The organism is Enterobacter sp. 120016 (assembly GCF_018383635.1).
Taxonomy (GTDB): Bacteria; Pseudomonadota; Gammaproteobacteria; order Enterobacterales; family Enterobacteriaceae; genus Enterobacter; species Enterobacter asburiae_D.
On the sequence record NZ_JAHAWC010000006.1, the window covers coordinates 56,243 to 113,913 of the forward strand.

49 protein-coding genes and 1 pseudogene (2 of these 50 running past the window's edge) are annotated in these 57,671 nt (G+C 59.3%); 31 read left to right on the plus strand and 19 right to left on the minus strand.

Annotation, left to right across the window (positions count from 1 at the left end; translation table 11 throughout):
- Positions 1-556: the 5' end (the start) of an enterobactin transporter EntS gene (gene entS / locus KIF87_RS10875; RefSeq protein WP_213328730.1), read on the minus strand. 692 nt of this gene lie to the left of the window's left edge; the window shows 556 of its 1,248 coding nt (coding positions 1-556); the start codon lies at positions 554-556; the stop codon falls past the left edge of the window.
- A 108-nt stretch (positions 557-664) separates the two neighbouring features.
- Between entS and fepD the strand changes: the two genes are divergently transcribed.
- Genes fepD through fepC form a run of 3 tightly spaced genes read left to right on the plus strand, consistent with a single transcriptional unit; the run spans position 665 to position 3,455 of the window.
- The gene (fepD, locus tag KIF87_RS10880) at positions 665-1,669 is read left to right on the plus strand and encodes a Fe(3+)-siderophore ABC transporter permease (protein WP_213328731.1); all 1,005 of its coding nucleotides are present in this window, start codon (positions 665-667) and stop codon (positions 1,667-1,669) included.
- Positions 1,669-2,658, plus strand: coding sequence for an iron-enterobactin ABC transporter permease (fepG, locus tag KIF87_RS10885; protein WP_213328830.1), 990 nt, complete (start codon positions 1,669-1,671; stop codon positions 2,656-2,658). Before fepD ends, fepG begins: the two co-directional genes overlap by 1 nt.
- The gene (gene fepC, locus KIF87_RS10890) at positions 2,655-3,455 is read left to right on the plus strand and encodes an iron-enterobactin ABC transporter ATP-binding protein (protein WP_213328732.1); all 801 of its coding nucleotides are present in this window, start codon (positions 2,655-2,657) and stop codon (positions 3,453-3,455) included. The genes fepG and fepC overlap by 4 nt, the downstream gene beginning before the upstream one ends.
- A 108-nt stretch (positions 3,456-3,563) precedes the next feature.
- Here the strand turns inward: fepC and entF are convergent, their stop codons facing one another.
- Genes entF through fes form a run of 3 tightly spaced genes read right to left on the minus strand, consistent with a single transcriptional unit; the run spans position 3,564 to position 8,840 of the window.
- Positions 3,564-7,421: an enterobactin non-ribosomal peptide synthetase EntF gene (gene entF, locus KIF87_RS10895; protein ID WP_213328733.1), complete on the minus strand. Its 3,858-nt coding sequence runs from the start codon at positions 7,419-7,421 to the stop codon at positions 3,564-3,566.
- On the minus strand, positions 7,418-7,630 hold the full coding sequence (locus tag KIF87_RS10900; protein WP_213328734.1) for an MbtH family protein: 213 nt from the start codon (positions 7,628-7,630) through the stop codon (positions 7,418-7,420). The genes entF and KIF87_RS10900 overlap by 4 nt, the downstream gene beginning before the upstream one ends.
- Positions 7,631-7,640: 10 nt before the next feature.
- Complete coding sequence (gene fes, locus KIF87_RS10905; protein ID WP_213328735.1) at positions 7,641-8,840, minus strand: enterochelin esterase; 1,200 nt, start codon at positions 8,838-8,840, stop codon at positions 7,641-7,643.
- Between the two features lie 146 nt (positions 8,841-8,986).
- On the opposite strand from fes, the gene KIF87_RS10910 reads away from it, so the two are divergent.
- From KIF87_RS10910 to KIF87_RS10940, 7 genes are all read left to right on the plus strand, one after another.
- Positions 8,987-11,236 (plus strand): TonB-dependent siderophore receptor, encoded by a 2,250-nt coding sequence (locus KIF87_RS10910; RefSeq protein ID WP_213328736.1) that lies wholly within the window; start codon positions 8,987-8,989, stop codon positions 11,234-11,236.
- An 84-nt stretch (positions 11,237-11,320) separates the two neighbouring features.
- Positions 11,321-11,983 (plus strand): enterobactin synthase subunit EntD, encoded by a 663-nt coding sequence (entD, locus tag KIF87_RS10915; protein WP_213328737.1) that lies wholly within the window; start codon positions 11,321-11,323, stop codon positions 11,981-11,983.
- 395 nt (positions 11,984-12,378) lie between these two features.
- On the plus strand, positions 12,379-12,597 hold the full coding sequence (locus KIF87_RS10920; protein ID WP_045909632.1) for a hypothetical protein: 219 nt from the start codon (positions 12,379-12,381) through the stop codon (positions 12,595-12,597).
- 140 nt (positions 12,598-12,737) lie between these two features.
- Positions 12,738-12,980, plus strand: a complete 243-nt coding sequence (locus KIF87_RS10925; RefSeq protein ID WP_213328738.1) for a hypothetical protein — start codon at positions 12,738-12,740, stop codon at positions 12,978-12,980.
- A gap of 132 nt (positions 12,981-13,112) precedes the next feature.
- On the plus strand, positions 13,113-14,387 hold the full coding sequence (locus KIF87_RS10930; RefSeq protein WP_213328739.1) for an HlyD family secretion protein: 1,275 nt from the start codon (positions 13,113-13,115) through the stop codon (positions 14,385-14,387).
- Positions 14,380-16,512: a peptidase domain-containing ABC transporter gene (locus tag KIF87_RS10935; RefSeq protein WP_213328740.1), complete on the plus strand. Its 2,133-nt coding sequence runs from the start codon at positions 14,380-14,382 to the stop codon at positions 16,510-16,512. Before KIF87_RS10930 ends, KIF87_RS10935 begins: the two co-directional genes overlap by 8 nt.
- Complete coding sequence (locus KIF87_RS10940) at positions 16,509-18,614, plus strand: prolyl oligopeptidase family serine peptidase (protein WP_213328741.1); 2,106 nt, start codon at positions 16,509-16,511, stop codon at positions 18,612-18,614. The genes KIF87_RS10935 and KIF87_RS10940 overlap by 4 nt, the downstream gene beginning before the upstream one ends.
- Before the next feature lie 47 nt (positions 18,615-18,661).
- Here the strand turns inward: KIF87_RS10940 and betT are convergent.
- Positions 18,662-20,705 (minus strand): annotated as a pseudogene (gene betT, locus KIF87_RS10945) (choline BCCT transporter BetT).
- Between the two features lie 128 nt (positions 20,706-20,833).
- Here betT and betI point away from each other — a divergent pair.
- The 8 genes from betI to KIF87_RS10985 all read left to right on the plus strand — a co-directional run bounded on the left by betI (position 20,834) and on the right by KIF87_RS10985 (position 29,278).
- Positions 20,834-21,421 carry a transcriptional regulator BetI gene (gene betI, locus KIF87_RS10950; RefSeq protein WP_063145249.1) on the plus strand — a complete coding sequence of 196 codons (588 nt, stop codon included), beginning with the start codon at positions 20,834-20,836 and terminating at the stop codon, positions 21,419-21,421.
- Between the two features lie 13 nt (positions 21,422-21,434).
- Positions 21,435-22,907 (plus strand): betaine-aldehyde dehydrogenase, encoded by a 1,473-nt coding sequence (betB, locus tag KIF87_RS10955; RefSeq protein WP_213328742.1) that lies wholly within the window; start codon positions 21,435-21,437, stop codon positions 22,905-22,907.
- Between the two features lie 13 nt (positions 22,908-22,920).
- Entirely contained in the window at positions 22,921-24,585 is a 1,665-nt protein-coding gene (betA, locus tag KIF87_RS10960; protein ID WP_213328743.1) for a choline dehydrogenase, read from the plus strand.
- Between the two features lie 143 nt (positions 24,586-24,728).
- A complete protein-coding gene (locus tag KIF87_RS10965; RefSeq protein ID WP_213328744.1) occupies positions 24,729-25,292 on the plus strand; it encodes a fasciclin domain-containing protein in 564 nt (187 codons plus the stop codon).
- Positions 25,293-25,335: 43 nt separating this feature from the next.
- Positions 25,336-25,890, plus strand: a complete 555-nt coding sequence (locus tag KIF87_RS10970) for an RNA polymerase sigma factor (RefSeq protein ID WP_213328745.1) — start codon at positions 25,336-25,338, stop codon at positions 25,888-25,890.
- Complete coding sequence (locus KIF87_RS10975) at positions 25,887-26,534, plus strand: anti-sigma factor (RefSeq protein ID WP_213328831.1); 648 nt, start codon at positions 25,887-25,889, stop codon at positions 26,532-26,534. The genes KIF87_RS10970 and KIF87_RS10975 overlap by 4 nt, the downstream gene beginning before the upstream one ends.
- A gap of 275 nt (positions 26,535-26,809) precedes the next feature.
- The gene (locus KIF87_RS10980) at positions 26,810-27,550 is read left to right on the plus strand and encodes an SDR family oxidoreductase (RefSeq protein ID WP_213328746.1); all 741 of its coding nucleotides are present in this window, start codon (positions 26,810-26,812) and stop codon (positions 27,548-27,550) included.
- A 33-nt stretch (positions 27,551-27,583) separates the two neighbouring features.
- A complete protein-coding gene (locus KIF87_RS10985; RefSeq protein ID WP_213328747.1) occupies positions 27,584-29,278 on the plus strand; it encodes a thiamine pyrophosphate-binding protein in 1,695 nt (564 codons plus the stop codon).
- A gap of 34 nt (positions 29,279-29,312) precedes the next feature.
- Here the strand turns inward: KIF87_RS10985 and KIF87_RS10990 are convergent, their stop codons facing one another.
- On the minus strand, positions 29,313-30,011 hold the full coding sequence (locus KIF87_RS10990; protein ID WP_213328748.1) for a GNAT family N-acetyltransferase: 699 nt from the start codon (positions 30,009-30,011) through the stop codon (positions 29,313-29,315).
- A gap of 201 nt (positions 30,012-30,212) precedes the next feature.
- Here KIF87_RS10990 and KIF87_RS10995 point away from each other — a divergent pair, with 201 nt between their 5' ends.
- From KIF87_RS10995 to KIF87_RS11015, 5 genes are all read left to right on the plus strand, one after another.
- Complete coding sequence (locus KIF87_RS10995) at positions 30,213-31,781, plus strand: ABC transporter substrate-binding protein (RefSeq protein ID WP_213328749.1); 1,569 nt, start codon at positions 30,213-30,215, stop codon at positions 31,779-31,781.
- A 144-nt stretch (positions 31,782-31,925) separates the two neighbouring features.
- Entirely contained in the window at positions 31,926-32,939 is a 1,014-nt protein-coding gene (locus KIF87_RS11000) for an ABC transporter permease (RefSeq protein ID WP_213328750.1), read from the plus strand.
- The gene (locus KIF87_RS11005; RefSeq protein ID WP_063145238.1) at positions 32,939-33,772 is read left to right on the plus strand and encodes an ABC transporter permease; all 834 of its coding nucleotides are present in this window, start codon (positions 32,939-32,941) and stop codon (positions 33,770-33,772) included. Before KIF87_RS11000 ends, KIF87_RS11005 begins: the two co-directional genes overlap by 1 nt.
- Positions 33,765-34,601 (plus strand): ABC transporter ATP-binding protein, encoded by an 837-nt coding sequence (locus KIF87_RS11010; RefSeq protein ID WP_213328751.1) that lies wholly within the window; start codon positions 33,765-33,767, stop codon positions 34,599-34,601. The genes KIF87_RS11005 and KIF87_RS11010 overlap by 8 nt, the downstream gene beginning before the upstream one ends.
- Positions 34,588-35,292: an ABC transporter ATP-binding protein gene (locus tag KIF87_RS11015; RefSeq protein WP_213328752.1), complete on the plus strand. Its 705-nt coding sequence runs from the start codon at positions 34,588-34,590 to the stop codon at positions 35,290-35,292. The genes KIF87_RS11010 and KIF87_RS11015 overlap by 14 nt, the downstream gene beginning before the upstream one ends.
- Positions 35,293-35,400: 108 nt before the next feature.
- Here KIF87_RS11015 and KIF87_RS11020 read toward each other — a convergent pair whose 3' ends face one another.
- The 4 genes from KIF87_RS11020 to budA form a co-directional block, all read right to left on the minus strand.
- Entirely contained in the window at positions 35,401-35,874 is a 474-nt protein-coding gene (locus tag KIF87_RS11020) for a cold-shock protein (RefSeq protein WP_023310683.1), read from the minus strand.
- A 131-nt stretch (positions 35,875-36,005) separates the two neighbouring features.
- Positions 36,006-36,776: a (S)-acetoin forming diacetyl reductase gene (locus KIF87_RS11025; RefSeq protein ID WP_213328753.1), complete on the minus strand. Its 771-nt coding sequence runs from the start codon at positions 36,774-36,776 to the stop codon at positions 36,006-36,008.
- A 20-nt stretch (positions 36,777-36,796) separates the two neighbouring features.
- A complete protein-coding gene (gene alsS, locus KIF87_RS11030; RefSeq protein WP_213328754.1) occupies positions 36,797-38,476 on the minus strand; it encodes an acetolactate synthase AlsS in 1,680 nt (559 codons plus the stop codon).
- A 13-nt stretch (positions 38,477-38,489) separates the two neighbouring features.
- A complete protein-coding gene (gene budA, locus KIF87_RS11035) occupies positions 38,490-39,269 on the minus strand; it encodes an acetolactate decarboxylase (RefSeq protein WP_063145233.1) in 780 nt (259 codons plus the stop codon).
- Positions 39,270-39,374: 105 nt separating this feature from the next.
- Between budA and KIF87_RS11040 the strand changes: the two genes are divergently transcribed.
- Complete coding sequence (locus KIF87_RS11040; protein WP_213328755.1) at positions 39,375-40,268, plus strand: LysR family transcriptional regulator; 894 nt, start codon at positions 39,375-39,377, stop codon at positions 40,266-40,268.
- Between the two features lie 55 nt (positions 40,269-40,323).
- Here the strand turns inward: KIF87_RS11040 and KIF87_RS11045 are convergent, their stop codons facing one another.
- Together KIF87_RS11045 and KIF87_RS11050 are read right to left on the minus strand one after the other, a co-directional pair.
- Positions 40,324-40,686, minus strand: a complete 363-nt coding sequence (locus KIF87_RS11045) for a cupin domain-containing protein (protein ID WP_213328756.1) — start codon at positions 40,684-40,686, stop codon at positions 40,324-40,326.
- A 75-nt stretch (positions 40,687-40,761) separates the two neighbouring features.
- On the minus strand, positions 40,762-41,580 hold the full coding sequence (locus tag KIF87_RS11050) for an AraC family transcriptional regulator (protein WP_213328757.1): 819 nt from the start codon (positions 41,578-41,580) through the stop codon (positions 40,762-40,764).
- Positions 41,581-41,785: 205 nt separating this feature from the next.
- On the opposite strand from KIF87_RS11050, the gene KIF87_RS11055 reads away from it, so the two are divergent.
- Together KIF87_RS11055 and KIF87_RS11060 are read left to right on the plus strand one after the other, a co-directional pair.
- The gene (locus tag KIF87_RS11055; RefSeq protein WP_213328758.1) at positions 41,786-42,376 is read left to right on the plus strand and encodes a hypothetical protein; all 591 of its coding nucleotides are present in this window, start codon (positions 41,786-41,788) and stop codon (positions 42,374-42,376) included.
- A gap of 38 nt (positions 42,377-42,414) precedes the next feature.
- Positions 42,415-42,690 carry a hypothetical protein gene (locus KIF87_RS11060; RefSeq protein ID WP_213328759.1) on the plus strand — a complete coding sequence of 92 codons (276 nt, stop codon included), beginning with the start codon at positions 42,415-42,417 and terminating at the stop codon, positions 42,688-42,690.
- A gap of 81 nt (positions 42,691-42,771) precedes the next feature.
- Here the strand turns inward: KIF87_RS11060 and gstA are convergent, their stop codons facing one another.
- On the minus strand, positions 42,772-43,377 hold the full coding sequence (gene gstA, locus KIF87_RS11065; protein ID WP_213328760.1) for a glutathione transferase GstA: 606 nt from the start codon (positions 43,375-43,377) through the stop codon (positions 42,772-42,774).
- Between the two features lie 120 nt (positions 43,378-43,497).
- On the opposite strand from gstA, the gene KIF87_RS11070 reads away from it, so the two are divergent.
- The 3 genes from KIF87_RS11070 to KIF87_RS11080 all read left to right on the plus strand — a co-directional run bounded on the left by KIF87_RS11070 (position 43,498) and on the right by KIF87_RS11080 (position 47,561).
- A complete protein-coding gene (locus KIF87_RS11070; protein WP_213328761.1) occupies positions 43,498-44,382 on the plus strand; it encodes a LysR family transcriptional regulator in 885 nt (294 codons plus the stop codon).
- A gap of 272 nt (positions 44,383-44,654) precedes the next feature.
- Positions 44,655-45,110 (plus strand): hypothetical protein, encoded by a 456-nt coding sequence (locus KIF87_RS11075; protein WP_213328762.1) that lies wholly within the window; start codon positions 44,655-44,657, stop codon positions 45,108-45,110.
- Between the two features lie 285 nt (positions 45,111-45,395).
- Entirely contained in the window at positions 45,396-47,561 is a 2,166-nt protein-coding gene (locus tag KIF87_RS11080) for a hypothetical protein (protein ID WP_213328763.1), read from the plus strand.
- 153 nt (positions 47,562-47,714) lie between these two features.
- Here KIF87_RS11080 and KIF87_RS11085 read toward each other — a convergent pair whose 3' ends face one another.
- From KIF87_RS11085 to KIF87_RS11095, 3 genes are read right to left on the minus strand one after another with little or no spacing between them, the layout of a single operon-like run.
- Positions 47,715-48,578 carry an efflux RND transporter periplasmic adaptor subunit gene (locus KIF87_RS11085; RefSeq protein ID WP_213328764.1) on the minus strand — a complete coding sequence of 288 codons (864 nt, stop codon included), beginning with the start codon at positions 48,576-48,578 and terminating at the stop codon, positions 47,715-47,717.
- A complete protein-coding gene (locus KIF87_RS11090; protein WP_063440677.1) occupies positions 48,575-48,790 on the minus strand; it encodes a DUF1656 domain-containing protein in 216 nt (71 codons plus the stop codon). The genes KIF87_RS11085 and KIF87_RS11090 overlap by 4 nt, the downstream gene beginning before the upstream one ends.
- Positions 48,783-50,765 carry an FUSC family protein gene (locus tag KIF87_RS11095; protein WP_213328765.1) on the minus strand — a complete coding sequence of 661 codons (1,983 nt, stop codon included), beginning with the start codon at positions 50,763-50,765 and terminating at the stop codon, positions 48,783-48,785. Before KIF87_RS11095 ends, KIF87_RS11090 begins: the two co-directional genes overlap by 8 nt.
- A gap of 76 nt (positions 50,766-50,841) precedes the next feature.
- Here KIF87_RS11095 and KIF87_RS11100 point away from each other — a divergent pair, with 76 nt between their 5' ends.
- A complete protein-coding gene (locus KIF87_RS11100; RefSeq protein ID WP_213328766.1) occupies positions 50,842-51,636 on the plus strand; it encodes an AraC family transcriptional regulator in 795 nt (264 codons plus the stop codon).
- Here KIF87_RS11100 and KIF87_RS11105 read toward each other — a convergent pair.
- On the minus strand, positions 51,633-52,523 hold the full coding sequence (locus KIF87_RS11105) for an oxidoreductase (protein WP_213328767.1): 891 nt from the start codon (positions 52,521-52,523) through the stop codon (positions 51,633-51,635). The genes KIF87_RS11100 and KIF87_RS11105 overlap by 4 nt on opposite strands.
- A 106-nt stretch (positions 52,524-52,629) precedes the next feature.
- On the opposite strand from KIF87_RS11105, the gene KIF87_RS11110 reads away from it, so the two are divergent.
- Positions 52,630-53,751: a YbdK family carboxylate-amine ligase gene (locus tag KIF87_RS11110; protein ID WP_023334807.1), complete on the plus strand. Its 1,122-nt coding sequence runs from the start codon at positions 52,630-52,632 to the stop codon at positions 53,749-53,751.
- Here the strand turns inward: KIF87_RS11110 and KIF87_RS11115 are convergent.
- Positions 53,681-56,836: an efflux RND transporter permease subunit gene (locus KIF87_RS11115; RefSeq protein ID WP_213328768.1), complete on the minus strand. Its 3,156-nt coding sequence runs from the start codon at positions 56,834-56,836 to the stop codon at positions 53,681-53,683. The genes KIF87_RS11110 and KIF87_RS11115 overlap by 71 nt on opposite strands.
- 9 nt (positions 56,837-56,845) lie before the next feature.
- Positions 56,846-57,671 carry the 3' portion of an efflux RND transporter periplasmic adaptor subunit gene (locus tag KIF87_RS11120; protein ID WP_213328769.1) on the minus strand. 239 nt of this gene lie beyond the right edge of the window, so 826 of the gene's 1,065 nt are visible here — the last part of the coding sequence; its start codon lies beyond the right edge, outside the window; its stop codon occupies positions 56,846-56,848.

A 57,671-nucleotide genomic window follows, 5' to 3' on the forward strand; every position in this document is an offset into this window, starting at 1 on the left:
TCCCCGCCGCCGCCAGGCCGTAGTTCCACGCCACGTTGCCGGTCGCCAGCAGCAGGCCGCCCACCATCGGCGAAATCACCGAGCCGAGGCGCACGGTGAGCATGGTGATCGCTCCCGCCTGCATCAGGTTCTCGCGCCCGACCAGCGCGGGCGTTGCCGCCAGCAGCGCCGTCACGCCCAGCGAGGCAAAAAAGCCGTCCCACAGCCCCAGGGCATAAATCGCGATCAGCGACGGCTCCGGCAGCATCGCGTTCAGACACAGCCCGATAAAGCCCACGCCGCATGTGCCGCGCGCCAGCAGGATCAGCTTCTTACGCTCGTAGCGGTCCGCCAGCACGCCGCCCACCATCAGGCCGATGAACATCGCCCCGCCGGTTAAGGTGACGGATAACCCCACCAGCCAGCTGGAGTGCGTCATGGTCTGGATCTGTACCGGCACGGCCACGCCGAGCAGGCCGAGGGACAAAATGGAGATAAAGCGAGCGATAAAAACGGCGCGATACGCCGGGTGCGTTTTCAGCAGGCTGAGGTTAAGCAGCCAGGATTTTTGATTCATGACAAAGCCTTGAGTCTATTTCTACCCTTTCCATGGGCGCACATGCTAACATAGCCAAATAAGATAGATAACGATAATCACTATCATTATCAAATCATGGATGTTGCTATGTCGTTTTCCTCTTCTGCGGTGCGCGCCGTTGCCGTGCCCGTTTTACTGCTGCTCCTGAGCCTTGCGGTAGCACTCAGCCTGCTGGTCGGCGCGAAGCCGCTGCCCGCGTCCGTTATCGTTGATGCGCTCTCCGGCACCTGCCAGAGCGCCGACTGTATTATCGTGCTCGACGCCCGACTGCCCCGCACGCTTGCCGGACTGCTGGCGGGTGGCGCGCTCGGCCTTGCCGGTGCCCTGATGCAAACCCTTACCCGTAACCCGCTGGCAGACCCCGGCATTCTCGGCGTTAACTCCGGCGCCAGCTTTGCCATCGTGCTCGGCGCGGCGCTTTTCGGGTTGACCTCGCCCTCCGAGCAGCTGGTCATGGCCTTCTGCGGCGCGCTGGCCGCCTCGCTGGTGGTCGCGTTTACCGGCAGCCAGGGCGGCGGGCAGCTGAGTCCGGTACGTTTAACGCTTGCGGGCGTGGCGCTCGCGGCGGTGCTGGAGGGCCTATCCAACGGCATCGCCCTGCTCAACCCGGACGTTTACGACCAGCTGCGCTTCTGGCAGGCCGGTTCGCTGGATATCCGCACCCTTGAAACCCTAAAAGTGGTGGCGATCCCGGTCATTATCGCCGCCGCCGTGGCGCTGTTTTTAAGCCGGGCGCTCAACAGCCTGAGCCTCGGCAGCGACACCGCGACCGCCCTCGGCAATAGGGTAGCGCGCACGCAGCTGATTGGTCTGCTCGCCATCACCGTACTGTGCGGTAGCGCGACCGCGGTGGTCGGCCCGATCGCCTTTATTGGCCTGATGATGCCGCACATGGCGCGCTGGCTGGTGGGGGCGGATCACCGCTGGTCGCTGCCGGTGACGCTGCTGGCCACCCCTGCCCTGCTGCTGTTTGCCGACGTGCTGGGCCGCCTGCTGGTGCCCGGCGAGCTGCGCGTCTCGGTGGTCAGCGCCTTTATCGGCGCGCCGGTGCTGATCTTCCTGGTTCGTCGTAAACGTGGAGGTGGCGCATGATGGCCCCATCCCGTCGTTTACTCACCAGCGTCTCGCTGCTGCTTATCGCCATTCTGCTGCTGGCGGTCTGGAGCCTGCGCAGCGGCGCGGTGACGCTCGATCTTGCGCAGGTGTTTAACGCCCTGCTCGGCAGCGCGCCGCGCAACATCACCATGGTGGTGACGGAGTGGCGACTGCCGCGCGTGGCGATGGCGATTCTGGTCGGCGCGGCGCTCGGGGTGAGCGGTGCGATATTCCAGTCGCTGATGCGTAACCCGCTCGGCAGCCCGGACGTGATGGGCCTCAACACCGGGGCCTGGAGCGGCGTGCTGGTGGCGATGGTACTGTTCGGCCAGCACCTGACGGCGATTACCTTTACGGCGATGGCGGGCGGCATTCTCACCTCCCTGCTTATCTGGGCGCTGGCCTGGCGCAACGGCATCGACACCTTCCGCCTGATCATCATCGGGATCGGCATCCGCGCCATGCTGATGGCCTTTAACACCTGGCTTTTACTGCAGGCCTCGCTGGAAACCGCGCTCTCTGCCGGGCTGTGGTACGCCGGTTCCCTCAACGGCCTGACGTGGGGCAAAACCTGGCCCGCCGCGCCGCTGATTTTGCTGATGTTTATCGGCGCGCTGCTGCTGGTGCGGCGTATGCGTCTGCTGGAGATGGGCGACGACAGCGCCTGCGCGCTGGGCGTGGGCGTCGAGCACTCGCGCCTGATGCTGATGCTGGTCGCCGTACTGCTGACCGCCGCCTCTACCGCGATTGCCGGGCCGATCTCGTTTATCGCCCTCGTGGCACCGCACATCGCCCGCCGCCTCAGCGGGACGGCGCGCTGGGGCTTAACCCAGGCGGCGCTGTGCGGCGCGCTGCTGCTGCTGGCCGCCGATCTCTGCGCCCAGCGGCTGTTTATGCCTTATCAACTGCCGGTGGGCGTGGTGACCGTCAGCCTCGGCGGGATTTACCTCATCGTCTTGCTCGTTCAGGAGTCACGCAGGAAATGACAGATTCTACAACCCGCTTGCGCGGCGAAAACCTCACTCTCGGCTACGGCAAAAAAATCATTGCCCGTGACTTATCCGTCGCCATTCCGGACGGCCATTTTACGGCAATCATCGGGCCGAACGGCTGCGGCAAATCGACCCTGCTGCGCACGCTGAGCCGCCTGATGACGCCATCTGAGGGCAGCGTGTTCCTCGACGGGGAGCAGATCCAGCGCTTTGCCAGCAAAGAGGTGGCGAGGCGCATTGGGCTACTGGCGCAAAACGCCACCACGCCTGGAGACATCACGGTGCAGGAGCTGGTCTCGCGCGGGCGCTATCCGCACCAGCCGCTGTTTACCCGCTGGCGCAAAGAGGACGACGAGGCGGTCAGCCGCGCGATGGTAGCAACGGGGATTACCGATCTGGCCCAGCAGAGCGTGGACACCCTCTCCGGCGGACAGCGTCAGCGCGCGTGGATCGCGATGGTGCTGGCGCAGGAGACCTCCATCATGCTGCTGGACGAGCCGACGACCTGGCTCGACATCAGCCATCAGATTGATCTGCTGGAGCTGCTGAGCGAGCTGAACCGCACGCAGGGGTATACCCTGGCGGCGGTGCTGCACGATTTAAACCAGGCGTGCCGCTACGCTACGCACCTGATTGCCTTGCGAGACGGTGAGATCGTGGCGCAGGGCGCGCCGAAAGAGATTGTGACGCCGGAGCTGATCGAGCGGATCTACGGCATGCGCTGCATGATTATTGACGATCCGGTGGCGGGTACGCCGCTGGTTGTGCCGTTGGGCAAACGTGCGGTCTGATGCCCTCACCCCAGCCCTCTCCCACAGGGAGAGGGAGCAAACCCAACAAACATCAACCACGGATCCGTAGGCCGGGTAAGGCGTAGCCGCCGCCCGGCGCTTTTGACGTTACCCCAATATCTCCCTCAACACCGGCCCAATCTTCTCAAACGCCTGCGGTGAAATGATATCCACGTGGGCGCAGTCCTGGCTGTACACCTCAAGCTCCGCCACCCACGGCGCCCACGCAACCTGCGGATCCATCGTTCGCGTGCGCTCGGCGACAAACAGCGTCGCTTTGCCGTCAAACCGCGCGCTGTGCGCCGTGGTGAGCAGCCGCACCGCGTCGGCGTAGTTGCCCTCGATAGCGTTAAACAGCTCGCTTGAGCCCTGCCCCTGCTGAGCGGCGATAAACGCCTGACGCTCGCGCTCGATTTCCGCCAGCACTTCCGGGTCGAGGCCGTTGGCCTCTTTCTCCGCCCAGTTCTGGGTTTCCGGCGGCCAGGTATCCAGCAGGCCGAGGAAGGCCACCTCTTCATCCAGCTCGCGCAGACGGGCGGTAATTCCCTGCGCCAGCGTACCGCCGAGGGAATAGCCGAACAGATAATACGGCCCCTGCGGCTGCTGCTGACGCAGCGTAGCCAGGTGGTGCTCAATGACTCCATCCAGATCCGCACGCTGCTGCATCGGGCCGTCCGGGCGCGGCGACTGAATGCCGGTGATCGACCAGCGCGGGCTGAGATAGCGCGCCAGCACGCTAAACTGCCAGGCAAAGCCGGACGCCGGATGGAAGCAGAACAGCGTCGGGCCGTCGCCTTCCCTCAGCGGAAGAAGTGTTTCATACCCCAGCCGCTGCGCCTGCTCGTCGCTCATCTGCGAGTCCAGCAGCGCGCTGAGCTTGCTCACCGTCGAGGCGACCATAATCTGCCCCGGCGTAACCTTGCGCTCGAACGCGCGGCTAAGCTGTGCCGCCAGGCGCATCGCCAGCAGTGAATGTCCGCCGAGGGCAAAGAAGTCGGCCTCAACGTCGTTCACCTCGCAGCCCAGTAGGGCGGAAAACGCCTGCGCGACGGCGGCTTCGGTTTCCGTCTCCGGCGCGCGGCCGGATGTTTTGCTGGTCAGCTCCGGCAGCGGCAGCGCCTTGCGGTCGAGCTTGCCGTTCGCGCTGAGCGGCAGCGCGCTGATTTGCAGCAGCACCACCGGCACCATGTGCGGCGGCAGCTGCGCTTTGAGCGACTCCAGCAGCGCGTCGCGATCCAGCGGTAAGCCGGATTCAGAGACCATGTATCCCACCAGCTGGCGGGCATCGCCGCCGGTGGCCGCCGCCTGGTTGAACACGCAGGCGTGCGCCACGGCCTGAGCCACGTCCGGCAGCGACAGCATCGCCCGGTCGATTTCACCCAGCTCGATGCGCTGGCCGCGAATTTTTAGCTGATCGTCGCTGCGGCCGAGATATTCCACCGCCCCGTTGTCCAGCCAGCGGGCAACGTCGCCGGTGCGGTACATCCGCTCGCCGGGGGCAAACGGGTCGGCAATAAAGCGGCTGGCGGTGAGGTCCGGACGGCCCAAATACCCCTGCGCCAGCTGAATGCCGGTGAGATACAGATCCCCCGCCACGCCGAACGGCACCGGGCGCATCATCGCGTCCAGAATGCGCAGCCCCGTGTTCCACACCGGGAAGCCGATCGGCACGCTGTTGCCTTCCACGGCCGCCAGCTCGGGACCAAACGCCGGATACCAGCTCACGTCCACCGCCGCTTCGGTTGGGCCATAGAGGTTATGCAGCGGCGCACGGGTGAGCTGCTCCCACTCGCGGCACAGCTCGGTCGGCAGCGCTTCGCCGCTGCAGAACACCTGCTTAAGGGTTTTGCAGCACGCCGCATTTTCCGGCGTCAGCGAGGCGACAAAGGCCGCCAGCATCGACGGCACGAAGTGGGTAGTGGTCACGCCGTACTGGGCAAAGAAGCTCTGCATCGCCTGCGGATCGCGGTGCGCGTCCGGCTCGGACATCACCAGCTTCGCTCCGGCGATAAACGGCCACCAGAACTCCCACACCGACACGTCAAAGCTGCACGGCGTTTTCTGCGCCACCACGTCCGTCGCGTCCAGCGGGTAATGGTCCTGCATCCACTTCAGGCGGTTAACGATAGCGGTATGGCCGACCATGACCCCTTTCGGGCGGCCCGTCGAACCGGAGGTAAAGATGATGTATGCCGTCTGCTCCGGCTTCGCCAGGTGCAGCGGTTCCGCATCCGCAGCCGGTAACAGTGTGTTGTAACTAAATGCCGTAATCGGCAGATCGCTAAAGCGCGGGAGCTGCTCGTCGGTGGTAATGAGCAACGAAGGTTTGGCATCTTCCAGCATCATCCGCAGACGGTCATCCGGGTAGCCGGTGTCGAGCGGCAGCCACGCGGCACCGGCCTCAACGATGCCGTGCAGCGCCAGCGTCAGGAACACCGAGCGCGGGAGTGCCACCGCCACGCTGTCGCCCGGCTTCACGCCGCGCTCGCGCAGCAGGTTTGCCAGCGCGACCACCTGCTCGCGCATCTGACGATAGCTGAGCTCAATATGCGCGTCCGCCAGCGCGGGGGCGTCCGGCGTTTTGCTCGCCTGCTCCGCCACCAGATCCGCCAGCGTTGTGGACGGCAGCGCCAGCCTGGTATCGTTGATGCGCGCCAGCTGCTGGTATTCCTGCTCTGAAACGGTTTCCACTTCGCCACAGCGCAGGTCAGGGTTGGCCGCAAACTGCATCAGCATCGCGTTCAGACGCGCGACGTGACGGGAAAGCGTCGCCTCATCGTAACGCTGTTTATTGGCGAGGATCTCAATGCTCAAGCCGCCCTGCTCGTCCGGGAACAGCGCCAGCTCGAGATCGTTAACCGGGCCGGTTGCCAGCGTGTGGGTGATGGCCACCACGCCATCGATATCCAGCTGATAATCGAACACCTTGACGTTCAGCACCGGGCCAAACAGCGCTTCGTCGCCTGCGGCACGCCCGCCGTCGCGCACGATCTGCTCGGCGTCGTAGCGCTGGTGACGGCGCATCTTTTTCAGCTGGTTCGCCAGGCGCAGCGCCAGCTCCGGCAGGCTCTCCTGCGGGTTGATATTCACCGCCAGCGGCAGGACGTTGAGCACCGGCCCGGTCGCGGTCAGCGCGGCGGAGCCCATGCGGCGCATAAAGATAAACCCGGCGGCGTAGTCGAGCCGCCCGGTCAGGCGGCCCAGCCACAGCGCCACCAGCGCAAGGGCCAGATCGGTACGCTGCGCCTGCCCTGCCGCCTGTGCAAGCTGGCTAAAGGCGCGGCCGTCGGCGGCAATTTTCAGGCGCAGGATATCGGTTGTCGCCGCGCGGCCCGGTAAAGGAGCAGCAGAAAGCGACACCGGAGAAGGAAGCTGCCTGAGCTGCTCCGCCCAGAAGGCACCGTCGCGCGCGTAAGCCTCGCTGTCGCGATAGCGCTGATACTCTTCCACCACCTCGGCAAACGGCGTAAACGGGGAGGCGGGCGTCGGTTCACCCTTTTTCCATGCGGCGTAAATAGTGGCGATCTGGCGGGTAATGGCCGGGAAGCTGAAGCCATCCACCACAAGATGGTGATAGCGCTGATACCAGTACCAGTGGTTTTCCCCCACCTGAATCAGCTGGTGAAACGCCAGAGGCTGACCGCTGTCAACGCGCAGGTTTTGATTGAGATCGGCCTCCATCAGCGCCGCGGCAGCCGCATGGGAATCGACGCGAACGATGGACGGCTCCGGCAGCATCATGGACGCATCCACCCACTGCCACACCTCGCCGTTCTCCTCGGCAAAACGCATCCGCAGGGTATCGGCCTGCGTCATGCCTTCAGCGATGGCTTTTGCCAGCAATGGCGCGTCGATATCGCCTTTCAGTTCGGTGTAGTGCGCCACGCTCCAGGCGTTTGGCAGGGAGGACAGCTGTTCCGCCATCCAGATACCCGGCTGGGCGGCGACGAGAGGAAGACGGTTCATGCGCTCCCCTCCGCAAAATTGGACGGTTCAAGCGTGCGCCAGTGCCCAGCCAGCCACTGCTGGCACGCCTCCTGAGACTGCGCTTCGCACACCACGCGCCACCCCGCAGGCAGTTCGCACTGCTGCGGCCACAGGCTGTACTGCCCCTGGTCGTTTTGCAAAATGGCGAACTGTCCCTGCGGATTATCGAAAGGATTGCTGAATTCCATACAGACTCCGTTATTGAATGAGCGGCTGCCAGAGGGTCATCAGCCCCTGCGTCAGCCCACCGCGCCAGCAAAGCGCGTCGTGTCCGCCGTCAACCTGACGCCAGTAAACCTGCTGCTGCGCGCGTAGTTCGGCGTAAATCGCCTGATTGGCATTGAAAATCAGCGGCTCGTTGCGCCCGGCCTCAAGGACGATACGTAGCCCGCTCGCGGCTAGCTCACCCGCTCTGAGCTGTTCAATGAGGCACCCGTCCTGCTGCCCGCCGCGGTGCGGCCACCAGTACGAGCCGGACTGGCTCAGCACGCAGCCAAAACGCTGCGGCCAGTTGAGGCCAGCATAAAGCGAAGAGAGTCCGCCAAAGCTCTGGCCCGCCACCACGGTACGGTCGGCGCGGTCGCTAAATGGCGCGAGATTTTGTACGAGAGGGAGAAGTTCTTCCTGCACCGCCAGCCAGAAATCGGGATTACAGGGCAGTTCCCGGCTGCGGTGTTCCGTGTCGATCGCATCAATTAAGACGTAGACCGCAGACGGCAGTTTGCGCTCGGAGGTGAGCGAGGCCAGCGTGGGCCAGACCGGCATGCTTTCGGCCCAGAACTGCCCGTCGAGCAGCACCGCCAGCGGGCGCTCGGGGCCGTCATCCCCGGTGGCAAAAATCCACACGCGGCGGCGGTTGTTCAAACGCGCGCTGTTCCACTCAATGCAGACAGGCGGCTGATACGGCGTATCGGGACGATCCCAGCCGGGCTGAACGGGCGCGTCCGGCATCTCAAGCGCCGAGACGGCATGACCGCGCCCGCCGCGCCAGCTCTGCGGATTCAGCGGGTCGGACACCGCGTGCGGCAGCAGCTTGCGCCAGCCTTCGCGCAGCGCCATGCGGTCCGGCCGTGCGCCTTCAAACACGGTATCGGCAAAATCATTTTCATTCACAGAAGGGATAAAACAGTAGCTCCCGCGCCACTCGGGGCTGAACTCGCCCTGCCACTGCCAGACGTCGGTATCCGGGATGCGTTCGAGGGACTGCGGGCGGGCAAGTTGATGGTGATCGGTCACGCCGGTGATGTAGAGCCAGACGCGTTTAACTGCTGACGTTTTCTGCGTTCCTGCCGGGTCTCGCCACCAGAAGGTGACGCGATAGCTCGCCCTCAGACGTTCCCATTCTGGCCCGTTTTTCGACTGCCACCAGGCTTCACTTCCGGTTGTTAACGCCGTCACCCTTATAACCTCATGTTTAACAGACTTTTTTGCTTCAGGACAAATTTTATTGATAATATTATTGATAACTATTTGCATTTGCAATAGCGTAATGCCCGCGCTGTGGGAAGCGCGCTCATTAAATAACCATAAAAGCGGGACGTACAATGAATAAGAAGATTCACTCTCTGGCCTTGCTGGTCAATTTAGGGATTTATGGTGTTGCGCTGCCCGCCATGGCAGACGACAAGACCGCCTCTGCGCAGCACGAAGATACGATGGTGATCACCGCCGCCGAACAGAATTTACAGGCGCCGGGCGTGTCAACCATCACCGCCGATGAGATCCGTAAAAACCCGCCCGCGCGGGACGTGGCTGAAATCATCCGCACCATGCCGGGCGTTAACCTGACCGGAAACTCCACCAGCGGCCAGCGCGGCAACAACCGTCAGATTGACATTCGCGGCATGGGCCCGGAAAACACGCTGATCCTGATCGACGGCAAGCCGGTGACCAGCCGTAACTCCATCCGTCTGGGCTGGCGCGGCGAGCGCGACACCCGCGGTGATACCGGCTGGGTGCCGCCAGAGATGATCGAACGCATCGAGGTTATCCGCGGCCCGGCCGCCGCGCGCTATGGCAACGGTGCGGCAGGCGGCGTGGTAAACATCATCACCAAAAAATTCGACGACCAGTGGCATGGCTCCTGGAACACCTACCTGAACGCGCCAGAACACAAGGACGAAGGTTCCACCAAACGCACCAACTTCAGCCTGAGCGGGCCGCTGGGCGGCGACTTCAGCTTCCGCATGTTCGGTAACCTGGACAAAACCCAGGCCGACGCGTGGGACATTAACCAGGGTCACCAGTCTGACCGTACCGGTGCCTACGCCGACACGCTGCCGGCGGGCCGTGAGGGTGTGGAGAATAAAGATATCAACGGCGTGGTGCGCTGGGACTTTGCGCCAATGCAGTCCCTGGAGTTCGAAGCAGGCTACAGCCGTCAGAACAACCTCTACGCGGGCGATACCCAGAACACCAACAACGATAACAGCTCCAGCGGGCTGGTGAAGAAAAACTACGGCAAAGAAACTAACCGTATTTATCGTCAGAACTTCGCGGTCACCTGGAACGGCGGCTGGGATAACGGCATCACCACCAGCAGCTGGGCGCAGTACGAACACACCCGCAACTCGCGCCTGGGCGAAGGGCTGGCGGGCGGGCTGGAAGGCCTGTTCAACAGCAACAAATTCACCGACACCGACCTGGTCGACGTGATGCTGCACAGCGAAATCAACCTGCCGATTGATTTCCTCGTCAACCAGAACCTGACCCTGGGAACCGAGTGGAACCAGCAGCGCATGAAGGACTCAACCTCCTTTACGCAAACCCAGCAGGGCGGCACCATTCCGGGCATGAGTAACGATCGCAGCCCGTACACCTCAGCGGAGATCTTCTCCCTGTTCGCGGAAAACAACATGGAGCTGACCGACAGCACCATGCTGACCCCGGCGCTGCGCTTCGACCACCACACCATCGTCGGCAACAACTGGAGCCCGTCCCTGAACCTGTCGCAAGGTCTGGGGGATGACTTCACGCTGAAGATGGGGATCGCGCGCGCCTATAAAGCGCCGAGCCTGTACCAGACCAACCCGAACTACCTGCTGTACAGCAAAGGCCAGGGCTGCTACGCCAGCGGTGACGGCGTGGGCTGCTACATGATGGGCAACGACGACCTGAAAGCGGAAACCAGCATCAACAAAGAGATTGGTCTGGAGTGGAAACGCGACGGCTGGCTGGCGGGCGTGACCTGGTTCCGCAACGACTATCGCGACAAGATTGAAGCGGGCTACGCGCCGATCGGTCACACCTCTTCCGGTAAAGTTCAGACGGATATCTACCAGTGGGAAAACGTGCCGAAAGCGGTGGTCGAAGGGCTGGAAGGCTCCCTGAACGTGCCGGTCAGCGACACGATTAACTGGACCAACAACATCACCTACATGCTGCAGAGCAAGAACAAGGAGACCGGCGACCGTCTGTCGATCATTCCGGAGTACACGCTGAACTCGACACTGAGCTGGCAGGTACATCAGGACGTGTCGCTCCAGTCGACCTTTACCTGGTACGGCAAGCAGCAGCCGAAGAAGTACAACTACAAAGGTCAGCCTGTGACCGGGTCTGAGAAAGATGAGGTTAGCCCGTACAGCATCGTTGGCCTGAGCGCGACCTGGGACATGACCAAAAACGTCAGCCTGACCGGCGGCGTGGATAACGTCTTCGACAAACGCCAGTGGCGCGCGGGTAATGCCCAGACAACCGGAAACACCACCACCGGTGCGTATATGTACGGTGCGGGTGCGTATACGTATAATGAACCGGGTCGCACCTGGTACATGAGCGTGAATACGCGTTTCTGATACAGGCAGTAACTCCCCCTCTCCCCGTGGGAGAGGGCCGGGGTGAGGGCATCAGGCCGCACTATTTGCTGATAGAGGAAAAACATGCACACCACCCACAGCACGTTCATTCTCGCCGGCCACACCGTCCATCGCGTCACCTTCGACCCAACCACCTTCACCGACACCGATCTCCTTTGGCTCCCCCACCACGCTGAGCTTTCAAACGCCGGGCGCAAACGCAAAGCCGAGCATCTTGCCGGACGCATCGCCGCCGCGCATGCGCTCGGTGCGATACATGAACGCGCGATTCCCGGCATCGGCCCCAGCGGCGAACCGCTCTGGCCGGAAGGGGTTTCGGGGAGCATCACCCACAGCGGCACGCAGGCGATGGCGGTTGTCGTCCGCGACCAACATGCGCTTATCGGCATCGACTGCGAAACGATTCTCTCCTGGAATGAAGCAGTTGCGATAAAAGAGGGCATCGTCAATGCGCAGGAAGAAGCGAGCCTGTCGGGTACGGGCTACCCTTTCGCGCTGGCATTGACGCTGGCGTTCAGTGCTAAAGAGAGCCTCTTTAAAGCCCAGTTTCCCGAGGTAAAAGAGTACATGGGATTTGATTGCGCGCGGGCTACTGCCCTGGATGAAAGAACCCTAACCCTGACGCTCGCACATCCGGCAGGTCGTTATCATCAGGGGGTCAGTTTTACGCTGGCCTGGCAACGTACTGGCGAGAGCATCTGCACGATGATCGTGGAGCGGCAATAAAGCTTTGGTTTTTTCTCTCCCGGATTATTACACTTTTAATTTATTCAAACGCAATTTAATTATATAACCCTCCCTATTAAACGGACCTCCCGCCTCCCCCCCCACAAAAAACTCACCCAGCAATATAACCTTACGCCTGTCAGGTAAAGATGTTAAGGGGGGCAGTCCTCACCCTACCATATGTAATAGCTATTAAAATCTTCCTTAATTATTTGAATATCGCTCGCATTCAATGCCCTTACATAACAGAATTTCGCTATAAAAACGCGCGTCAGATCAAAACTGCGGCAATGAAAAATAGATAAAGATAAAATAAGCCATTTCCTTTTTTACTCATTTAGGGCCATGATGTTTGCGCTGTTTTACTTTAAATCGATACAACTAAGGAAAGTATAATGCGTGAATTAAATCAAAATGAAATGAGCAGTGTCGCTGGCGGAATTGGTGCTGGTAACGGGAACGGTAATCATAGTGGCAATGGCAACGGCAACAGTGGTGGTAATGGCGGAACCTGTAACGGTGGCAATGGCGGTAATGGCGGTCGCGGAGGTAATGGCGGCAACGGCGGTAATGGCGGAAACTGCGGCGGTGGTAATAATGGCGGTCGCCGTTAATCAACCATAAAAGCAAATACGACGGCTCACTATATATTGTCATTGTGGGCCATCGTAAAGGATGGCCTTATTTCATCAGGAGATGAAAATGCGAGAACTACTGAATTCTGAGATGCAGCTTATTTCCGGAGGATCACAATGTGACGGCGGTAACGGCGGCAACGGGGGCGCCGGTGGGAACGGAGGCCGTGGAGGAAACGGTGGCAACTGTGGTTCAGGGAATGGCGGCAACGGCGGCAATGGCGGGCGCGGGGGTAACGGAGGAGATGGCGGTAACGGTGGTCCCGGCGGGAAAGGGGGTAAAGGAGGCAAAGGTGGCCCTGGTGGACATGACGGACGCAACGGCAAAGATGGCTGAATCTTTGCGGGTTCAGCATTACTGACAGAAAGCTAATGACCAGGACAGTATGTGAACGTTCTGGAACAGGCGGAATAACCAGGCGCCATTCAGCTAAAATTGTCGCCTGGAATCAGGCTAAATCTCATAGACTCGCTTTACAAAAGGAATAGCGTGCGTGTATCGCCAACAAGCGGTTGAACACAAAAAAATGCGATGGCAGGGAAAGGCCTTATTGCTGCCTGGCGTTCCGATTTGGCTTGTTGCTGGATTATCTGCTTTTTTTATTATTGCCTTTATCGCTTTTATTTTGACGTTCAGCTACACAAGAAGGATCACCGTGATGGGTGAGATATCCACTTATCCTCGCTCATCAAATGTATATGCCAGTGTCCAGGGCGTTGTGGTTAAACAGTTTGTCACTGAAGGCCAACTGCTCAAAACAGGCGATGCCATCTACATGATAGATGTCAGTAAAAGCACGCGTAGCGGTGTTGTGAGCGATAATCAGCGAAGGGATGTTGATAACCAACTTACGCGTATTGCTCAAATCACGGCTCTTCTCCTGGAGAATAAGAGAAATACCCTGGACATGCTAAAAAAACAAAAAGAGCAATATAGCGCAGCCCTCAAACGTTCCTCAGACATTATCGCACAAGCCCAGGAAGGCATTCGCGTCATGAAAACGAACATGGAAAACTATCGGCATTATCAAGCGCGTGGTCTTATTACGCAGGATCAGCTGATAAACCAGATAGCCTTATATTACGAGCGACAAAATAATATGCTTAATTTGTCTGCTCAAAGCGATCAGAACGCATTGCAGGTGACCACTCTCGAAAGTCAGATTCAAACTCAGGCTGCAGAATTCGATAATCAGATCCATCAGATGGAGCTTCAGCGCTACGAACTGCAAAAAGAGCGTCTGAATATTGATGCCGGGGGCGCAATTATTATCCGGGCAATGGCTGAAGGGCGGGTAGACTCCTTGAGCGTTACGGTTGGTCAGATGATCAAACCTGGCGACAGCCTCCTGCAAATTATCCCTCTGACTATCGATCACTTTTCTCTTGTCACCTGGGTGCCTAATGAGGCCGTCCCCTATCTTTCTCCTGGCGACCGGGTAAACATCCGCTATGAGGCGTTTCCTGCACAAAAATTTGGCATGTTTGGCGGCACCATTTCGGTTATATCACGCTCCCCTGCCTCTCCTCAGGAGATGCAAACCTACCAGGGAGCACTTAAAGCGACCTCACCCGGGGCTGCCCCCTACTACAAAATTATTATCAGGCCTGACAGACAAAATATTGTCTATGCGGGCAAACGTCTGAGTTTAGGCAACGGTATGCAGGCTCAAAGCACCTTATTTCTGGAAAAAAGGAAGATCTACCAGTGGATGCTTTCCCCCTTCTACGATATGAAAAATAGCGCCGGGGGCCCGGTAAATGAGTAAACGCTCTCTTAAAGCACTCATCGAACAGCTGGATCTCCAGTTGCGCTCCCGGGTTCCGCTGGTCCATCAGACGGAATCGTCAGAGTGCGGCCTGGCCTGCCTCGCGATGATCTGTAGCCACTATGGCAAACAGAGCAACCTCATCGCCTTGCGTCAACAATTTAACCTGTCGGCACGCGGCACCACGCTGGCAGGCATGACGCAAATCGCTGAACAACTTGGGCTAGGAACACGCAGTTTATCCCTCGATCTGAATGAACTCAGCGCGCTTAAGACCCCGTGCATCCTGCACTGGGATTTTAACCATTTTGTGGTTCTCGTCAGCGTGAAGCAGAATCGGGTCATTCTCCACGACCCCGCCCGTGGCCGAAGAAAAGTGAGTCTTGAGGAGATGTCGCAATACTTCACCGGCATAGCCCTCGAGCTATGGCCCGAAAGTACCTTTGCCGCACAGCCCACAAGCAACCAGTTCAGCCTCAGGTCACTGGCCACAAAGGTGCACGGCCTTAAGGGTATGTTAGGTAAAATCTTTTTCTATTCGCTCATTATTGAAACCATCAACCTGCTTATACCGATCGGCACTCAACTCGCGCTGGATCATGCTATTCCCGCTGCAGATATGGGCTTGTTAACGGTGATTTGTATCGGCCTGTTTCTCTTTACTTTACTGCGCGTGGCGTTGAGCGCCCTGCGTTCATGGTCCTCATTGATGATGACGACGCTTATCAATGTACAGTGGCAGTCCGGGCTTTTTACCCATCTCATACGCCTGCCGCTGAGCTATTTTGAACGGCGAAAGCTGGGCGATATTCAGTCGCGTTTTGGGTCACTGAACACGCTTCGGGAAACCTTTACCAGCAGCATCGTTGGGGCACTTATCGACGGAACCATGATGATAGGTGTCATCGTGATGATGATACTTTATGGCGGCTGGCTGACTGGCGTGGTTATCGGCTTTACTGCGCTGTATGTTCTAACCAGACTCTTGACCTACAGTACCTATCGCGAATTATCGGAAGAAACTCTCATCAGAGATGCCCGCACCCGCTCTTATTTCATGGAAACGTTATACGGTATCGCAACCGTCAAAATGCAGGGTTTGAGTGAACGACGCGGCACTCACTGGCTAAATCTGGAAATTGATACGATCAATACAGAGATAAAAATCACCAAAATGGATCTGCTTTTTGGTGGCGTAAACGCTTTTATTATCGCCTGCGAACAAATAACAATGCTATGGCTGGGTTCAAGACTCATCATAGAAAACGCGATGACGATTGGGATGTTCATCGCTTTTGGCGTGTTCAGGGAACAATTCGCCGACAGAATCTGGTCACTTACCCATTTTTTGATGAAGTTGCGCATGATGCATCTGCACAACGAACGTGTCTCCGATATTGCGCTTAACGTAAGAGAAATGAAAAAGCCTGACAGGGAAATCATAAATACCATGCAACCTGTTACGCTGGAAACCTGCGCGCTGAGCTATCGCTATGACGACCATTCCGCCGATGTGTTTCGCGATCTTTCATTTCAGGTTTCAGCTGGCGAAAGCGTGGCGATTACAGGACCATCAGGGGCTGGGAAAACCACGCTTATGAGAGTACTTTGCGGGTTATTTGAACCCCGTTCGGGCTCAGTCACCATCGACGGAAATGACATTCAACAGCTGGGTTTAAACAACTATCGTAAAATCATCGGCTGCGTTATGCAGGATGATAAGTTGTTCTCTGGATCAATCAGGGAAAATATTTGTGGATTCGATGACAAAGCCGATAAGGACTGGATGGAAGTCTGTGCTCGCGCCAGTTATATCCATGACGTGATTGTTAAAATGCCTATGGGATACGAGACCTTAATTGGCGAACTCGGTGAAGGATTATCGGGCGGACAAAAGCAACGACTCTTCATTGCGCGCGCGCTATATCGTAAACCCGGAATTTTATTTATGGATGAAGCGACCAGCGCGCTGGACGAGGAGAGTGAGGGCTATGTCAATGCAGCCATCAAAAAGTTAAACATCACGCGAATTATCATCGCTCACAGGCAATCAACTATCGCATCCGCTGAACGCGTGATTCGACTAATGCCACTGACAGAACAGCATGGATCCAGCTCGACATGAAAGATTGCCTGATAAAAAGACTAAAACGCATCAGTAAGCAGGTAATTATTGCTACTCTCACGTTGTTCAGCGGTCTCTTTTTTGTTCATGCGAACGAAAAGCCATATGAGGATTACATGGATCCTTATCAATGGATGGAAACTCATCCCCAACAGACCGCACGCTGGTTAAATCAACGTTCAAACCAGACGGTTAACATGCTCCACGCCCTTCCCTGGCGAAACGTGCTGGCGAAAAGGTTGAGCGAGTTAGTGAATACGGCCCCCACTATTTCAGATATTTATGATGCGGGAGACAATCGTTTTTATCTCCGCTCATCGGCCGAACACCCCTACCTGCGGCTGTTTGTTAAAGAAACAGGGAAGCCTGAGCGGGTGCTCATCGATCCGCCTGTGGGTTATGGGATTAACTTTTTCATTCCTTCACATGATGGTCGCTTCGTGGCAGTTGGGCGCTCACGAAATGGAACGGAAAGCACAGATATCACGGTGTTCAGAGTGGCTGATAACGTGGTATTAGACACTCGCATCCCCGCCGTTCGCTACCCCAATGTTGTTTGGGCCGCAGATAATCAGTCCTTTTATTACAGTCTGAACACCACAACTCAGGATTCAGGACGGCAGACCTGCGGCAAGGTCTATCTCCATCATATAGAAAGCAACAACGATGTTATAACGTTTGACTGGCGCACCATTCCAGAACTCGCACAGCAATCCTGCGAAAACGTTAATCTTTACGCCTCACCTGATTCTGACTATCTGATTGTTAACGTATCAAAATCCATTAGCGGCTATGGCAGTTCTCTTTTTTCCGCTAAAAAAGACGCAGATGGCAACGGCACGCTCAACTGGACCAGGATTGTTGATCCCGATGAAAATGTCTCTGCCTTTGTTTATTCCGGGAGATGGATTTATCTGGCGAGTTATAACGCCTCATCCGGCTATGATATTTCACGAATCGATCTGGCCGCCCCCACATCCACCAGAGCGCCCGTGATGAGTTGGTCAAATGGGGAGCTAACGCAGCTAAGCATTAGCCGGAATTCACTTTATGTGGCGTACCATGACGCCGGCAGCAGTAAATTCATGCGTATTCCGTTTGCTGATATCAGTAAATCCCAGACAATTCCGGTTCCATCAGATGAAGACGTGAGTGCGATATTTGCCAGCAGTGATAGCAAAGATATTCTCTTCACCCGCCAGGGCTGGCTCAAGCCCCCTGTGATTTATCATTATCAACCAGGGGATAACATTATCCGCAACACTGAGCTAATTCCGCCGATAAGCCAGCCCCTGACAGACTATGTGGTGGAAGAAAAATGGGTGACCACAGCAGAGAATGTTCGCGTCCCGCTTACGCTCATTTATCGTAAAGGGATTGTACGCGCGGGTACGTCTCCCACCTGGCTGACGGCTTATGGCGCGTATGGCGTAAGTACGTTTCCGTCATTCGATCTGTCGCGCCTGCTCTGGCTTGAACAAGGCGGTATTCTCGCTATCGCGCATGTACGCGGAGGCGGCGAACTAGGACCCGCATGGCATGAAGAAGGAAGAGCGGATAAGAAAGAAAATTCCATTACCGATTTTATTCGTTGCGCTGAATATCTTATCGACAATAGCTACACCTCACCGTCAAAGCTGGCGATCGGTGGCGAGAGCGCAGGGGGAATTATCGTGGGTATGGCGATGACTCAGCGCCCGGAACTGTTTGCCGCTGTGGCCATAGACGCAGGGATGCTGAATACCAGCCGACTGGATAAAATTCCGATAGGCGTGATGAACTATGAAGAACTGGGATCGCCGCTGACGCCGTCTGGCAGGCGCACCTTAGTGAAAATAGATGCATACCGGCATCTGGTGCCTCAAAAACTGTATCCTCCCGTTCTGTTGACCGTGGGCCTGAATGACCAGCGCGTTTCCCCATGGCAAACAGCAAAATTCGCAGCCCGTTTAGAGGCGATAAGCACGCCGCGAAATGTGCTGGTGTTGGCTTACCGTCAGGGAGGACACAGTGCTGCAACCTATGCCGAGGCCGATTCAAAATTAATCGACACGGTAAGCTTCTTTAGCTGGAAAACCGGTCTTCAGGTTCAGGATAGATGAAAGCGGCACCCTGCTAAGGGTGCCCTATCGTTCATGCACGTAATGTCTCAAACATCCGGGAACATCACGCTATTCCCCGGCGCTTCCCTGTGCAGATGGATAAAGTTCAGGTGCCGTTCATACTGGTCCAGAATGTCCGTAATCACCTGCTCCTTGCTGTAGTCCATCAAATCATTCCCCTGGCTGCCTTCCAGCAGGAAGGTCTCAAGACGGTAGTAGGTCGACTTCCCGCTGCGCGCCCGGTAGGTAAAACCGGGCACCGAATACTGCTGCGGCCAGATCTGATAGACAAAGTTCTGCTCGTCGCCCATGTGTACCAGCAGGTCCAGGTGCCCCAGGGTCTCGCCCTCCTCCGGCGGCAAGTTTTTCAGCTCCACGTACGCGCCGCGCAGCCTCAGCTCCTGCGCGACCTCTTCCATCGCCGGGAAGCAGACCGTCTCCATCATCTGTTTGGTGTAGCGCGTGCCCGGGTAGTTCATCAGGCGCGAGAGGCGTTTTTTCCAGCTCAGCCTGTCCTGCGCGCCCATCGGACGCGGCGCGGTGTCGCGGCTGGCGCTGACGCGGCGGTAGTCTTCCACCTTGAGCGATTTATACAGCCCGGCCATCACAAAGAAGATAACGAAGCTGAACGGCAGTCCCATGATCACCGTGGTGTTCTGCAGCGCCGAGATGCCGTTGGTCATCAGCATGCCGAGCGTCAGCAGGCCGATGACGACAGACCAGAAGATGCGCAGCCAGTTCGGCGCGTCGCTGTTGATGTCTTTGAGCTTCGAGGTGAAGTTGCCCAGCACCAGCGCGCCGGAATCCGCCGAGGTGACGTAAAACAGCAGGCCGGTGATGGTCGCCACGGAGGCGCTAAAGGTGAACGCCGGGTACTGCGCCAGCAGGCTATAGAAGCCGCGCTCCGGGTGCGCCATCGCTTCCTGCGCGAAGGTTGCATTGCCGTGGATGATCTCATGGAGCGCGCTGTTGCCGAACACCGACAGCCACAGCAGGGTAAAGGTGAACGGGATAATCAGCGTGCCCATCACAAACTGGCGGATGGTGCGGCCACGTGAAATACGCGCCAGGAACAGGCCAACAAACGGCGACCACGCCACCCACCACGCCCAGAAGAACAGCGTCCAGTTGTTCATCCACTCTACCGGGCGGTCAAAGGCGAAGCTGTTCAGCGTCATGCCCATAAAGCGGTTTACGTAGTCGCCCACGTTCAGCACTAAGGCATTGAGCAGGAACGAGGTATCGCCCATAAACAGCACGAACAGGATCAGCCCCAGCGCCAGCGCCACGTTCAGCTCGGAGAGCACGCGGATGCCCTTATCGACGCCCGACGTCACCGAGATGGTGGCGATAATGACTGAGAGCGCAATCAGCGCCGCTTTGGCCGCCATCGAATCCGGGATATCAAACAGCACGCTCAGCCCGTAGTTGAGCTGCACCACGCCAATCCCGAGCGTCGTCGCAATACCGAAGATGGTGCCGATCACCGCCGCGATATCGACGCTGTGGCCAATCGGGCCGTTAATTTTTTTACCGAAAATCGGATACAGCGCGGAGCGGATGGTGAGGGGCAAATTATAACGATAGCTAAAGTATCCGAGCGCCATGCCCATCAGGGCGTACATCGACCAGCCCGTCAGTCCGTAGTGGAACAGCGTCCAGACCATCGCCTGGCGCGCGGCCTCCATCGTCTGCCCTGCCCCTTCCGGCGGCTGCATATACTGCGTGACCGGTTCCGCCACGGAGAAGAACATCAGGTCGATGCCGATGCCCGCGGCAAACAGCATCGCGGCCCAGCTCAGCAGGCTGAACTCGGGCTTGGACTGCTCCGGCCCGAGCTTCACCGAACCGAAGCGCGAGCAGGCGATGCAGACCACGAAGACGATATAGAGCGTCGCAGCCAGCAGATAGTACCAGCCGAAGGTCTTCGACACCCAATTGAGGGTGCGCCCAATCCACTCGGCAGAAAAATCACGAAAGAACACGAAAGAAGATGGTCGTCAGGGAAAACAACAAAATCAGCCCGGCGGAAGTATAAAAAACGACCGGGTTGATTTTGTCTTTTTCTCTGTCCTGTGAAAGGTCTGTCATCCAGTATCCCCACTGTTTTTGTAACTATTAAAATCCAAATCCGCAACAATTAAGACACATTTTATATTGAACGTCCAATCAAAAACCGCTTTAATGTATTACTAACGCTGATGAATGGAGTGGCAAAAATGCCCAAAGTGGGGATGCAGCCGATCCGGCGCAGGCAGCTTATCGACGCCACGCTGGAAGCAATAAATGAAGTGGGAATGCACGACGCGACGATCGCGCAGATCGCCCGTCGGGCGGGCGTTTCCACGGGGATCATCAGTCACTACTTCAAAGACAAAAACGGTCTGCTGGAAGCGACCATGCGCGACATCACCGGCCAGCTGCGCGACGCGGTAGTAAGCCGCTTACGCGCCCTGCCGGACGGCAGCGCGGAGCAGCGCCTGCAGGCGATTGTCGGCGGCAATTTTGATGAAACCCAGACCAGCGGCGCGGCCATGAAGGCCTGGCTGGCCTTCTGGGCGAGCAGCATGCACCAGCCGATGCTCTACCGCCTGCAGCAGGTGAGCAGCCGCCGTCTGCTGTCGAACCTGGTGTACGAGTTCCGCCGCGAGCTGCCGCGCGAGCAGGCCCAGGAGGCGGGCTACGGGCTGGCGGCGCTGATCGACGGGCTGTGGCTACGCGCCGCGCTGAGCGGCAAGCCGCTGGATAAAACCCTGGCGCAATCGCTCACCAGCCACTTTATCAGCCAGCATTTACCGACCGAATAACCGAGGAGAATTTATGTCCCGAATGGCAGAACAGCAGCTTTATATCAATGGTGGTTATACATCCGCCACCAGCGGTCGCACCTTCGAGACCATCAACCCGGCCAACGGTGAAGTCCTGGCGAGCGTACAGGCCGCCGGGCGTGAAGACGTCGATCGCGCCGTGGAAAGCGCAACACGCGGGCAAAAAATCTGGGCGGCGATGACCGCCATGGAGCGCTCGCGCATCCTGCGTCGCGCCGTCGATATCCTGCGCGAGCGCAACGACGAACTGGCGAAGCTGGAAACCCTCGACACCGGTAAAGCGTTTTCTGAAACCTCCACCGTCGACATCGTCACCGGTGCGGACGTGCTGGAGTACTACGCGGGGCTGATCCCGGCGCTGGAAGGCAGCCAGATCCCGCTGCGCGACACCTCGTTCGTCTACACCCGCCGCGAGCCGCTGGGCGTGGTGGCGGGCATCGGCGCGTGGAACTACCCGATCCAAATAGCCCTGTGGAAATCGGCCCCGGCGCTGGCGGCGGGCAACGCGATGATCTTCAAGCCGAGCGAGGTCACCCCGCTCACCGCTCTGAAGCTTGCCGAGATCTACACCGAAGCGGGCGTGCCGGACGGCGTGTTTAACGTCCTGCCGGGCGTGGGCGCGGAGACCGGCCAGTACCTGACCGAGCATCCGGGCATCGCGAAAGTCTCCTTCACCGGCGGCGTCGCCAGCGGCAAAAAGGTGATGGCCAACTCGGCTGCCTCCTCCCTGAAAGAGGTGACGATGGAGCTGGGCGGCAAATCCCCGCTGATTATTTTCGACGACGCGGATCTGGATCTCGCGGCGGACATCGCGATGATGGCGAACTTCTTCAGCTCCGGCCAGGTGTGCACCAACGGCACCCGCGTGTTCGTGCCCGCGAAATCTAAGGCCGTGTTTGAGCAGAAAATCGTCGAGCGCGTGGGCCGCATCCGCGCGGGCGATCTGTTCGATGAACGCACCAACTTTGGCCCGATGGTCAGCTTCCCGCACCGCGACAGCGTGCTGCGCTACATCACCAAAGGCAAAGAGGAAGGCGCGCGCGTGCTGTGCGGCGGCGACGCGCTGAAGGGCGAAGGTTTTGACAACGGCGCGTGGGTCGCCCCGACCGTGTTCACCGACTGCACCGACGAGATGACCATCGTGCGCGAAGAGATCTTTGGCCCGGTGATGTCCATCCTCACCTATGAAAGCGAAGAAGAAGCCATTCGCCGCGCCAACGACACCGACTACGGTCTGGCGGCGGGCATCGTCACTGCCGACCTGAACCGCGCGCACGGCGCCATTCATCAGCTCGAAGCGGGCATCTGCTGGATCAACACCTGGGGTGAATCCGCCGCAGAGATGCCGGTCGGCGGCTACAAACACTCCGGCATTGGCCGCGAGAACGGCGTGATGACGCTGCAGAGCTACACCCAGGTGAAGTCCATCCAGGTTGAGATGGGTAAATTCCAGTCCATATTTTAACCGGGAGGTTTATTTGCAATTTGACTACATCATTATCGGGGCCGGCTCTGCCGGCAACGTGCTGGCAACGCGACTGACTGAAGATCCGAACACCACCGTCCTGCTGCTTGAGGCGGGCGGGCCGGATTACCGCTTTGACTTCCGCACCCAGATGCCCGCCGCGCTGGCGTTCCCGCTGCAGGGCAAGCGCTACAACTGGGCGTACGAAACCGAGCCAGAGCCTTACATGAACAACCGCCGCATGGAGTGCGGACGCGGCAAAGGGCTGGGCGGCTCGTCGCTGATCAACGGCATGTGCTATATCCGCGGCAACGCGATGGACCTCGACAACTGGGCGAAAGAAACGGGCCTTGAGCATTGGAGCTACCTCAACTGCCTGCCCTACTACCGCAAGGCAGAGACGCGCGACGTGGGGCCGAACGACTACCACGGCGGCGACGGTCCGGTGAGCGTCACCACTTCCAAACCGGGCGTGAACCCGCTGTTTGAGGCAATGGTGGAAGCCGGCGTGCAGGCGGGCTACCCGCGCACCGAGGATCTCAACGGCTACCAGCAGGAAGGCTTCGGCCCGATGGACCGCACGGTCACGCCGCAGGGCCGACGCGCCAGCACCGCGCGCGGCTATCTTGACCAGGCGAAGCCGCGCCCGAACCTGACCATCCGCACCCACGCCATGACCGATCGCATTATTTTTGACGGCAAGCGCGCGGTGGCCGTCGAGTGGCTGGAGGGCGAAAGCACCATTCCGTCCAGAGCGACGGCGAAGAAAGAAGTGCTGCTGAGCACCGGAGCCATTGCCTCCCCGCAGATCCTCCAGCGCTCCGGCGTGGGCAGCGCAGACCTGCTCGCCGAGTTCGATATCCCGCTGGTGCACGACCTGCCCGGCGTGGGCGAGAACCTGCAGGATCACCTGGAGATGTACCTCCAGTACGAATGCAAAGAGCCGGTCTCCCTCTACCCTGCCCTGCAGTGGTGGAACCAGCCGAAGATTGGCGCCGAGTGGCTGTTTGGCGGCACCGGCGTGGGCGCGAGCAACCACTTCGAAGCGGGCGGGTTTATCCGCAGCCGCGAGGAGTTCGAGTGGCCGAACATTCAGTACCACTTCCTGCCGGTGGCGATTAACTACAACGGCTCGAACGCGGTAAAAGAGCACGGCTTCCAGTGCCACGTCGGCTCCATGCGCTCCCCGAGCCGCGGCCACGTGCGCATCAAGTCCCGCGATCCGCACCAGCATCCGGCGATCCTGTTCAACTATATGTCCCACGAGCAGGACTGGCAGGAGTTCCGCGACGCGATTCGCATCACCCGCGAGATCATGCACCAGCCCGCGCTGGACAAATACCGCGGTCGTGAAATCAGCCCGGGCGTCGAGTGCCAGACCGACGAACAGCTGGACGAGTTCGTGCGCAACCACGCCGAAACCGCCTTCCACCCGTGCGGCACCTGCAAGATGGGCTATGACGAAATGGCGGTGGTCGACGGCGAAGGCCGCGTACACGGACTGGAAGGGCTGCGCGTGGTGGATGCGTCGATCATGCCGCAGATCATCACCGGCAACCTGAACGCCACCACCATTATGATTGGCGAGAAGATTGCCGACGCTATTCGCGGAAGCGAGCCGCTGGCGAAGAGCACGGCGGCGTATTATGTGGCGAACGGGGCGCCGGTTCGACGCTAAGCCATTTCCCCTCTCCCCAACGGGGAGAGGGAACTCACTTCCCCGCCAAAAATTTATTTTCATTTCACTGCATCCAGTTTCCCCCCTGCCCTCGTATGTGAGTATGTGAGCAACGCCTTTGCTCCCTAATCCGAGGATAAATGATGAAAAAGCTACTCAGTGTTGCATTCGTATCCAGCGCCTTGCTCTTCTGTGCAGGCGCATCAGCAGCCATGACGTCTGGCTCCGTGATGGTGGGCGGAGCGGAAATGTTCCCGAACAAAAACATTGTTGAAAACGCCGTGAACTCAAAAGATCACACCACGCTGGTGGCGGCGGTCAAAGCGGCCGGGCTGGTGGAGACGCTGCAGAGCAAAGGGCCCTTCACCGTTTTTGCGCCAACCGATGCGGCGTTTGCAAAATTGCCTGCGGGTACGGTCGACAATCTGGTGAAGCCGGAAAATAAAGCGCAGCTCACCAGCATTCTGACCTATCACGTGGTTGCGGGTAATTACGATATGAAAGCGCTGGAGCAGAAAATTAAACAGGGCGGCGGCCACGCGGAGCTGAAAACCGTTAACGGGCAACCGCTGTGGATCATGAGCAACGGCCCGCACAATATTCAGCTCAAAGATGGTAAAGGCAACGTGGCGAACATCAGCACCTACGACGTCCATCAGAAAAATGGCGTGATCGATGTGATTGATACCGTCCTGATGCCTAAGTAGTTGTCTATACTTCGGAAGTGTGACGTTGCCTTCCGGGAAAAACATGGATAACGCGCTGGCTGAACAGCAGTTGAAATTAATGCAGGCGATCGCAAACGGCGATCGCCGCGCATTTGAACAACTTTACCGACTCACATCGCCTCACCTGTTTGCCGTCGCGCTGCGCATGCTGCGCCATCGCGCCTGGGCAGAAGAGATCCTTCACGACTGTTTTGTCACCGTCTGGAGTAAAGCCGAAACCTATAACGCTACCCTGAGCTCCCCGATGACCTGGCTTACGCATATTGTTCGCAACCGCTGTATTGACTGGCTGCGCAGCGGGCAAACCCGCGCTGCCGCCCATGAGGAGTCGTATTCGGAAGATATTCTGCTGGGCGACAGCGATGAGCAGAATAACTGGCACGACGACGCGCAGGCAGCGCGGCTCAGGCATTGTCTGGAACATTTGAGTCATGAACAGCGCCAGAGTATTACGCTCGCCTACTATCAGGGCATGTCCCACAGCGACATTGCCGACTGGCTCCAGCAGCCTGTGGGCTCGGTAAAAAGCTGGATCCGCCGCGCGATGGATCATCTTCGGGAGTGCGTGGGCCTATGAATGACAGCGAAAAACGCGATGACATGCTGGCTGCGGAATATGCCCTCGGCACCCTGCGCGGAGGGGCGCGGCTTCAGTTCCAGAAAAGACTTGCCGCTGAGCCCGGTCTGGCCGCCCGCGTGGCGTACTGGCAGGAAACGTTCAGCACGCTCGACAGTCATCTCGCGCCCGTTACCCCGCCCGAGACGGTGTGGAAGAAGATCGCCCTCGATCTGCCGCCGAAAAAGCCTTTGCGCCAAAGCCGGCCTTATCTCGGCTGGATGGTCGCGGCCGGCATCGCCGCCGTTAGCGCGGTAGCCTGGTATACCACCCGCACGCCGGAACTCGCACCGCTGATGGTGCTCAACGATGCCCAACAGCACGGACAGTGGATCGTCAGCGCGGACAGCCGCCGCCAGTATCTGAGCATAACCCCTCTCAGACCGAACGCTGTCGCGGCGCAAAACAGCCTGCAGCTTTGGCTTATTCCTGCCGGGAAGGCCCCGATATCCCTTGGGCTGCTGCAAAGTGATATACCGACCCATGTTGCTCTCAGAAACAACACCCTTACCCCTGACGCGATGATAGCCATAAGCCTTGAACCTGAGGGGGGATCCCCCACCGGTCAACCCACCGGTCCCGTGCTCTACAGTGGAAAAATTTAATTCTCAGGCCTTGTCCGCAGGGCCGCGAGGATCGGCAAATTTCATTCTGTTCATATGATTGTTACATATAAGAATTAAATATTAGGACTGCAATTAATTTAATTATTGAAAAACGTTATTGACATTCTCTTCCGCACGCCATTAAGTTTTAAGCGAGTATTATTTCATTCCAGATACAGAATATATCAAAAACGAGCATTTAAGAATTTTTCATAATTCTTAAATCTCTCCCTTCTTTTTATTTATTTTGAATCATACAACAGTGAGATAAGATCATGAATAATAGTGCAAACAAAGTTGTGGTTATCACCGGTGCCAGCAGCGGTATCGGTCAGGCCATTGCCCTTCATTTAGCCGACAAACCGTTTTCGCTGGTCCTGGTCGCGCGCCGTCTGGATAGAATCAACGCCCTGGTGGATCAAATTATTCAGCAGGGCGGGCAGGCGATTGCCGTTAAGGCCGATGTCACACGCCAGGAAGAGGTACAGAAGGCGATAAACGCCGCCGTCGCCGCATACCAGCGCGTCGATGTACTGATCAACAACGCGGGCTATATGGCTATTGCCCCCATCAGCGAACTCAAAACCGACGAGTGGGACAGGATGATTGATACCAATATCAAAGGCGTGCTGTACGGTATCGCGGCGGCATTCCCGGTGTTCCAGCGTCAGGGAAGCGGACACTTTATTAACGTTGCCTCCGTGGCGGGCATCAAGGTCCTTGCCCCCGGTGGCGTAGTGTACAGCGCCACGAAATTCGCCGTCCGCGCCCTGAGTGAAGGGTTACGTCAGGAGGCGGGGAAAACCATTCGGACTACCCTTATTTCCCCCGGTGCCGTTGAAAGCGAACTACAGTTTGGTAGCTCTGATGTCCCGAGCAAACAGTTCCTGCATGAATTTTACAAGCAGGCTATTCCGGCAGAGTCGATTGCCCGTTCCGTTTTATTTGCCATCGAACAGCCAGGCGACGTTGATATTAATGAAATTGTTGTTCGCCCCACGCAGGAAGAATTTTAGCATGCCTTAAATAATACTGAATGAGGTGTCATTATGATTAAATCATTAACGTCCTTATCAGATTTAAATATGCGCTCTGGCGCCGATATTCTCCTTGAGGTTCTTGAGAGTGAAGGCGTGGAATATATATTTGGCAACCCCGGCACGACGGAACTTCCGCTGATTGATGCCCTGCTTCGTCATGAAAACATTCACTATATTCTGGCGCTCCAGGAGAGCAGCGTGGTCGCCATTGCCGACGGCTATGCGAAAGCCTCCGGCAAAACGGGTTTTATCAATTTGCACACGGCCAGCGGCCTCGGGCACGGGATGGGAAACTTAATCAACTCGCGGATCATGAAAACGCCGCTGGTTGTCACCGTCGGGCAGCAGGACACGCGGCACTACGTGCGCGACCCGCTCCTGTACGATGACATTGTTTCCATTGGATCGCCGGTGGTGAAATGGGCGCAGGAGGTCACCAGCGCCGATCAGCTCCCGGTTCTTGTGCGCCGCGCCTTTCACGCCGCCAGCTACCCTCCCGCGGGTCCGGTGCTGCTCTCTCTGCCAATGAACGTGATGGAAGAGCTCAGCGACGCCGGGATACAAACGGCCTCAAAGGTGAACTATCACACCGTGGCGGGCTCGCTGGACGAGCTGGCGGAGAAGCTGAGCCAGGTTACGCCCGGCAGGATCATGATTGTGGCGGGGGATGAGGTTCACTCCAGCGGCTCGACGCAGGAGATTGTCCAGCTTGCGGAAGCGCTCGGTGCCCACGTTTACGGCTCCTCCTGGCCGTTGAACCTCCCCTTTCCCACGCAGCACGCGCTCTGGCGCGGCAACATGCCCACCACCGCCTGCGAAATTGCCAGCGTCGTTAACGCCTACGACGCGGTATTTATCATCGGCGGCAGAAGCCTGATCACCATTCTGTACAGCGAAGGGGACGCTATCCCGGGGACGTGCGCGGTTTATCAGCTTTCGGCCGACATGAACGAGCTGGGCCGCACCTACGCCACCCGCCTATCGGTGATGGGGGATATCAAACTCTCCCTGAAGGAACTGTTACCGAAGCTTGAGCAGCGCCGGGTGGCAAGCAAATTGACGCATCAGCGGCTGCTCAAAACGGCACGCGCTGAACGTGAAAAAGAGTGGAAACAGCAGGAAGAGCGCCTGGCTGCCGAGCGGCTGCGCCCGGCGATTTCGCCGATGGTCGCGGCCTACGAGGTGATAAAGTCCGTTCCGCCGGGCACCACGATTGTCGACGAGGCGATTGCAACGGCCAGACACGTTCGCCGGTTTATTTCCGACCAGCAGCACCCGCGCTACTACTTTATGCGCGGTGGCGGTCTGGGCTGGGGTATGCCTGCGGCGGTGGGACACTCGCTGGGGCTGGGCCGCGAGCCGGTAGTGTGCCTGATGGGCGACGGCGCTTCACTGTATTCCCCGCAGGCGCTCTGGACGGCGGCACACGAAAATCTTCCCGTCACCTTTATCGTTATGAATAACCTGGAGTACAACGTCCTGAAAAACTTTATGAAGAGCCAGCCCGCCTACAGTTCGACGCAGATGGGACGCTTTATCGGAATGGATTTGGTTAACCCGCACATCGATTTTCAGTCGCTGGGCAGCGCCATGGGCATCCACTGCTGCCGGGTTACCCAGGCGGCGGACATCGCCACGGCGGTGGCTCACGGGCTGCAATCCGGCAAAACCAACTTAATTGAAATCGTGATTTCGGCAGATTAATTACAGAATGTCGCTGTACCCTACATAACCGTTCCTATAACCGAAATGCCTCAAGCCTTTTAATCTGCCGCCCTTGTGCGTCAAAATTTTCCGCCGCCAGCCAGGCGCGCAGTTCGGCGTCTCTTTGCGGCCATTCGCCGTCAATAATAGAAAGCATATCGCTGTCGCGGTTGCGCCCTTTGCGCACCAGCTTCTGGCGCAGGCGTCCTTCCCAGACAAACCCCAGCCGCTCCGCCGCGCTGCGTGACGCAATGTTCATGGAATCGCACTTCCACTCGAGGCGCCGGTAGCCGTGCTCAAACGCATTTTTCAGCAGCAGCCACACCGTTTCGGTGCCCATCCGGGTCCCTTTCATCCTGCGCGACCAGGTCACGTGACCAATTTCCACCGACCCCAGCAGCCGCTCGTTTGCCATATAGCTCACCAGCCCCACCGCTCGTTCGGTGCGTAAATCAATGACGGCAAACGGTACCAGCTCATCGTCCATGACCTTCTCCATGATCCAGTGCGCGGTAGCTTCCACGCTCGCTGGCTGCGTGCTGGCAAGCCACGTCCAGTCGCTGTCGTCGCCCAGCGCGTAGGCCTCGTAGAGATCGGCCGCGTGGCGATCGGCATCCAGCGGCTCCAGGCGGCAATACTGGCCGAACAACGGCGTGCGGGTTAATACGCGCGCGCCTTTCCAGTCGGGAACGATATCGTTGACGGTTTGACCATGATGATTGATTTCGGGCACGGCGGTGACTCCCTGAAAGGTAAGGAGTTTGTTATAGCAGGTTAAAAAGCGGGCGAAAAGCAGCGCATTTTAATAGCCCAAGCGCATGCGATATTCCCGGAAGGCATAAGCAAAGCTGAATTTCGACTTTGCGGAATGTAAGAGTCGACCTAACGTAGCGGAGCATAAAACAATCACAATATATTCTTCTCAGGGATCGCTATGACGAAAAAACTGTTGCCGTTACTGGTGCTGGCTGCGCTCTCAAGCGCTGCCCACGCCGCTACTCCGCCCAACACGCTGGTTGTTGCCCAGGGGCTTGATGATATCGTAAGCCTCGACCCGGCCGAAGCCAACGAGCTTTCCAGCATCCAGACCGTGCCGAGCCTCTATCAGCGCCTGGTGCAGCCGGACCGCGATAACCCTGAAAAAATCACCCCGATTCTGGCAGAAAGCTGGGAAGCGGACGCGGCAGCAAAAACGCTGACGATTAAACTTAAGCCCGATGCCAAATTCGCCTCCGGCAACCCGCTGCGCCCGGAAGACGTGATCTTCTCCTACACACGCGCCGTAACGCTGAACAAATCTCCGGCGTTTATTCTCAACGTGCTGGGCTGGGACGCGAGCAACATCGCCAGCCAGCTGAAAAAGGTGGACGATCACACCCTCACGCTTCACTGGACGGCGGACGTTAGCCCGTCGGTGGCGCTGAATATTCTCTCCACGCCGATTGCCTCCATCGTCGATGAAAAGCAGGTCGCGGCGAACGTGAAGGATAACGACTTCGGTAACGCCTGGCTGAAAATGCACTCGGCGGGCAGCGGCGCGTTCAAAATGCGCGTCTATCAGCCGCATCAGGCCATCGTGCTGGAAGCCAACGAGTCAGCGCCCGGCGGCGCGCCAAAGCTCAAAAGCATCATCATTAAAAACGTCCCCGACCCGGCGTCACGCCGCCTGCTGATCCAGCAGGGTGATGCGGACGTGGTGCGCGATCTGGGTGCCGATCAGATAAGCGCCCTGGACGGCAAGCCGGGCGTCAAGGTGCTGAGCATTCCGTCCGCCGAGCAGAATTATCTGGTGTTTAACACCGGCAACAGCGCCAACCCGCTGCTGAACAACCCGGCGTTCTGGGAAGCCTCGCGCTGGCTGGTGGACTATGAAGGCATCACCAAAAATCTGCTGAAAGGCCAGTACTTTGTTCACCAGAGCTTCCTGCCGGTCGGGCTGCCGGGCGCGCTGGAAGACAATCCATTTACGTTTGACCCGGCAAAAGCGAAAGCGATCCTCGCCAAAGCGGGGATTAAAGACGCGCACTTCACGCTGGACGTGGAGAACAAGCCGCCGTTTATCACGATCGCCCAGTCGATGCAGGCGAGCTTTGCCCAGGGCGGCGTGAAGGTCGATCTGCTGCCTGCAGCCGGGAGCCAGGTCTATGCCCGCGTGCGCGCAAAGCAGCATCAGGCGGCGATCCGTCTGTGGATCCCGGACTACTTCGACGCGCACTCTAACGCCAGCGCCTTTGCGTGGAACGACGGCAAATCCAGCACCGTGGCCGGGCTTAACGGCTGGAAAATTCCAGAGCTGAACAAAGCCACGCTGGCGGCGGTAGCCGAGCCGGATCCAGCCAAGCGTCTGGATCTCTACAAGAAGATGCAGGAACAGCTGCAGCAGAATTCGCCGTACGTGTTCATCGATCAGGGCAAAACCCAGATCGTGGTGCGCGATAACGTGAAGGGGTATCAGCAGGGGCTGAACGCGGATATGGTCTGGTACGATCGCGTCACGAAGTAGCCCTTCTCCTTCTCCCTCTCCCGTGGGAGAGGGTTGGGGTGAGGGCAACATCGCGCAACAGAGCCGCCTGTTCCCCCTCACCCCCGCCCTCTCCCACAGGGAGAGGGGGTCGTCCGTGCATATTTTCAGGATAATGATTGTCCCATGCCACATCTTTCCACCCGCGTGCTCCAGGGCCTGCTGACCCTGCTGCTCACGCTCTTCGGGCTGCTGCTCGTCACGTTTGCGCTCTCGGCGTTTTCACCGGTCGATCGCGTGCTGCAGATCGTCGGCGATCACGCGAGCCAGTCAACCTACGATCAGGTTCGCCACCAGCTTGGGCTGGATCGCCCCCTGCCCGTACAGTTCTGGCACTACCTGCAAAATCTTGCACACGGTGATTTAGGCACGGCCAGCGCCACCGGTCAGCCGGTGCTGCAGGACCTGCTCCACGCGTTCCCCGCCACGCTTGAGCTGGCGACGCTGGCGTTAATCATCGGCGCCGTGCTCGGCGTGATTGCCGGGGTGCTGTGCGCCCGCTACGCCGGTTCGCCGCTCGATCTCGCCATCAGAACCCTCACCCTGCTCGGCAACTCGGTGCCCATTTTCTGGCTCGGCCTGCTGATGCTGGCCCTGTTCTACGCGAAGCTGCAGTGGAGCGCGGGTCCCGGCAGGCTGGACGATATCTGGCAGTTCACCGTCGATCCGCGCACCGGCTTTGCGCTGGTGGATACCTGGCTTTCCGGCGACCGCGAGGCGTTCCGCAACGCCCTCAGCCACCTGGTGCTGCCGGTACTGCTGCTGGCCTATTACTCGCTGGCGAGCATCACGCGCCTGACGCGCTCCGCCTGCCTGAGCGAGATGAACAAAGAGTACATCCTGCTTGCCCGCGCCAAGGGAGCCGGGGAGATGGCCATTCTGCTGCGCCACGTGCTGCCGAACATTCGCGGCACCCTGCTGACGGTGATCGCCCTCGCCTACACCAGCATGCTGGAAGGCGCGGTACTGACCGAAACCGTCTTCTCCTGGCCGGGCATCGGGCGCTACCTCACCACCGCCCTGTTCGCCGGAGACACCACCGCCATCATGGGCGGCACGCTGCTGATTGGCGTGAGCTTTGTGCTGATCAATAACCTTACCGACCTGCTCGTGCGGGCGACCGATCCCAGGGTGCGCTGATGCCGTTTTATCTTTTCTTACGCCGCCTGCGCCGCTCCCCTGCCGCGTTTTGCGGGCTGGCTGCTATCGCGCTGCTGGTGGTTATCGCCCTGTTCGCGCCGTGGCTCGCGCCGCTTGACCCGAACTGGCAGGACGCCGCCGCGCGCCTGCAGGCACCCAATATCCAGCACTGGCTGGGCACCGACAGCTACGGGCGCGACCTACTTTCACGCCTGATTTACGGCACCCGTCCGGCGCTCGGGCTGGTGGCGTTAGTCACCGTTATCACCCTGCCCGCCGGGCTGCTGGTGGGGATTTTGTCCGGCTACTACGGCGGCTGGATGGAGCGCATCCTGATGCGCTTTACCGACGTGGTGATGTCGATGCCGCGCCTGATCCTCGCCTTCGCGTTTGTGGCGATGCTTGGCCCGGGGCTGGTCAACGGCGCGCTGGCGCTGGCCCTAACCACCTGGCCCGCCTACGCGCGGCAGGCGCGGAGTGAAATTCAGCGTCTGCGCCACAGCGACTATCTCGCCGCCGCCGAGATGATGGGCATTCGCGGGCTGCGCCTGCTGGTCGGCCATATTCTGCCCCTGTGCCTGCCGTCCGCGATTGTGCGGCTGGCGTTGGATCTGGCGGGCATTATTCTGGCCGCCGCCGGGCTGGGCTTCCTCGGCCTTGGCGCGCGTCCGCCAATGGCCGAATGGGGCGCGATGATCGCCGACGGCATGCAGGTCATTTTCGACCAGTGGTGGATTGCCGCCATTCCGGGCGGCGCGATTCTGTTTGCCAGCCTAGCCTTTAACCTGCTGGGCGATGGCCTGCGCGACGTACTGGAGCCACAGCATGACTGAACAACGCGTCATCGTCGATGCGCTGAATATCGACTACCCCGCCGCGCGCGTGGTCAACAGCCTGAGCTTCACGCTGGGCAACGAGCGGCTGGCGCTGGTGGGGGAATCCGGCTCGGGCAAATCGATGTCCGCCCGCGCCCTGATGGGGCTGGTGCGCAAGCCCGGCATCGTGAGCGCGAACCGGCTAAACGTGCTCGGCAACGACCTGCTGACCCTGAGCACCCGCCGCTGGCAGGCGCTGCGCGGTAACGGGATTGCGATGGTCCTGCAGGACCCGCGCTACGCGCTGAACCCGGCGAAAAACGTCGCCGCTCAGCTTGATGAGGCGCTGACCCTGCATCAGCGCCTGCCCCGCGCCGAGCGCCTGGCGCGCATTCACGACATCATCCGTGCCGTCGGACTTAACGAACATGTCCTCACGCGCTACCCCGGCGAGCTCTCCGGGGGCATGGGCCAGCGGGTGATGATTGCGATTGCGCTCATCAACAACCCGCAGGTGCTGATTGCCGACGAACCCACCTCCGCGCTGGACGCCCGCCTGCGCAACCAGATCCTCGATCTGCTGGTGCAGCAGAGCGAAGAACGCCGGATGGCGATGCTATTAATCAGCCACGATCTGCCGCTGGTGGCGGAACACTGCGACCGCGTGCTGGTGATGTATCAGGGCGAGAAGGTCGATGAGATGGCGGCGAGCCGGCTGCCGCAGGCGACGCATCCGTATACGCGCACCCTGTGGACCTGCCGTCCAAACGCCAACACCTTCGGCCAGATGCTGCCGACGCTGGACCGTTCGCAGCCGTGGAAGGAGACCGATAATGACGCTCGTTGACGTTAAGGATCTCCAGGTGAGCTTCGGGGAGAAAACGGCGGTGTCCGCCGCCAGCTTTGCCATCGAGAAAGGTGAAACCTTCAGCCTGATCGGCGAATCCGGCTGCGGGAAATCGACTATTCTGCGCGTGCTGGCGGGGCTGCAGCGCGAGTGGAACGGCCGCATTTCGATCCTGGGAGACGCGCTACGGCCTGGGCGGCGTTTTGAAGGCGAGCTTCGCCGCAACGTGCAGATGGTGTTTCAGGATCCGTGGGCGTCGCTGCACCCGAACCACACCGTTGCGCGCACCCTGTCGGAGCCGTTACACATCCACGGCGAAACGCAGATTGCGGACAAAGTGGCGGATGCGCTGCAGCAGGTGGGGCTTTCCGCCGACGCGGGCAAGCGTTATCCGCATCAGCTTTCCGGCGGCCAGCGCCAGCGCGTGGCGATTGCCCGCGCGCTGCTGCTGCGCCCGCAGCTTCTGCTGCTGGACGAGCCGACCTCGGCGCTGGATATGTCCGTACAGGCGGAGATCCTGAACCTGCTCAACCGCCTGAAAGCCGAGCACGGCATGACCTACCTGCTGGTGAGCCATGATGCGGACGTGATTGCGCATATGTCCGACCGGGCGGCGTTTATGGCGCACGGGGAGATCCAGAGGGTGTTTGACCGCGAGGCGATGTTAAGAGGCGAGCACAGGATGGGGTAAGTGCGCGCGGCGGTGCCCGGTGGCGCTGCGCTTACCGGGCCTACGTTTCGTGCCGCGTTGAGGTTTTTTTGTAGGCCGGGTAAGGCGTAACCGCCACCCGGCAAAAAATCACTTCAGCAGCTTCACCGTGGCATCAATGTCGATCTCATCTTCGGTGAAGATCAGCGTCGTATTCTGGAAGGTGGTGATCGCCAGCTTCTTCACCGTGCGCATTTCGCCCGGCTTTTTCTCGGATTTCGGCTTGATGCTGTTCATCAGCAGCCCCACCGACAGCACCGCGTTCTCTTTGTCGATTTTGGTATCAGCCGGCTCTTCTTCGTTAAACACCACGAAGGATTTGATGGAGGAGAGCTTCACGCGCTCGCCCGCAATAAAGAGATGTTTGCTTTCGGGGATCACCTTCACCGCATAGGCGGAAAGGCCTTTGTTGTTGGTGGTTGGCTCAAAGGTCACCGCGGCATCTTTCTTAATCAGATCGGGGTTCGCGACCTTAATCACATGAAAATAGCGGTTGTCGCCGTTTTCATCTTTGATAAATCCAAAGCCTTTATCTTTAAACCACGTTGTGATTGTACCGTTCATCGCTGTTACCGCCTGTCAGATCGTAATGACTAAAGTTTTGCAGCGCGCAGTGTAATGCACAATGACGGAGGAGACAAAAAAAAGCCCCTGCACGGGTGCAGGGGAAAACTCATGTCAGAGCTTATTAGAATTTAATTAAACACCATTCCACCATCAATTAAGAGCGACTGGCCGGTCATGTAGTCGGAATCCGGGCTTGCCAGGTATGAGACGCAGGCGGCGACATCTTCCGGCTCGGACAAACGGCCAAGCGTAATGCGTTTGGCAAAGGTTTCCGTCCCGTAGCCGAGCGGTTTACCCGCCGCCTCGGAGACCTGACGGTCGATTTCCGCCCACATCGGCGTTTTGACAATGCCCGGGCAGTAGGCGTTAACGGTGATCCCCAGCGGCGCGAGATCCCGCGCGGCGGTCTGGGTTAAGCCGCGCACCGCGAATTTACTGGAACTGTAGACCGCCAGTTCAGGGTTGCCGGTGTGGCCCGCCTGGGAGCAGGCGTTGATGATCTTGCCGCCGTGCCCCTCTTTGCGGAAGGCGTCAATCGCGGCCTGGATCCCCCAGATCACCCCTTTCACGTTGATGTTGTAGACCTTGTCGACAATGTCCGGCGTGATGGATTCGATGGGGGTAGACGGCGCAATCCCGGCGTTATTCACGATAACGTTAAAGCCGCCCAGCGCGGTGCGCGCTTTCTCCACCGCCGCAAATACCTGTTCGCGGTCAGAGACATCGACCTTCACGGCAACGGCGTTGCCGCCGTTACGGATGATTTCATCGGCGACGGCTCTTGCCGTCTCAACGTTATAGTCGGCGATGGCGACGGCAAAGCCGTCTTTCACCAGGCGAAGCGCGATCGCTTTACCAATCCCCTGGCCTGAGCCTGTTATGAGAGCAACTTTTTGCATTTCTCTGTCCTTATCGTGAGTCACAAAATCTGGCTGAGATGGAGCTGGCCCATCAGCAGCGGGTTATCGCTGTAGTCAACGGGAATGGCCACCACGGCAGGGCCATCCACATCCATCGCCGCACGCAGCGTGGGTTCCAGCGCCTCGGCGCTCTCAACGGCAAAGCCTTTCGCACCGAAGGCGTCGGCATACGCTTTGAAATCGACCGGGCCGAACTCGACGCCGGAAAGCCGCTGGTATTTTTTCTCTTCCTGAATCGCCACCATGTTGTAGGCGTTATCCACCCAGATGATGTGCAGCACGTTGGCGTTGAGGCGCACCGCGGTTTCCAGCTCCATGCTGGACTGCAGGAAGCCGCCGTCACCGGAGACCGACACCACCTTGCGGCCCGGGTTCACCAGCCACGCGCCAATCGCCCACGGCAGGGCAACGCCCATGGTCTGCTGACCGTTGGAGATCATCACCTGACGCGCCCGGAAGCTGTAGAGGTAGCGGGCGATCCAGATGTGGAAGCTGCCCATGTCGACGGTGAGCGTCACGTCGCTGTTCACAATGTCCTGCATGGCGCGCACGATGCGCAGCGGGTGCAGGGCAAACTGGTTGAGCGAGGCGCCACGGCGGTCGAGCAGATCCCGCTGATGCTGGCGATCGACCAGGATTTCGGAGGCCCGCTGGCTCAGCTCCAGCTTATGGTCGATGCGGTTAGCAAGCAGGTTCAGCGTCTCGGCGATATCCCCCACCAGCTCCAGATCCGGCACGTAGTTACGTTCTTCATAGGCAGGCAGCACGTCAATGTGCACCAGCGTCGCGTCGCCGCTGTTCCACATGGACGGCTCGTACTCCACCGGGCTGTAGCCGATGCAGATGATCAGGTCCGCCAGATGCAGCAGCCGGTCACCCGCCTGGTTATTGAACAGGCCGACGCGTCCGGCGAAGCGGGTGAAGTGCTCCTGATTCACCGCCCCGGCGGCCTGATAGGTGCTGGTCACCGGAATACGGCTTTTCTCCAGCAGCTTGCGCAGCGCGGCGCTGTTCGCGGGCTGGCTGGCCATCAGGCCGAGCAAGATGACCGGGTTTTTGGCGTTTTCGATAAGCTTCGCCACGTCGTTAATCGCCGACTCCGGTGCCGGGCCCATCAGCGCCGGGCCGCTGGCGGGTAAAATCGCGCCCGTCGCGGGCTGGTCGACAATATCCTGCGGCAGGCTGACGAACGCGCCCCCCGGCCTGCCGTGCTCGGCGGCGCGAAACGCGTTGGAAACCACCTCGGCAATCGCGTCCGGTGAGCTGACCTCCACGGCGTATTTGGTGACAGGGCTGAACATGGCGACGGTGTCCATGCTCTGGTGCACCAGCTTCGCTTTATCCGCCCGCTTCACCGCCCCGCCCAGCGCGACCACAGGGTCGCCTTCGCTGTTGGCGGTGGCAATGCCGGTGATCAGGTTGGAACAGCCCGGCCCGGAGGTGACCAGCGCCACCCCGGCCTTGCCGGTTAGCCGCCCTACCGCCGCCGCCATAAACGCCGCGTTGGCCTCATGGCGTACCGGAATGATCTCGATGGAGGAGTCCAGCAGGGAGTCAAAGACCTTGTCGATTTTCGCACCCGGGATCCCGAACACCTGCTTCACGCCCTGCGCTTCCAGCTGGCCGACAACCATATCGGCGCCGTGCGCCCACTGACGTGACTGTTTCTCACTGTTCACGGTAGTTCTCCTGTTAGTTTTCGACGGAACGGATCGCTGCATCAAGATTGCTGGGGTGAAGGTTGGCCTGTAAAAACGCGCTGTCGGCGGGCAGGTCAATCATCAGCTTGTGAATTTCACCGAAGGTGAGCACGCCGCTCTCCAGCTGGTAGTCGAGCAGATGACCCCCGCCCTGACGGTCGTCGGTGATGAAATGCTCGTGATAGCCCGCCACGTTGATGCCCTGCATGTGCTGCGGCGTGCGGAACCCGACCAGCACCCCTTCGCGCTGGTTAAAGCGGAACACCGGCTGGTCGTCCAGCACGTCGGTCATCGCGCGGTACGGCGGCTTCTGGCGCGGTACGGTGCGGGTGTGGGCGTGGCGGAAGTTGCCGTCAATGCGCAGCGCGCAGAACAGATTATCGGAGGGGATCTGCTGGTCGATCGCGTCGTGGATCTGCTGACGGCTGACCGGCGCATCGAAGGTGATACGATACTGCGGCTGGAACCAGGTCATCACCGCGAACGGCGTTTTCTGCTCCGGCTTCGCGGCCCGGGCGCTGCCGTCGGCGCGCAGCTGGTACACCTGGCTGCTGAAGGCAATCATTTCACCGTCCAGCTCGTTGAAGGTGCCCAAACCAAAATCACCGTGTGCCAGCAGATCGGCAATGGTGGTCTCTCCTTCGTACACGCCGCTTAGCAGGGCGCTCATTAGCGATGTCTGATAGATCACGCTGTCAGGATGCCGGGCGGAGAACCCCCGCAGGGTCTCGCACAGGCTGGCCTCACAGTCGCAGGCAGATGAATGCATCATCGTGCTCGTCCTCTTCAACTTTATTTAGAAAGGTTAAATAAATGTTGACCCGATTCAGCAGAGAGTTCCAATATAGAAACCATGCTGGTTTGAGACGTTTTAGATATGGAACTTCGTTATCTGCGGTATTTTGTCGCGGTTGCACGCGAGCGACACTTCACCAGGGCGGCCGAAGCGCTGGGTATTTCACAGCCTCCACTGAGTCAGCAGATCAAACGGCTCGAAGAGGAAGTCGGCACGCCGCTGTTCAGACGCCTGACGCGGGGCGTGGAGCTGACCGAGGCGGGAGAAGCCTTCTACGAGGACGCCTGCAAGATCCTGGCGCTGAGCGATGCCGCGCTGGAGAAAGCCCGGGGCATCGCGCGCGGGCTGAACGGCAACCTGTCGATTGGCATCACCAGCTCCGACGCTTTTCATCCCAAAATTTTCGCGCTGATTCGCCAGTTTCAGGTGCAGAACATGGCGGTGCAGGTTCACCAGGTGGAAGCCAATATGTCGTCGCTGACGACGATGCTGGCGGAGGGTGAACTGGATATCGCCTTCGTGCGCCTGCCGTGCGAGAGCAGCAAGGCGTTCGAGCTAAAAATCCTCGACCGGGAGCCGATGGTGGTGGCGCTGCATCGCGACCATCCGCTGGCGGCGTGCGATTCGCTGGCGCTAGAGCAGCTTCGGGATACGCCGGTGGTGCTGTTCCCGCAGGAGGTCGCGCCGGGGCTGTACGAACGGGTTCACGGCTGCTGCGAGCGGGCCGGGATTGACGTGCAGCACGCGCTGCAGTCGTCGCAGCTTTCCTCCTCCCTGAGCATGGTCTCCGCGGGCGGCGGGTTCGCGCTGGTGCCCAAATCCATGGCGGCTATTTCACCGCCGAATGTGACCTATCACGCGCTGAGCTCACCGGAGCTCTATACCGATATCGCGCTGTGCTGGCGGCGTTTTGAACGCTCGCGGACGGTGAAGCGGTTTTTGACGATGATGAGCGAGGGTCATAGCGGCCTATAGGGTTTTTGTAGGCCGGGTAAGGCGCAGCCGCCACCCGGCAACATAGCCTCCGTCGTCAAATCCAGACGTCGTTCTCTGCGGTGCGATCCCCGCCTTCATGTCCGGTATTCAGGACCCCACAAGGTTCTATCATCATCATTTTTACCGTTGATTCAGCAGACGTTTTATGTTCAACGCCTTTCGGCACAACGTACATTTCCCCTGGATTGACGAGCACATGTCCGTCACGAAAATCAATACGTAACACTCCCTCGACCACGATGAATGCCTCATCGGTTTCAGGGTGCGCGTGCCATATAAAATCACCCGATATTTTGACGATTTTAAACTGATAGTCGTTCATCTGGGCGATGACTTTCGGCTGCCAGTGCGCGTCGAAGAGAGAGAATTTATTGTCTAAATTAACAGGACTATACATTGCGACACTTCCTATGGTTGAGAAGCGTCCAGGATAGAATAAGGCCGGCTTGCCGGTCTTGAACGATCGTGCAAATCAGGCAGGATGACCTTTGATGAATTTTTGCCAACGCCCCGGCGACATACCCAACGTTTTGATGAACTGACGAGTCATGTGACTTTGATCTGAAAACCCCGCTGCAGCGGCAGCCTCAGCAAGCGACAGGCCTGCCTGAATCAGGCGTCGACAGTATTCAAGTCGACGCATGGTCACATAGCGATAAGGACTCGTGCCATAAAGCGCACGAAAATCCCGACTCAGGCTCCAGCGATCTCTGCCACTGACGGCGGATAAGGTATCCAGCGTAATATTGTGAATGAATTCAGCGTGTATATATTCGCGCGCGCGTTCTGCGGATTGATAATCCACCCGATTTCGGCAAAAACGTTGTCCTCCGACGACGGCCAGCGTGTGGGCGAGATCGTAGAGCGCATCGTCTTCTTCCAGCGTATCAAAAGATTCTTGTGGCGCTTTTAACAGCGGTTCGGTCGCTGCAAAAAGCCGGGGATCGGATGAAATTCCGCCGGGAATAAACGGCAAAGGCTTTCCGCCCAGGATTTTTTGAATTAACGCCGGATCGATATACAGCATCCGATACTGGAATCCGTCGTTCGTTCCCGCCTCTCCGTCATGTATTTCGTCAGGGTGCAGGACCATTGTCCCGCCCGGCAGGCTATGTTGTTTACTTCCCCGATAGTGAAAACTCTGCACCCCGGATAAGGTCCGGCCTATGGCATAAGTGTCGTGACGATGCGGCTCATAGCCATGCCCGCTGAAATACGCCTCTATGCGCTCTATTTTACCGGGTTGTTGCGCCAGTCTGACCCAGTCTTTGTTGGCTTTTGCCTTCGACATATATGACACCTGATGCCCTGTGAGGGTGAAACAACACCATAAACGCATCGGGTGCGGTTTGGAAAGTCGTTGCAGGCAACGCGGGGTCGGATCCAGGACTTTGCTGTTTTATTGATATACGCTCCGGAACTACGTTTTCCTGGTAATTGTTTGCCGCATGCCATCTGTTACTCTGACAGAGTGCAAAGGATGACAAGGACGTGAAATGCTGAACCCCGGATTCGTTACCCGCAAAGCGCTTGCTCAGTGGCGGGATGTTCCTGCTTTTTTACCCGAGTTTCAGTTCCATGAGAAACATCAAGCGGTCATTCACACTACCCATCCAGAAAATATTCTGCCGCTGATTGCCAACTTTGACGTCCGGCAAGATGCCGTGATTCGTCGGCTGATGTCTTTGCGGCAATTACCGCAAAAATTTCTGCGCAATCAGCAGGCTGGCTCAATCAACAACTTTGGCCTGCACAGTTTTACGCTTTTGAAAAACTCTGCATCTGAGCTCTGCTATGGCTTAAGAGGACAATTCTGGCGGACTGATTTCGGTCTGGAAAACGCACCAGATGCCATTGCTTTTCAGTCGCCAGCCGCGCCGGGCAGCGCAAAACTGTTGCTACGCTACCAGGTAACGGAACTGGCGCCAGGTCAACATGAACTTTGTACAGAAACGTTCGTCTTTTGTCCGGACAGAAGCACTCAGTTAAAAATGACGGCTTACTGGCTGGCAATACGCGCAGGGAGCGGCTGGATCCGTAAAAGGACGCTGGAGGCTGTCAGGTCGAGTGTTGAAAATCAGAAGTGAGGTGCTCCTGTGAAATGCCCTGAACAATGGAGGTTTTGATGACTATACGAGTTATTACATTTTTGCTCATACTCGGCGCATTTGCTGTAAATGCAGCTGGTGGCGGTAATGGCGGGGATGGAGGGGATGGAGGAAATGGTTCGGATGGAGGAAACGGTTCGGATGGCACCGTCTCAGCGCCGGGCCGCGCAGGTTGTCCGGGCGGAACAGATCCGGACTCGTCGGGAAAATTTTATCTTCCCGGAACAAAACAGCAATGCAATCCGGGGAAGCAGGATGCAGTGAAAAGTGCCAGGCAATCAGATGCAGAGTGACAGTATGCTAACGCAGCCTGGTTCTACATCCTCACTCGCCTCCTGCTTCAGGCATTAATACATGCGCCGGAATACGCAGAGCTAGACTTTCGCCTCCGCACCTAATGCGGCCTGCACCGCTGGACGGGCACTGATTTTTTCCCTGTACGCCAGCAACGCAGGCCAGGGGCTCAGCTCAATGGAGAAGAACTTGCACCATCCCAGCACGGTGAAAAGATAGGCATCCGCCACGCTAAACGCAGAGCCTGTCAGATATGCGTTTACGGAAAGCGTCTCCTGAAGAAAATCGAACCGCCTGAACAGCTTCTCACGAAAAATGGATTTGACCTCTTCGGGCAGGACGCGGTTGAAAAGAGGTGCCGATCCGGCGTGTATTTCGCTGGTGATAAAGTTTAGCCATTCCTGAAGCCGCACTCGCTCCCAGCGGTCTGCACGCGGTGCCAGCCCACTTTCTGGCTTGAGGTCTGCCAGGTACTGCAAAATGGCGGGCCCCTCGGTCAGGATATTCCCGTCATCCAGTTCAAGCGCAGCGACATAACCTTTAGGGTTGATGGTCAGGAAGTCGCGCCCGTCAGCGGTAAGCTTGCTCCTGTTGTCCACTTTTACCAGTTCAAACTCAATCGCCAGTTCGCGAAGCACGATATGGGGTGAGAGCGAGCAGGTGTCCGGGGCGTAATAGAGTTTCATAATCTCTCCGTTAAAGCGGCTGTGTGATGAAGATTCGGTTTGCATTCACTGTGCTTAAAACCAATCACCCTGTAAAATTAATGATTCATAAATTAGCTATTAGCTGAGCTACTGATACCCATGATGAATCTTTTACACTGGCGCCTGCTGGTTGCCGTGGCCGATGCCAGTAATATTTCGCGTGCCGCTGAAGAGGTTGGCATGACGCAGTCCGGCGCCAGCCAGGCGATCGCTCAGTTAGAGGCTTCATTAGGATTTGCGGTATTCACGCGAGAGCGGCGCCACATCGGCGTAACGTCGCTGGGTGAGCGGGTTGTCAAAGAAGCAAGGAGTATGCTGGCGCGGCTGGATGCCATCCGTGCACTGGCGGATGAGAGCCGGGGGCTGCGTGGCGGGCGCATTCGTCTTGCCAGTTTTCCTTCGGTGACATCCACATTTTTGCCTGGGCTGCTGCGCGACTTTAAGCGCCTGCATCCTGAAATCGAGGTGGTCGTACTTGAAGGGACGGACCAGGAGGTCGAAGAGTGGCTGGCGGCAGATACGGTTGATCTGGGCGTGGTCATGAACCCTGTTCCCGGGCGTGCTGAAGCGATCTTAGGGCAGGATGCGTGGGTCGCGGTGTTGCCAACCAGCCACCGGCAGGCTCGTTATGGGAATTCGCGCGGCATCACCCTTGAGGAACTGGCAGACCAGCCCTTCGTGCTCGCAACGGGCGGTTGTGCCGTCAATGGAAAAAGCCTGATGGAACAGGCTGGTTTGCAACTGTCTGACGTGCGGGTGACCGTCCGCGACTGGATCAGCGCCTGCCTGCTGGTGCGCGAAGGCATGGGCGTCGCGCTGATACCTGAATCCGCCCTGCCGGATGAATTACGCGGCCTGTGCGTCGTGCCCGTGGCACCTTCGCTGTGCCGGGAGTTTGGGGTGGTTTGTTCGCAGGCGGGCAAATCTTCCCGCGCGACGCAGGCGTTATTAGAAGGATTGCTCAAAATGAAAAGGTCTGCGTGAAGGAGTAACCATGGTGCAAACTGTGCCCGGCGGCGCTGCGCTTGCGCGGGCCTACGGTTCGGTTTTGTAGGCCGGGTAAGGCGTAGCCGCCACCCGGCAATGCCCTTCTGGAAGCCGCCTCGCAAACCTGCAAGCAACCTTATGTAATTCAGGGGGATCCCTTTTCATCCCTTCTTTGCGGTCGTAAAGTGCCTGCGTTGCGGCACATCCGTAACCGGGCGTAGGAACCCGTTAGCATAACATGACGTTTTTTTAGACAAAGAGGATGCTAAATGGCGACTACTCCTGGATTTTCTTACGCGCTCTCTGAAGAAAGCGCTGTTCATCAACTCATCAACAATTCAATTTCCGATTCTGCGGATCTCTTCGAACTGGCCGATGCCTGTACTGCGTATGTCAGCGTGCTGGTGGAAACTGACGACGCAGTGACGTTTACCACGCTTTGTAAGCGATTGCTGGCTGCGCTTAAGCGACTGCGGGAGTGCTGCGATGCTGAACTGCCTTCGTATCTGGTTGAACAATTGATCGCAGGGGAAAAGATTACCTCCTGCGTGCCGGACTGCTGGCAGGAGACGACGCTGCAAGTGGACTATGCCGTGGCGTTAACGCTGGCGGTGATGGGCGGGACGTTGCCTGTGAGCGTGGCGAAAGAACTCACCGGGCTGCTGCATGATATGGTCTGGCTGTTGGCGGAGTTTGTGAAGGAGCCGTATATCACGGCGCACTGAGGCGGGTGATGGGAGGCCGGAATATTGCTGGGTAGGTGCAGGGTTTCGGCCTCATGCAAAATACAAGGTTGTTTATTGAATGTCTGTTAAGAGCGAAGAGCAGAAGTCCGTAGTTGAGTCACCATGAATCTTGCTAACAATGCCGTGTGCCAATCAACTGGGAATAGATCAAGATGTAATAAAAAGATCAACGTAATTCTATAATGTCTGTTGTTATCTAGGAGCGGTTCCTTGAACCGCCTGCGATTTGGCTACGGTAGACTTATTGAGAATTTGCAGACCACCATGGCGAAGGTCGTCGGTGCCAGCTACGGGGAAAAGGAGATCATCTTGTTAGTAAATATTGACTTCGACAATCAATCGACAGTTGCCAGTATTTCGTTGGAAGGTTGGGATCAACCGCTTGTCGAATTCCTCTCACGGTATTTTACCATCCAAGAAGACATTCTTCGTTTGGACTACTCCCACCTATCAACTAAGAACCTCATTACAGCTAAGAGTTGGCCTTATAGATCGCAAACAGAGCGTGAGCACTTTACGTTCGAATTCAAGGATGCGGCACAGCAGGGGCAGATAGCGCTGACCTTAAAAATTCTCGGACACGGATCCGCGGGGATCGAGAAGTCGTCCTCTATCTTGGACCCAAAATCTTACCTGCACGCTCAGGATATCTTCTGGGAGGGCATACTTAATGGCGATCCTCCGGGCTTACGTGAAATCATTGTGGCGGAAATCAAGTCAAGTGCGATTTGGGTTGAATGGTTGCTCGCTAACCGCTCATATTCTCGGAATAAGTATTTGGATGATCAGCAGATCATGAAGGCGTTGGTGGTCAATACGTCCGAGGAAGATTGCATCTATGTTCTTGATCTAGTCGACCCTCATCTGGGGGGGGATCCTTGGGCTTTCGAACAACTGGTCCAGCAGCATTGGCAGCCTGTACGCGACTACTTGGAAAAAAATATCAACAGGACGTCGGACTATTCAAACCGCGGAATGACTGAGTTGATCTCCTCTCTATATGCGAATTCGCCGACAGTGCAGAATTCCCGGTGGGCTTGCGAACAGGTTTTTGAACGAGCAGATCCGTCAGTATTTCCTGAGCTAATACAACATTGTCGCGCGATATTGCCGGAGGATGTACGTAATCTGTTCCTGCGCTGGAACATCATTTCGAAGAAAGAGAAGAAAGACAATATCAAGCATTGCGTTGCCAAAGCCTTCTCGAGTCTTGCTACATTGTACGTGGACACCATACCCTCGGACCTCGCGCTTGCGGCTGCTTGGCACGAGTTTGGAGACCCAGCGCGGTCTAGTCAGCAAAGCGTCGTTGCCAGCCTCAGAGAACTACCATCCCAGGCGTGGGATAGAGAAACGCTGTGGGCCCAATTAGGTCCGTCCGCCCGCGAGGCCTGGCGCCAGGATCTGTTCGATCGGGTTAATGAGGAACCTGAGTTAGCCCAAGGGCTCCTCAATTTTGCCTGCCTTTGGCTCGAGCAGACGGCATTCGCCGAAGTCGAGCCAGTGCTTTTGCGATTGATGGATGACGAGGAGCATCTGGCGTTTGCGAATCGGCTTGTCGGCACTGATGTAAGGCAACTGCAACTGAGGTGCAAGGGACTAGTGCGGTCCAAGCAAGGTGCACTGGACCTAGAGGGGCCGGTAGGTCGGAGCGAGGGTGCCGCTGTGTTGCCTAGCGTAGGAGCCCAAACTTGGCTGGGCGACCCTTCGGTGGAGCGCATCATCTATAGGGCGCTTAGCCAGATTGAGGAAGAATTTTGTTGCGAATATCCGGATACCTGGGGAGAGGACGAGGAGGCCCATACGGCGCGCCTCCTGAGTCTGACAAAGGTGGCGATTAGCAACGTGAGTAGCCAGTTGCGCCAACTCTCGGCTACGACGCGGGCGACGTATCCGAGCCTGACAGTGAACGTGCGTCAACCCAGTAAGCGGGAGGAAGGGGCGAACACACAAGCCGGTGCTCCGCTGGGAGCAGACGTGCTGTTCCTGAGCCGTATCGTGGACAAGGGGAAAACAGTGGTCCAGCGTGCGACCCTTATGCAGGTGAAAAAGCGCAAAGGCACTAATTCGGGACAGGCCTTCAGTTCGACGGTAGGCATTAACCTGAAGCAGTGCGAGGACATACTCAAGCAGTCAGAACACGCCTACTACCTATTCACGACTCCGGCCTCGCCTCGCCCGGTTCTCTGGGTTGCCCCAGCGCGGCTCGTCAGAAATTTGACCCAATTGCACACGAGCAAATCCACGGTTTCGGTGATGCAGGTGCGCGACGCCAGCTGCTCCTACGCGGATTTTTTTCTGCACGAGCTTGTTGGCCTGTGGGCTGGCGACGAGCATGAGGACATCATCGCCGTCGCCAACGGCGATCCTCGGCTTGGGCGAACACCTCGCCACATTGTTGAAATCGAGGTTCGCCGCCAATCTGATTAATGCTTCGGGGAGAAATTCATGTTCCAACTATAGGGCAGAATCGTCTACCGGGGCGGGGGTAGTCCAGTCTAATTGGCCTACACCCCGTTGATTGCCACAGATTGTTCTCATTAACGTCCGCTCCTGGCACAAAACAGATCTTCATACTCGCATCTATCGCCCCACCGCCACGCTCGCCGACAGCCCCGCCACCAGCTCAACTCCCTCCGGTAACCTGTCGATATGAATGCGCACCGGCACGCGCTGTGCCAGCCGGACCCAGCTAAAGGTGGGCTCGACGTCGGGCAGGCCCAGCCCGCCCGTCTCGTCGTTGCTGTCCCCGATCCCATGCCCGATGCTCTCCACGTGCCCCGTGATGACCGGCTCGTACCCCATCAGCACCACCTGCGCGGGCTCCCCGACGCGAATATGGCGCAGCTTGGTCTCCTCAAAATACCCTACCACCCAGAAGCTGTGCGCATCGACGATGGCGACCTTTGTCTCCCCCGCCGTCGCGTAGTCTCCGGGCCGCAGCCGCAGGTGCGTAACGTACCCCGAAACCGGCGCGCGGACGGTGGCGTGCGCCAGATTAAGCTCTGCCAGATCCAGCGCGGCCAGCGCGCCGTGATAATTGGCCGCCGCGACGTTCGCCGCGCTGCCGGTTTGCTGCAAATCCTCGCTCGAAATGGCGTTTTTAATCAGCGTGCGCCGATGGGCCGCGTCCTGGCGCATCAGCATCTCATGGCGTTTCGACTCGACGTCCGCCTGCGCGCTGACCACCGCCAGCTTAAGCCAGCGCGGATCGATGGTGTAGAGCACATCGCCCCGGTTCACCCACTGATTGTCCCGCACGGCCACGCTGATGACGGGCCCGGAGACGTCCGGCGCTATCTGCACCACGTCCGCCCGCACGCGGCCGTCGCGGGTCCACGGCGTTTGTGCGTAGTGTTTCCACATCATAAACGCCAGAAGCGTGGCCGCCGCGGCGACGCTCAGCGTCAGCGCATAGCGAGCCAGTAAAGAGAGCAGTGATTTCATGACAATAACCCCAACGCGATCAGGCCCTGCATCAGCAGGAAAAAGGTGACAATCCAGGTTGAAACATCCATCAGCGGGCGAAACGGCAAGCGCCGGTAGAGCCTGCTGAGAGAGAAAAGCGCGACGAGGCTCAGCGTGCAGACCAGCGCCGCGAGGGCGACCGTCAGCAGCCCCGGAATAAAAACGCCGCCGATATTGAGATCGTTAACCATGGTCAGGCCCCCGTAATGCACAGTGCAGATCCACCAGCCTGAAGACCAACTGGCGCGTATGTTCATCTGCCGCAGGCAGATGGCGTTCGATAAGGGTGACGATGCGTTCGCGTAAGGCGTGGCGGTCTGCGGCGTTTATCCGATGAAAAAGCGCGTCAACCTCACTGCCGGGCGGTGCGTCACTTCGGCGTAAATGCATGACCGAAAGCCCCAGACGCAGCGCGTGTAACAGTCGATCGAGCGCCTGCTCCGGCGCGCGCTCGCTGCGCTGTAAACGCGGCAGCAACAGGGCGGTTCGGTCCATCATCAGGTTGATCCAGTACGTTTCATCAACCCGCAGCGTGCCCTTCACGCTACGGCGAATGTCGCGCTGGCAGAGGTTCAGCAGACGGTTGATGGCACCATCCGCCTGCACGGTTTGCAGCAGGCTCATGCTGACGACGGCATAGCCGGTGGCGGCAAAGAGCGCGATGGCGGTGTTGGCCGCAACGGCGAAATCTCCGCTGTAGCGTGCCCCCAGCTCGCACAGAATGGGCAGCGTCAGGGTGATGCCCATCGCCATAAACGTGGTCGGCGGACGCGCCTGAAGCGACCCGCCCAGCAGATACGCCGGGGCAAGCACCGCCACCAGCACCGGGAAATCGCTCACCAGCGGCAGCAGCGCAAAGCTGTAGAACAGGCTAATGACCACGCCCCAGAACGAGCCAATGATGTATTTCACGATGTGCGGTGCCGGGGTGTCGAAGCTGCCAAACAGCGTGCAGCAGACCCCCAGGATAGACACCGCCGTACCGCCATCCGGCCACGCTGAGAAGATCCAGACCAGACAGCCGCTCAGGATGATGGCGTAAGCCCCCAGCGCCGTGCGGGCTGCGGTAAGAGGGTCGCGGTGGAAAACGTAGCCTTTCGCCGCGCGGGTTTGCATCTCCCCAAAGACGGGTTTGGCGTGGAGGATAGCCCCGGAAAGACGTTCGCACTGCTGCAGAAGCGCGATAGCCTCCGAGAGATAGCGAATAAAACTGACCTGCAGCGCGTCGTCAAACGTCTGCGCCTGCGCGGCATACCGATCGATGAGAAGCGCACAGCGGAGCCGCAGCGCCTCTGCCGTGCTGCTGGCCCCCGCGCCTTCAGCGGCAAGCCAGGCCTGAACGTCCTCCAGCAATGTCTGCGCATCGGCGGGCAGGGTTCCGATCGCTGGCAGGCGATCGTGCAGTTCACAGTTGACGATAACCAGCCGCGCCAGCCGATCGTGGATCGCTTTTCTGGCCTGCCGCACCGGGGCTGAGAGGGCAAAATCGTACGGAATATGGTGGCTCATGCCCTGCAAGAACTGCAGCGCCAGGGCCAGATGCAGCGGGCCGGAAGCCGCGTCGGGTTTACCGGCTAAGGTATCCGCCACCCGCCCGCGCGCGGCCTGTAGCGTCTGGGATAATTTCGCGTTGAACAGCCCTGATACGCGCGCGGGCAGCACGTAGCGGTGAATCAGCGCCGCGCAGAAAATCCCAATCGAAATCTCCTGCACGCGGACAATGGCGACGTTAAAGATGCCGCCGGGATCGGACACTGCCGGAAAGCCAATCAGGCTCGCGGTGTAGCCCGCCAGCACGAATGCATAGGCTCGGGGCGTGCGTTCCAGCAGGGAGAGCCACAGGCAGAATGCGATCCAGCCCGTCAGCACCGCGCTGCACAGGACTGGAGTATTCGCGAAGGTGGGCACAATCAGAACGGTCGCGCTGGCACCTACCGCGGTACCGGCCAGCCGGTAGAGGCTTCTGCTCAGCGATGCCCCGACCGACGTCTGCGACACGATGTAAACCGTAATAATGGCCCACGAGGGACGCTCAAGGCCTATCGACAGCGCGAGGTAATAAGCCAGCATCGCCGCGGCAAAACTCTTCGCGGAATAGATCAGCGCGCCCGCATCGTTTCGCAGCGCGGCGGGGAGACGCACGGGATGAGAGAAGATGTTTTTCATGCCGGGATTATTACCGGCTTGCAGACCCGCTTAAATACTCTATTCTGTCAAAAAATACCTAAATGTTGCCAGAATCGTGAAACCTCAATCTGCTACTACGCTGTATGACCCTGACTCTACCGCCTCTCCTGCCGTGGCGCGTCATCTGGACTTCGTGGATTACGCCGCGGAAGTGCCGGTACATACCCACCGCAAGGGCCAGTTGATTATTGCCCGATACGGTGCGGTCAGCTGTTACGCGGAGAATGACATCTGGATCGTGCCGCCGGACTGCGCCGTCTGGATCCCCGGCGGGATCCCGCACAGCGCCAAAGCAACCTGGAACGCGCATCTCAACTATCTGTTTATTGAGCCCGGCGCGGCGGCGCTGCCGGAGAAGTGTTGCACGCTGGCGATCTCGCCGCTGATTAAGGAGCTGGTCGATCGTCTGACGCGCGAGGGCGTGGATTATCCCGCCGACGGCCACGTCGGGAGGCTGACCCGTGTCACGCTGGACGAGCTCGCCAGCATGCCGCAGCAGAAGCTGAGCCTGCCGGTCTCGACCGATCCGAAAATTCGCGCCATGGCCGACGCGCTGGTTACCCGCCCTGAGGACAGAAGCACCCTGAAGGACTGGGCGAAACGGCTCGCCCTCAGCGAGCGCTCGTTTGCCCGCCTGATGCAGCGCGAGACCGGGCTGAGCTTCGGGCGATGGCGCCAGCAGCTGCATTTGATTATTGCCCTGCGGGAGCTGGCAAGCGGCGTACCCGTCCAGAACGTGGCGACAACGCTCGGGTACGAATCCGTGAATGCGTTTATCACCATGTTCCGAAAAGCGATGGGCAGCACGCCCGCCCACTACTTTGCCGAACGGAAAAACAGCGGCCGTTAGCCCGGCCCCTCGCTCCCCGCCGCCAGCAGCGGCACCACCACGTCGCTGATGGGCACCGCAATCCCGTGCTTGCGGCCGTAGCGCTGGATCACGCCGTTGCGGATATCCCACTCCATCGGACGATCGGCCTGACGGTCGGCAAGGATCGACGTGCCCAAATCCACTGGCGCACGCTGGAAGTTCGCCAGTATCTCCTGCGCCACGTCATCGTCCAGCTTCGCCCCTTCGGCGCGGGCGACGGCAAGCCCCTCGCGCAGGTAGGCCAGCGCAAGTTCGCTGATATCCTCGCGCCTGAACATCCCGGCGCGGCGGTTGGCCAGCACCATCAGCCCGGCGACCGCGTTTTGCAGCAGCTTGCGCCAGGCGACGGTAGGGAAATCTGCCGAGAGCTCAACTTCACAGCGCGTACCGCGAAGCGCCTGCACCACCCGCTGCGCCTGCGGCACGTCCGGCAGCGTCAGGCGCGGTTTGGCGCGCAGCCACACGGAGGCATCCGGCTCGCGCTGGGCCGGGAACCAGACTACCGACGGCAGCACCGTCGCGCCGTTAACCCACGGCTCCAGCTGGGCTTTTTGCTCCACGCCGTTTTGCAGCGCGCAGACCACGGTGTTTTCATCGCACAGGGCCCGCAGCCACCCGGCGCTGTCGGCATTTTGCGTCGTTTTTACCGCCACGAAAACGAGATCGACGGGGCGCGTGATGACGGCCGGATCGGTTAAAACCGGACCGGGCACCACGGTTTCACCCTCGTCGTGGCGCAGGCGCAATTCCGGGTGCGCGGTGCGTCCGCACAATAGCGGCGTACGGCCCGCGTCATGCAGCACCGCGGCGATGGTGGTCCCAATTGCGCCAGGTCCTATCAGCGCAATGGTTGGATAGTCAGACATGAATCACTCCCCCTTTTGCTAAGCCTGCTATCAGTTATACCACCCTGAGACGAGCGCGCCACACCCGTTGTCTATACTCAACACACAACAGACAACGGAGTGCGCCATGCCTTTACCTGATTTCAAATCCTCTGAACCTTTCACCCTCGGCATCGAGCTCGAACTGCAGGTGGTTAACCCGCCGGGCTACGATCTGAGCCAGGACTCCTCCGCGCTCATCGCCGCCGTCAAAGACGACATCAAAGGCGGCGAGGTCAAACACGACATCACCGAAAGCATGCTCGAAATCGCCACCGGCGTGTGCCAGAACATCGACCAGGCGGCGGCACAGTTCTCGGTGATGCAGCAGAGCATCCTGCGCGCGGCGGCGGAGCAGCATATCCAGATCTGCGGCGGCGGGACGCACCCGTTCCAGAAGTGGCAGCGTCAGGAGGTGTGCGACGACGAGCGCTATAACGTCACGCTGGAGCGCTTTGGCTATCTGATTTTGCAGGCGACGGTGTTCGGCCAGCACGTACACGTCGGCTGCCGGACCGGGGACGACGCGATTTACCTGCTGCACGGCCTGTCGCGCTTCGTACCGCACTTTATCGCCCTGGCGGCCGCCTCGCCGTATATGCAGGGCACGGACACGAAGTTCTCCTCGTCGCGACTCAACATTTTCTCGGGGTTCCCGGATAACGGCCAGATGCCGTGGGTCAACAGCTGGCAGGAGTTCGAGGGGCTGTTCCGCCGCCTGAGTTCGACCAGCATGATCGACAGCATTAAGGATCTGCACTGGGACATCCGCCCCAGCCCGCACTTCGGCACCGTGGAGGTGCGGGTGATGGATACGCCGCTGACGCTCGGCCACGCGATTAACATCGCCGGGCTTATTCAGGCGACGTCCCACTGGCTGCTGACCGCGCGGCCCTATAAGCATCAGGAAAAAGATTTTCTGCTGTACCGCTTTAACCGTTTTCAGGCCTGTCGCTACGGGCTGGAGGGGATCCTGACGGACGTGCACACCGGCGAGCACAAAACCGTGGCGGAAGACATTTCGTGGCTGCTGGAGCAGGTTGCGCCGTCGGCCGAGAAGCTCGGCGCGACGAGCGCAATTAATGAAATTGCCCTGCTGTTAAAGCAGGGCAAGAGCGAGGCGCAGCGCATGCGGGAGTTTATCGCCGACGGCGGCTCGCTGATTTCTCTGGTGCAGAAGCACTGCGAGCTGTGGGCGACGAGTCCGTAAGGCCGTGGCCCCACTCGCGCAGCCGCTGGAACAGCACGAACAGCGCCGGGATAAACAGGATCCCCACCACGGTCGCCACCAGCATGCCGCTGAACACCGTGGTGCCGATGATGCGGCGGCTTTGGGCACCTGCCCCGGTCGCCAGCATCATGGGCAGGACGCCGATAATGAACGACACGGCGGTCATCATCACCGCGCGGAAGCGGCGCGAGGCCCCTTCCCGCGCGGCATCAACAATCGCCATCCCGTCCATGCGCCGCGCGCGGGCGAACTCCACGATAAGAATCGCGTTTTTAGCCGCTAGCGCGATCAGCAGTACCAGACCTATCTGCACGTACACGTCGTTGGCGTAGCCCGCCAGCCACAGCCAGACCAGCGCCCCGCCGATGGCGAACAGCACCGAGAGCATCACGCTCGCCGGGAGCGTCCAGCTCTCGTACTGGGCGACGAGGAACAGCCACGCCATCACCACCGCCGCCAGCACGATCCATATCGCCTGATTGCCGGTCTGCTGCTCCTGATACGACATGCCGCTCCAGGCATAGTCGTACCCGGCTGGCAGGTTTTCCGCCAGAATCTCGCCCATCGACGCCATCGCGGTGCTGCTGCTCACTCCTTCCGCCGCCGAGCCGCTCACCGACACGGACGGGAACTGGTTGTACTGCTGCAGGAACGGCGCGCCGACGCTCGGCGTAATGGTGACCAGATTGCTCAGGCGCACCCGCTCGCCGCTGTTGCTGCGCACGAACAGCTCGCTGATCTGCTCGGCGCGCTCGCGCCACTGCATCTCGTTCTGCATGACGACGTGGTAAACGCGGTTGTTGACGCTGAAATCCCCGGCGCGCGTGCCGCCGAAGGCGGTCTGCAGGCTGCTGAAGATGCGCGACACCGGCACGTCGAGGCGGGCCGCGCGCTCGCGGTCAACGGTCAGCGTTAGCTGCGGCACGTTGCTGCTCCAGGTGGTGAACACGCGGCTCAGCTGCGGATGCTGGTTAGCTTTCGCCAGCACCTCACGCGTGACGCGCTCCAGCTCCGCCGGGCTCTGCCCCGCCTGCGCCTGAATGCGCAGGTCGAAGCCGGAGGCGTTGCCCAGGCCCGGCAGCGTCGGCGGCGCGAAGGTCATGATGGTCGCCTCGGGCAGGGCAAGCAGCTGGCGCTGCAGGGTGCCCATCACCTCGTCCAGCGGCGGGCGCTCGCTCCAGTCTTTGAGCATGATGGAGATAAACCCGCCGTTGGAGGCGCTGGTGCCGTTGAGGATGTTAAACCCGGACACCTGAATGACGTCCTCAACCGCCGGATTTTTAGCGATCAGTTTGCGCGCCGTGGTCATCACCGCTTCGGTGCGCTCCAGCGAGGCCGCTTCCGGCAGCTGGACGCTGGCGAAGAAGTAGCCCTGATCTTCCTGCGGCAGGAAGCCCTTTGGCATCGACATAAAGCTAAACACGACCACCGCCGCCGCACCTGCGGTGGCCAGCAGCGCCAGCCACGGGCGCAGGTTTAATACGTTCACGATGCGGGTGTAGAAACCGCGCGTGGCGTCCAGCCCGCGGTTAAAGGCGCAATAGACTGCCGCAGGCTTCTCCGGGCGCGGACGCAGCAGCATCGCGCACAGGGCGGGCGTCAGGGTCAGCGCCACGAGGCTTGAGAGCGTGACGGCGGTGGAGAGCGTCACCGCGAACTGGCGGTACAGCTCGCCGACAATCCCCGGCAGGAGCGCCACCGGCACAAACACCGCCAGCAGCACCAGCGTCGTCGCGATGACCGGCCCGGCAATCTGGCGCAGCGCCAGCGCGGTCGCCGCCGTGCGGCTCTGCCCTTCCGCCATCAGGGTTTCGACGCTCTCCACCACCACGATGGCGTCATCCACCACCATGGTCAGCGCCAGAATGATGGCGAACAGACTGAGGGTGTTGGCGGAGTAGCCGAGCGTGTAGAGCACCGCGAAGGTGCCCACCAGGGACACCGGGATGGCGAGCGCGACAATCAGCGTCGCGCGCCAGCTTTGCAGGAACAGGGAAACGACCACCACAACCGCCAGCATGGTGAGCGCCAGCGAGACGCCGATCTCCTTAATGGTGGCGGCAACAAAGGAGGTGGTGTCGAACTTCACCTCGTAGACCAGGTCATCCGGGAAGCGCATCGAGAGGCGCTCCAGCTCCGCGCGCACCGCGTCGGCCACGCGCAGGGCGTTGGCGGACGGCGTCGGGTAGATGCCGAGGTAGGCGGAGTCGTGCCCGTTCAGCTGCGCGCCGGAGCTGTAGCTGCGCGAGCCGAGCTCGATGGTGGCGACGTCCTTCAGGCGCACCAGCTGGCCCATCTCGCCCGCGCGGATAATGATGTCGGCAAAATCGTCGGCCTGATTTAAGCGCCCCAGCCCGTTGATGGTCAGGGTCTGCTGCTGGCCGTTAAACACCGGCGGCGTGCCGACCTGGCCTGCCGCCCCCTGCACATTCTGCTCGCGCAGCGCCTGCGCCACGTCGTCGGTGGTGACGTTCAGGGCGTTCATGCGGTCCGGACGCAGCCAGATGCGCATGCTGTAGTCGCGCGCGCCAAACATCTGCACCTGCCCGACGCCCGGCAGGCGGGACAGCGCCTCGCGCACCTGGGTGCTGGCGTAGTTGCTGACGAACAGCGGCGTGTGGGTGTTGTTCGGTGAGTAAAGGCTTACCCCCATCATCAGGTTGGTGGCGCGCTTGCGCACCTGCACGCCGTTTTGCTGCGCCTCGGTCGGGAGCTGCGCCACGGCCTGCGCCACGCGGTTTTGCACGTCGATGGCGGCGAGGTCCGGATCGGTGCCCGCCGCAAAGGTAATGTTCAGGCTGTACGTGCCTTCGTCCGAACTGGTCGACTCCATATAGAGCATGTGATCCACGCCGTTCAGCTGGGTCTCCAGCGGCGTGGCGATGGCCTCCGCCACGTCGGCCGAGCTGGCGCCCGGCCAGCTGGCCGACACATTCACCACCGGCGGCGTGATCTGCGGGTACTGCTCCACCGGGATAATCCTCAGCGCGATGGCCCCCAGCAGGGTAATGACCAGCGCAATCACCATCGCGAAGCGCGGGCGTTTGATGAAAAACGTCAGCATGATGGCTCCTTAATTCAGTATCTGGACGGCGGCACCGGGCTGCACGCGCTGCGCGCCGTCAGTAATCGCTCGCTCACCGGGCTTCACGCCGGAGGTAATCTGGAACTGCTGGCCAATCTGCCCGGCAATTTTCAGCGGGCGCATTTCGGCTTTGCCGTCGGCGTTAACCACCCAGGCAAAGAACCCGTCGCCGTTCTGCTGGACCGCGGCGGCGGGCAGGGTCAGGACCGGCTGCTCGCTGGCCGGGCGCAGGATCACGTTCACGTTGCCGCCGGGCAGGAGCTGATGGCGCGGGTTGGCGAACTCGGCGCGCAGCATCACGCTGGCGGTGCGCGGATCGATGCGGTTGTCCACGGAGGTCAGCTCGCCGCTGACGCGCTGGCCGTTGCTGTCAATTAACGCCTGCCAGGCCTGCTTCATGGCGCTGATATCCGCATGCTGTCCGGCTTTGGTCGCAAACGCCCCCTCTTCCAGCGCAAAGGCGATGCGGATGGGGTCGAGCTGCACGACCTCCACCAGCACGCCGCTGGCAGGGTTGACCAGGCTGCCGACGTGGAACTGGCTGTGCCCCACGCGACCGTCAATCGGCGAGGCGATGCGGGTGTAGTTCAGGGTGACGCTGCGGGTGTCGAGGCGGGCTTTGGCCTGCTCCAGCGCGGCGCTGGCGACGTCCCGCTGCATGCGGGCGTTATCCACATCGTGACGGCTGATAGCGTTGCTGCTGCCCAGGCTTTCAAAGCGGGAAAGCTGCTGCTGCGCCTGACGCAGCGTGGCTTCGGCGCTTCTCACCTCAGCCTGCGCCAGGCGCAGGGCGGCGCGCGGCTCGGCGTCGTCC

What these genes read in the sequence shown, in the direction of transcription:
- fepD (WP_213328731.1), top strand. Translation starts at nt 665, where the DNA reads ATGTCGTTTTCCTCTTCTGCGGTGCGCGCCGTTGCCGTGCCCGTTTTA.
- fepG (WP_213328830.1), top strand. Translation starts at nt 1,669, where the DNA reads ATGGCCCCATCCCGTCGTTTACTCACCAGCGTCTCGCTGCTGCTTATC.
- fepC (WP_213328732.1), top strand. Translation starts at nt 2,655, where the DNA reads ATGACAGATTCTACAACCCGCTTGCGCGGCGAAAACCTCACTCTCGGC.
- entF (WP_213328733.1), bottom strand. Translation starts at nt 7,421, where the DNA reads ATGAACCGTCTTCCTCTCGTCGCCGCCCAGCCGGGTATCTGGATGGCG.
- KIF87_RS10900 (WP_213328734.1), bottom strand. Translation starts at nt 7,630, where the DNA reads ATGGAATTCAGCAATCCTTTCGATAATCCGCAGGGACAGTTCGCCATT.
- KIF87_RS10910 (WP_213328736.1), top strand. Translation starts at nt 8,987, where the DNA reads ATGAATAAGAAGATTCACTCTCTGGCCTTGCTGGTCAATTTAGGGATT.
- entD (WP_213328737.1), top strand. Translation starts at nt 11,321, where the DNA reads ATGCACACCACCCACAGCACGTTCATTCTCGCCGGCCACACCGTCCAT.
- KIF87_RS10920 (WP_045909632.1), top strand. Translation starts at nt 12,379, where the DNA reads ATGCGTGAATTAAATCAAAATGAAATGAGCAGTGTCGCTGGCGGAATT.
- KIF87_RS10935 (WP_213328740.1), top strand. Translation starts at nt 14,380, where the DNA reads ATGAGTAAACGCTCTCTTAAAGCACTCATCGAACAGCTGGATCTCCAG.
- KIF87_RS10940 (WP_213328741.1), top strand. Translation starts at nt 16,509, where the DNA reads ATGAAAGATTGCCTGATAAAAAGACTAAAACGCATCAGTAAGCAGGTA.
- betI (WP_063145249.1), top strand. Translation starts at nt 20,834, where the DNA reads ATGCCCAAAGTGGGGATGCAGCCGATCCGGCGCAGGCAGCTTATCGAC.
- betB (WP_213328742.1), top strand. Translation starts at nt 21,435, where the DNA reads ATGTCCCGAATGGCAGAACAGCAGCTTTATATCAATGGTGGTTATACA.
- KIF87_RS10965 (WP_213328744.1), top strand. Translation starts at nt 24,729, where the DNA reads ATGAAAAAGCTACTCAGTGTTGCATTCGTATCCAGCGCCTTGCTCTTC.
- KIF87_RS10970 (WP_213328745.1), top strand. Translation starts at nt 25,336, where the DNA reads ATGGATAACGCGCTGGCTGAACAGCAGTTGAAATTAATGCAGGCGATC.
- KIF87_RS10975 (WP_213328831.1), top strand. Translation starts at nt 25,887, where the DNA reads ATGAATGACAGCGAAAAACGCGATGACATGCTGGCTGCGGAATATGCC.
- KIF87_RS10980 (WP_213328746.1), top strand. Translation starts at nt 26,810, where the DNA reads ATGAATAATAGTGCAAACAAAGTTGTGGTTATCACCGGTGCCAGCAGC.
- KIF87_RS10985 (WP_213328747.1), top strand. Translation starts at nt 27,584, where the DNA reads ATGATTAAATCATTAACGTCCTTATCAGATTTAAATATGCGCTCTGGC.
- KIF87_RS10995 (WP_213328749.1), top strand. Translation starts at nt 30,213, where the DNA reads ATGACGAAAAAACTGTTGCCGTTACTGGTGCTGGCTGCGCTCTCAAGC.
- KIF87_RS11000 (WP_213328750.1), top strand. Translation starts at nt 31,926, where the DNA reads ATGCCACATCTTTCCACCCGCGTGCTCCAGGGCCTGCTGACCCTGCTG.
- KIF87_RS11005 (WP_063145238.1), top strand. Translation starts at nt 32,939, where the DNA reads ATGCCGTTTTATCTTTTCTTACGCCGCCTGCGCCGCTCCCCTGCCGCG.
- KIF87_RS11010 (WP_213328751.1), top strand. Translation starts at nt 33,765, where the DNA reads ATGACTGAACAACGCGTCATCGTCGATGCGCTGAATATCGACTACCCC.
- KIF87_RS11015 (WP_213328752.1), top strand. Translation starts at nt 34,588, where the DNA reads ATGACGCTCGTTGACGTTAAGGATCTCCAGGTGAGCTTCGGGGAGAAA.
- KIF87_RS11020 (WP_023310683.1), bottom strand. Translation starts at nt 35,874, where the DNA reads ATGAACGGTACAATCACAACGTGGTTTAAAGATAAAGGCTTTGGATTT.
- KIF87_RS11025 (WP_213328753.1), bottom strand. Translation starts at nt 36,776, where the DNA reads ATGCAAAAAGTTGCTCTCATAACAGGCTCAGGCCAGGGGATTGGTAAA.
- budA (WP_063145233.1), bottom strand. Translation starts at nt 39,269, where the DNA reads ATGATGCATTCATCTGCCTGCGACTGTGAGGCCAGCCTGTGCGAGACC.
- KIF87_RS11040 (WP_213328755.1), top strand. Translation starts at nt 39,375, where the DNA reads ATGGAACTTCGTTATCTGCGGTATTTTGTCGCGGTTGCACGCGAGCGA.
- KIF87_RS11045 (WP_213328756.1), bottom strand. Translation starts at nt 40,686, where the DNA reads ATGTATAGTCCTGTTAATTTAGACAATAAATTCTCTCTCTTCGACGCG.
- KIF87_RS11050 (WP_213328757.1), bottom strand. Translation starts at nt 41,580, where the DNA reads ATGTCGAAGGCAAAAGCCAACAAAGACTGGGTCAGACTGGCGCAACAA.
- KIF87_RS11055 (WP_213328758.1), top strand. Translation starts at nt 41,786, where the DNA reads ATGCTGAACCCCGGATTCGTTACCCGCAAAGCGCTTGCTCAGTGGCGG.
- KIF87_RS11060 (WP_213328759.1), top strand. Translation starts at nt 42,415, where the DNA reads ATGACTATACGAGTTATTACATTTTTGCTCATACTCGGCGCATTTGCT.
- gstA (WP_213328760.1), bottom strand. Translation starts at nt 43,377, where the DNA reads ATGAAACTCTATTACGCCCCGGACACCTGCTCGCTCTCACCCCATATC.
- KIF87_RS11070 (WP_213328761.1), top strand. Translation starts at nt 43,498, where the DNA reads ATGATGAATCTTTTACACTGGCGCCTGCTGGTTGCCGTGGCCGATGCC.
- KIF87_RS11075 (WP_213328762.1), top strand. Translation starts at nt 44,655, where the DNA reads ATGGCGACTACTCCTGGATTTTCTTACGCGCTCTCTGAAGAAAGCGCT.
- KIF87_RS11080 (WP_213328763.1), top strand. Translation starts at nt 45,396, where the DNA reads ATGGCGAAGGTCGTCGGTGCCAGCTACGGGGAAAAGGAGATCATCTTG.
- KIF87_RS11085 (WP_213328764.1), bottom strand. Translation starts at nt 48,578, where the DNA reads ATGAAATCACTGCTCTCTTTACTGGCTCGCTATGCGCTGACGCTGAGC.
- KIF87_RS11090 (WP_063440677.1), bottom strand. Translation starts at nt 48,790, where the DNA reads ATGGTTAACGATCTCAATATCGGCGGCGTTTTTATTCCGGGGCTGCTG.
- KIF87_RS11095 (WP_213328765.1), bottom strand. Translation starts at nt 50,765, where the DNA reads ATGAAAAACATCTTCTCTCATCCCGTGCGTCTCCCCGCCGCGCTGCGA.
- KIF87_RS11105 (WP_213328767.1), bottom strand. Translation starts at nt 52,523, where the DNA reads ATGTCTGACTATCCAACCATTGCGCTGATAGGACCTGGCGCAATTGGG.
- KIF87_RS11110 (WP_023334807.1), top strand. Translation starts at nt 52,630, where the DNA reads ATGCCTTTACCTGATTTCAAATCCTCTGAACCTTTCACCCTCGGCATC.
- KIF87_RS11115 (WP_213328768.1), bottom strand. Translation starts at nt 56,836, where the DNA reads ATGCTGACGTTTTTCATCAAACGCCCGCGCTTCGCGATGGTGATTGCG.